General features: G+C 46.4%; 65 protein-coding genes (2 of these 65 running past the window's edge). 15 read left to right on the top strand and 50 right to left on the bottom strand.

Translation table 11 applies throughout. The features are described from left to right. On the top strand, positions 1–232 hold the 3' portion of the coding sequence (locus MTR82_RS02720; RefSeq protein WP_246807607.1) for an energy-coupling factor transporter transmembrane component T family protein. 521 nt of this gene lie to the left of the window's left edge; only the last 232 of its 753 coding nucleotides appear in the window; the start codon falls outside the window, past its left edge; the stop codon is at positions 230–232. Positions 233–432: 200 nt separating this feature from the next. On the opposite strand, the gene MTR82_RS02715 is transcribed toward MTR82_RS02720, so the two are convergent. The 4 genes from MTR82_RS02715 to MTR82_RS02700 all read right to left on the bottom strand — a co-directional run bounded on the left by MTR82_RS02715 (position 433) and on the right by MTR82_RS02700 (position 3,988). Continuing rightward, positions 433–1,248 carry a GNAT family N-acetyltransferase gene (locus tag MTR82_RS02715; RefSeq protein ID WP_246807606.1) on the bottom strand — a complete coding sequence of 272 codons (816 nt, stop codon included), beginning with the start codon at positions 1,246–1,248 and terminating at the stop codon, positions 433–435. Positions 1,249–1,314: 66 nt separating this feature from the next. Further along, positions 1,315–1,731: a sporulation protein gene (locus MTR82_RS02710; protein WP_052651523.1), complete on the bottom strand. Its 417-nt coding sequence runs from the start codon at positions 1,729–1,731 to the stop codon at positions 1,315–1,317. Between the two features lie 61 nt (positions 1,732–1,792). Then, positions 1,793–2,980 carry an AI-2E family transporter gene (locus MTR82_RS02705; protein ID WP_052651521.1) on the bottom strand — a complete coding sequence of 396 codons (1,188 nt, stop codon included), beginning with the start codon at positions 2,978–2,980 and terminating at the stop codon, positions 1,793–1,795. A gap of 60 nt (positions 2,981–3,040) precedes the next feature. Then, complete coding sequence (locus tag MTR82_RS02700) at positions 3,041–3,988, bottom strand: LCP family protein (RefSeq protein WP_246807605.1); 948 nt, start codon at positions 3,986–3,988, stop codon at positions 3,041–3,043. A 178-nt stretch (positions 3,989–4,166) separates the two neighbouring features. Here MTR82_RS02700 and msrA (MTR82_RS02695) point away from each other — a divergent pair, with 178 nt between their 5' ends. Next, complete coding sequence (gene msrA / locus MTR82_RS02695) at positions 4,167–4,703, top strand: peptide-methionine (S)-S-oxide reductase MsrA (protein WP_052651518.1); 537 nt, start codon at positions 4,167–4,169, stop codon at positions 4,701–4,703. Positions 4,704–5,112: 409 nt separating this feature from the next. On the opposite strand, the gene MTR82_RS02690 is transcribed toward msrA (MTR82_RS02695), so the two are convergent. Further along, complete coding sequence (locus MTR82_RS02690) at positions 5,113–5,811, bottom strand: YjjG family noncanonical pyrimidine nucleotidase (RefSeq protein ID WP_246807604.1); 699 nt, start codon at positions 5,809–5,811, stop codon at positions 5,113–5,115. A gap of 24 nt (positions 5,812–5,835) precedes the next feature. Beyond that, a complete protein-coding gene (locus tag MTR82_RS02685; RefSeq protein ID WP_246807603.1) occupies positions 5,836–7,020 on the bottom strand; it encodes an MFS transporter in 1,185 nt (394 codons plus the stop codon). An 89-nt stretch (positions 7,021–7,109) separates the two neighbouring features. Between MTR82_RS02685 and MTR82_RS02680 the strand changes: the two genes are divergently transcribed. Together MTR82_RS02680 and MTR82_RS02675 are read left to right on the top strand one after the other, a co-directional pair. Continuing rightward, positions 7,110–7,343: a hypothetical protein gene (locus tag MTR82_RS02680; protein ID WP_052651512.1), complete on the top strand. Its 234-nt coding sequence runs from the start codon at positions 7,110–7,112 to the stop codon at positions 7,341–7,343. Positions 7,344–7,449: 106 nt separating this feature from the next. Continuing rightward, positions 7,450–9,057 carry an ABC-F family ATP-binding cassette domain-containing protein gene (locus MTR82_RS02675; protein WP_246807602.1) on the top strand — a complete coding sequence of 536 codons (1,608 nt, stop codon included), beginning with the start codon at positions 7,450–7,452 and terminating at the stop codon, positions 9,055–9,057. A 270-nt stretch (positions 9,058–9,327) separates the two neighbouring features. On the opposite strand, the gene MTR82_RS02670 is transcribed toward MTR82_RS02675, so the two are convergent. The 4 genes from MTR82_RS02670 to MTR82_RS02655 form a co-directional block, all read right to left on the bottom strand. Continuing rightward, the gene (locus tag MTR82_RS02670) at positions 9,328–9,804 is read right to left on the bottom strand and encodes a YkvA family protein (protein WP_246807601.1); all 477 of its coding nucleotides are present in this window, start codon (positions 9,802–9,804) and stop codon (positions 9,328–9,330) included. 45 nt (positions 9,805–9,849) lie between these two features. Continuing rightward, positions 9,850–10,092 (bottom strand): cold shock domain-containing protein, encoded by a 243-nt coding sequence (locus tag MTR82_RS02665; protein ID WP_052651507.1) that lies wholly within the window; start codon positions 10,090–10,092, stop codon positions 9,850–9,852. Between the two features lie 170 nt (positions 10,093–10,262). Then, positions 10,263–10,463 (bottom strand): cold-shock protein, encoded by a 201-nt coding sequence (locus MTR82_RS02660; protein ID WP_052651506.1) that lies wholly within the window; start codon positions 10,461–10,463, stop codon positions 10,263–10,265. A 203-nt stretch (positions 10,464–10,666) separates the two neighbouring features. Continuing rightward, positions 10,667–10,963, bottom strand: a complete 297-nt coding sequence (locus MTR82_RS02655) for a DUF1033 family protein (RefSeq protein WP_246807600.1) — start codon at positions 10,961–10,963, stop codon at positions 10,667–10,669. Positions 10,964–11,163: 200 nt separating this feature from the next. Here MTR82_RS02655 and MTR82_RS02650 point away from each other — a divergent pair, with 200 nt between their 5' ends. Together MTR82_RS02650 and MTR82_RS02645 are read left to right on the top strand one after the other, a co-directional pair. After that, a complete protein-coding gene (locus MTR82_RS02650; protein WP_246807599.1) occupies positions 11,164–11,865 on the top strand; it encodes a 5-bromo-4-chloroindolyl phosphate hydrolysis family protein in 702 nt (233 codons plus the stop codon). Continuing rightward, positions 11,837–13,018, top strand: a complete 1,182-nt coding sequence (locus MTR82_RS02645; protein ID WP_052651500.1) for a toxic anion resistance protein — start codon at positions 11,837–11,839, stop codon at positions 13,016–13,018. Before MTR82_RS02650 ends, MTR82_RS02645 begins: the two co-directional genes overlap by 29 nt. A 57-nt stretch (positions 13,019–13,075) precedes the next feature. Here the strand turns inward: MTR82_RS02645 and MTR82_RS02640 are convergent, their stop codons facing one another. The 9 genes from MTR82_RS02640 to MTR82_RS02600 form a co-directional block, all read right to left on the bottom strand. Further along, positions 13,076–14,929: a vWA domain-containing protein gene (locus MTR82_RS02640; RefSeq protein WP_052651498.1), complete on the bottom strand. Its 1,854-nt coding sequence runs from the start codon at positions 14,927–14,929 to the stop codon at positions 13,076–13,078. Positions 14,930–14,938: 9 nt separating this feature from the next. Continuing rightward, positions 14,939–15,793: an AAA family ATPase gene (locus MTR82_RS02635; protein ID WP_425023868.1), complete on the bottom strand. Its 855-nt coding sequence runs from the start codon at positions 15,791–15,793 to the stop codon at positions 14,939–14,941. 65 nt (positions 15,794–15,858) lie between these two features. Continuing rightward, a complete protein-coding gene (locus tag MTR82_RS02630; RefSeq protein ID WP_246807597.1) occupies positions 15,859–16,056 on the bottom strand; it encodes a DUF6501 family protein in 198 nt (65 codons plus the stop codon). Between the two features lie 57 nt (positions 16,057–16,113). Continuing rightward, positions 16,114–16,713 (bottom strand): DedA family protein, encoded by a 600-nt coding sequence (locus tag MTR82_RS02625; RefSeq protein WP_246807596.1) that lies wholly within the window; start codon positions 16,711–16,713, stop codon positions 16,114–16,116. Positions 16,714–16,807: 94 nt separating this feature from the next. Continuing rightward, positions 16,808–18,076, bottom strand: a complete 1,269-nt coding sequence (gene odhB / locus MTR82_RS02620) for a 2-oxoglutarate dehydrogenase complex dihydrolipoyllysine-residue succinyltransferase (RefSeq protein WP_246807595.1) — start codon at positions 18,074–18,076, stop codon at positions 16,808–16,810. 90 nt (positions 18,077–18,166) lie between these two features. Next, positions 18,167–20,989, bottom strand: a complete 2,823-nt coding sequence (locus MTR82_RS02615) for a 2-oxoglutarate dehydrogenase E1 component (RefSeq protein ID WP_246807594.1) — start codon at positions 20,987–20,989, stop codon at positions 18,167–18,169. Positions 20,990–21,225: 236 nt separating this feature from the next. Next, positions 21,226–22,884 (bottom strand): sensor domain-containing diguanylate cyclase, encoded by a 1,659-nt coding sequence (locus MTR82_RS02610; protein WP_246807593.1) that lies wholly within the window; start codon positions 22,882–22,884, stop codon positions 21,226–21,228. 18 nt (positions 22,885–22,902) lie between these two features. Next, positions 22,903–23,856, bottom strand: coding sequence for a diaminopimelate epimerase (gene dapF / locus MTR82_RS02605; protein ID WP_052651484.1), 954 nt, complete (start codon positions 23,854–23,856; stop codon positions 22,903–22,905). A 39-nt stretch (positions 23,857–23,895) separates the two neighbouring features. Next, positions 23,896–24,990: an undecaprenyldiphospho-muramoylpentapeptide beta-N-acetylglucosaminyltransferase gene (locus MTR82_RS02600; RefSeq protein ID WP_246807592.1), complete on the bottom strand. Its 1,095-nt coding sequence runs from the start codon at positions 24,988–24,990 to the stop codon at positions 23,896–23,898. A 145-nt stretch (positions 24,991–25,135) separates the two neighbouring features. On the opposite strand from MTR82_RS02600, the gene MTR82_RS02595 reads away from it, so the two are divergent. Continuing rightward, positions 25,136–26,491: an MATE family efflux transporter gene (locus MTR82_RS02595; protein ID WP_246807591.1), complete on the top strand. Its 1,356-nt coding sequence runs from the start codon at positions 25,136–25,138 to the stop codon at positions 26,489–26,491. Here MTR82_RS02595 and MTR82_RS02590 read toward each other — a convergent pair. The 20 genes from MTR82_RS02590 to MTR82_RS02495 form a co-directional block, all read right to left on the bottom strand. Further along, positions 26,479–26,724, bottom strand: a complete 246-nt coding sequence (locus tag MTR82_RS02590) for a hypothetical protein (RefSeq protein ID WP_246807590.1) — start codon at positions 26,722–26,724, stop codon at positions 26,479–26,481. The genes MTR82_RS02595 and MTR82_RS02590 overlap by 13 nt on opposite strands. Beyond that, positions 26,721–27,602 (bottom strand): CobW family GTP-binding protein, encoded by an 882-nt coding sequence (locus MTR82_RS02585; RefSeq protein ID WP_246807589.1) that lies wholly within the window; start codon positions 27,600–27,602, stop codon positions 26,721–26,723. Before MTR82_RS02585 ends, MTR82_RS02590 begins: the two co-directional genes overlap by 4 nt. A 60-nt stretch (positions 27,603–27,662) precedes the next feature. Beyond that, positions 27,663–29,201, bottom strand: coding sequence for a lmo1851 family serine protease (locus MTR82_RS02580; RefSeq protein WP_246807588.1), 1,539 nt, complete (start codon positions 29,199–29,201; stop codon positions 27,663–27,665). A 105-nt stretch (positions 29,202–29,306) separates the two neighbouring features. Continuing rightward, positions 29,307–30,011 (bottom strand): purine-nucleoside phosphorylase, encoded by a 705-nt coding sequence (deoD, locus tag MTR82_RS02575; RefSeq protein ID WP_246807587.1) that lies wholly within the window; start codon positions 30,009–30,011, stop codon positions 29,307–29,309. A gap of 70 nt (positions 30,012–30,081) precedes the next feature. Beyond that, complete coding sequence (locus MTR82_RS02570; protein ID WP_052651475.1) at positions 30,082–30,297, bottom strand: YozE family protein; 216 nt, start codon at positions 30,295–30,297, stop codon at positions 30,082–30,084. A gap of 57 nt (positions 30,298–30,354) precedes the next feature. After that, on the bottom strand, positions 30,355–30,780 hold the full coding sequence (gene msrB, locus MTR82_RS02565; protein WP_246807586.1) for a peptide-methionine (R)-S-oxide reductase MsrB: 426 nt from the start codon (positions 30,778–30,780) through the stop codon (positions 30,355–30,357). Further along, positions 30,777–31,307, bottom strand: a complete 531-nt coding sequence (gene msrA, locus MTR82_RS02560; RefSeq protein ID WP_246807585.1) for a peptide-methionine (S)-S-oxide reductase MsrA — start codon at positions 31,305–31,307, stop codon at positions 30,777–30,779. Before msrA (MTR82_RS02560) ends, msrB begins: the two co-directional genes overlap by 4 nt. A 15-nt stretch (positions 31,308–31,322) precedes the next feature. Further along, complete coding sequence (locus MTR82_RS02555) at positions 31,323–31,901, bottom strand: YpmS family protein (RefSeq protein WP_052651472.1); 579 nt, start codon at positions 31,899–31,901, stop codon at positions 31,323–31,325. Positions 31,902–31,912: 11 nt separating this feature from the next. After that, complete coding sequence (locus MTR82_RS02550; RefSeq protein ID WP_246807584.1) at positions 31,913–32,710, bottom strand: GDSL-type esterase/lipase family protein; 798 nt, start codon at positions 32,708–32,710, stop codon at positions 31,913–31,915. 39 nt (positions 32,711–32,749) lie between these two features. Beyond that, positions 32,750–33,589 (bottom strand): DegV family protein, encoded by an 840-nt coding sequence (locus MTR82_RS02545; RefSeq protein ID WP_246807583.1) that lies wholly within the window; start codon positions 33,587–33,589, stop codon positions 32,750–32,752. A gap of 74 nt (positions 33,590–33,663) precedes the next feature. Continuing rightward, complete coding sequence (locus MTR82_RS02540) at positions 33,664–34,407, bottom strand: lysophospholipid acyltransferase family protein (RefSeq protein WP_246807582.1); 744 nt, start codon at positions 34,405–34,407, stop codon at positions 33,664–33,666. A 10-nt stretch (positions 34,408–34,417) separates the two neighbouring features. Further along, positions 34,418–34,897: a dihydrofolate reductase gene (locus MTR82_RS02535; RefSeq protein ID WP_246807581.1), complete on the bottom strand. Its 480-nt coding sequence runs from the start codon at positions 34,895–34,897 to the stop codon at positions 34,418–34,420. Between the two features lie 30 nt (positions 34,898–34,927). After that, positions 34,928–35,872 carry a thymidylate synthase gene (locus MTR82_RS02530; RefSeq protein ID WP_246807580.1) on the bottom strand — a complete coding sequence of 315 codons (945 nt, stop codon included), beginning with the start codon at positions 35,870–35,872 and terminating at the stop codon, positions 34,928–34,930. A 72-nt stretch (positions 35,873–35,944) separates the two neighbouring features. After that, positions 35,945–36,538 carry a YpjP family protein gene (locus MTR82_RS02525; protein WP_052651466.1) on the bottom strand — a complete coding sequence of 198 codons (594 nt, stop codon included), beginning with the start codon at positions 36,536–36,538 and terminating at the stop codon, positions 35,945–35,947. A 285-nt stretch (positions 36,539–36,823) separates the two neighbouring features. Next, complete coding sequence (locus MTR82_RS02520) at positions 36,824–37,597, bottom strand: class I SAM-dependent methyltransferase (RefSeq protein WP_246807579.1); 774 nt, start codon at positions 37,595–37,597, stop codon at positions 36,824–36,826. Continuing rightward, positions 37,594–38,031, bottom strand: coding sequence for a BrxA/BrxB family bacilliredoxin (locus MTR82_RS02515; RefSeq protein WP_052651464.1), 438 nt, complete (start codon positions 38,029–38,031; stop codon positions 37,594–37,596). The genes MTR82_RS02520 and MTR82_RS02515 overlap by 4 nt, the downstream gene beginning before the upstream one ends. Positions 38,032–38,158: 127 nt before the next feature. Beyond that, on the bottom strand, positions 38,159–38,449 hold the full coding sequence (locus MTR82_RS02510; RefSeq protein ID WP_246807578.1) for a hypothetical protein: 291 nt from the start codon (positions 38,447–38,449) through the stop codon (positions 38,159–38,161). A 156-nt stretch (positions 38,450–38,605) separates the two neighbouring features. Then, complete coding sequence (locus tag MTR82_RS02505) at positions 38,606–39,742, bottom strand: conserved virulence factor C family protein (protein WP_246807577.1); 1,137 nt, start codon at positions 39,740–39,742, stop codon at positions 38,606–38,608. A 26-nt stretch (positions 39,743–39,768) separates the two neighbouring features. Next, the gene (locus MTR82_RS02500; protein WP_052651461.1) at positions 39,769–41,652 is read right to left on the bottom strand and encodes an ABC-F family ATP-binding cassette domain-containing protein; all 1,884 of its coding nucleotides are present in this window, start codon (positions 41,650–41,652) and stop codon (positions 39,769–39,771) included. Continuing rightward, positions 41,649–42,281, bottom strand: coding sequence for an HD domain-containing protein (locus MTR82_RS02495; protein WP_246807576.1), 633 nt, complete (start codon positions 42,279–42,281; stop codon positions 41,649–41,651). Before MTR82_RS02495 ends, MTR82_RS02500 begins: the two co-directional genes overlap by 4 nt. A gap of 162 nt (positions 42,282–42,443) precedes the next feature. Between MTR82_RS02495 and MTR82_RS02490 the strand changes: the two genes are divergently transcribed. Continuing rightward, entirely contained in the window at positions 42,444–42,650 is a 207-nt protein-coding gene (locus MTR82_RS02490; RefSeq protein ID WP_052651459.1) for a cold-shock protein, read from the top strand. A 119-nt stretch (positions 42,651–42,769) separates the two neighbouring features. Here MTR82_RS02490 and MTR82_RS02485 read toward each other — a convergent pair whose 3' ends face one another. Continuing rightward, positions 42,770–42,970, bottom strand: coding sequence for a zinc-finger domain-containing protein (locus tag MTR82_RS02485; RefSeq protein WP_052651458.1), 201 nt, complete (start codon positions 42,968–42,970; stop codon positions 42,770–42,772). A 145-nt stretch (positions 42,971–43,115) separates the two neighbouring features. Here MTR82_RS02485 and MTR82_RS02480 point away from each other — a divergent pair, with 145 nt between their 5' ends. The 4 genes from MTR82_RS02480 to MTR82_RS02465 all read left to right on the top strand — a co-directional run bounded on the left by MTR82_RS02480 (position 43,116) and on the right by MTR82_RS02465 (position 44,864). After that, on the top strand, positions 43,116–43,799 hold the full coding sequence (locus MTR82_RS02480; RefSeq protein ID WP_246807575.1) for a queuosine precursor transporter: 684 nt from the start codon (positions 43,116–43,118) through the stop codon (positions 43,797–43,799). A 7-nt stretch (positions 43,800–43,806) separates the two neighbouring features. Further along, positions 43,807–44,199, top strand: coding sequence for a ribonuclease HI family protein (locus tag MTR82_RS02475; RefSeq protein WP_052651456.1), 393 nt, complete (start codon positions 43,807–43,809; stop codon positions 44,197–44,199). A 120-nt stretch (positions 44,200–44,319) separates the two neighbouring features. Beyond that, positions 44,320–44,532 (top strand): hypothetical protein, encoded by a 213-nt coding sequence (locus MTR82_RS02470; protein ID WP_246807574.1) that lies wholly within the window; start codon positions 44,320–44,322, stop codon positions 44,530–44,532. Between the two features lie 14 nt (positions 44,533–44,546). Then, positions 44,547–44,864, top strand: coding sequence for a hypothetical protein (locus MTR82_RS02465; protein ID WP_246807573.1), 318 nt, complete (start codon positions 44,547–44,549; stop codon positions 44,862–44,864). An 8-nt stretch (positions 44,865–44,872) separates the two neighbouring features. On the opposite strand, the gene MTR82_RS17050 is transcribed toward MTR82_RS02465, so the two are convergent. The 4 genes from MTR82_RS17050 to MTR82_RS02450 all read right to left on the bottom strand — a co-directional run bounded on the left by MTR82_RS17050 (position 44,873) and on the right by MTR82_RS02450 (position 46,863). Further along, on the bottom strand, positions 44,873–44,995 hold the full coding sequence (locus MTR82_RS17050; RefSeq protein ID WP_279576954.1) for a hypothetical protein: 123 nt from the start codon (positions 44,993–44,995) through the stop codon (positions 44,873–44,875). Positions 44,996–45,107: 112 nt separating this feature from the next. Continuing rightward, the gene (locus MTR82_RS02460; RefSeq protein ID WP_246807572.1) at positions 45,108–45,605 is read right to left on the bottom strand and encodes a GNAT family N-acetyltransferase; all 498 of its coding nucleotides are present in this window, start codon (positions 45,603–45,605) and stop codon (positions 45,108–45,110) included. 15 nt (positions 45,606–45,620) lie between these two features. After that, positions 45,621–46,631: a S66 family peptidase gene (locus tag MTR82_RS02455; RefSeq protein ID WP_246807571.1), complete on the bottom strand. Its 1,011-nt coding sequence runs from the start codon at positions 46,629–46,631 to the stop codon at positions 45,621–45,623. A 25-nt stretch (positions 46,632–46,656) separates the two neighbouring features. Further along, the gene (locus MTR82_RS02450; RefSeq protein ID WP_052651451.1) at positions 46,657–46,863 is read right to left on the bottom strand and encodes a hypothetical protein; all 207 of its coding nucleotides are present in this window, start codon (positions 46,861–46,863) and stop codon (positions 46,657–46,659) included. Positions 46,864–47,044: 181 nt separating this feature from the next. On the opposite strand from MTR82_RS02450, the gene MTR82_RS02445 reads away from it, so the two are divergent. Then, positions 47,045–47,689 carry an SDR family oxidoreductase gene (locus tag MTR82_RS02445; protein WP_246807570.1) on the top strand — a complete coding sequence of 215 codons (645 nt, stop codon included), beginning with the start codon at positions 47,045–47,047 and terminating at the stop codon, positions 47,687–47,689. A 32-nt stretch (positions 47,690–47,721) separates the two neighbouring features. Here the strand turns inward: MTR82_RS02445 and MTR82_RS02440 are convergent, their stop codons facing one another. Together MTR82_RS02440 and MTR82_RS02435 are read right to left on the bottom strand one after the other, a co-directional pair. Next, positions 47,722–47,979, bottom strand: a complete 258-nt coding sequence (locus MTR82_RS02440; protein ID WP_246807569.1) for a hypothetical protein — start codon at positions 47,977–47,979, stop codon at positions 47,722–47,724. A gap of 69 nt (positions 47,980–48,048) precedes the next feature. After that, complete coding sequence (locus tag MTR82_RS02435; protein WP_246807568.1) at positions 48,049–48,546, bottom strand: cupin domain-containing protein; 498 nt, start codon at positions 48,544–48,546, stop codon at positions 48,049–48,051. 142 nt (positions 48,547–48,688) lie between these two features. Here MTR82_RS02435 and MTR82_RS02430 point away from each other — a divergent pair, with 142 nt between their 5' ends. Beyond that, on the top strand, positions 48,689–49,486 hold the full coding sequence (locus MTR82_RS02430) for a TIGR00266 family protein (RefSeq protein WP_246807567.1): 798 nt from the start codon (positions 48,689–48,691) through the stop codon (positions 49,484–49,486). Between the two features lie 61 nt (positions 49,487–49,547). Here MTR82_RS02430 and MTR82_RS02425 read toward each other — a convergent pair whose 3' ends face one another. Together MTR82_RS02425 and MTR82_RS02420 are read right to left on the bottom strand one after the other, a co-directional pair. Beyond that, entirely contained in the window at positions 49,548–49,757 is a 210-nt protein-coding gene (locus MTR82_RS02425; RefSeq protein WP_246807566.1) for a hypothetical protein, read from the bottom strand. 2 nt (positions 49,758–49,759) lie between these two features. After that, positions 49,760–51,343 (bottom strand): amidohydrolase, encoded by a 1,584-nt coding sequence (locus MTR82_RS02420; protein ID WP_246807565.1) that lies wholly within the window; start codon positions 51,341–51,343, stop codon positions 49,760–49,762. Positions 51,344–51,523: 180 nt separating this feature from the next. On the opposite strand from MTR82_RS02420, the gene MTR82_RS02415 reads away from it, so the two are divergent. Beyond that, positions 51,524–52,861 (top strand): hemolysin family protein, encoded by a 1,338-nt coding sequence (locus MTR82_RS02415; RefSeq protein ID WP_246807564.1) that lies wholly within the window; start codon positions 51,524–51,526, stop codon positions 52,859–52,861. A 49-nt stretch (positions 52,862–52,910) separates the two neighbouring features. On the opposite strand, the gene MTR82_RS02410 is transcribed toward MTR82_RS02415, so the two are convergent. Together MTR82_RS02410 and MTR82_RS02405 are read right to left on the bottom strand one after the other, a co-directional pair. Then, positions 52,911–53,843, bottom strand: coding sequence for a sulfurtransferase (locus MTR82_RS02410; protein ID WP_246807563.1), 933 nt, complete (start codon positions 53,841–53,843; stop codon positions 52,911–52,913). Between the two features lie 3 nt (positions 53,844–53,846). Beyond that, positions 53,847–56,250 carry the 3' portion of a dynamin family protein gene (locus MTR82_RS02405; protein WP_246807562.1) on the bottom strand. It continues 1,178 nt past the right edge of the window, so 2,404 of the gene's 3,582 nt are visible here — the last part of the coding sequence; the start codon falls outside the window, past its right edge; it ends in the stop codon at positions 53,847–53,849.

Below are 56,250 nucleotides of genomic sequence, written 5' to 3'. Positions count from 1 at the left end.
AAAAAATGCACTGCGCCGACTGCTCGGCATGCGAAGAATCTTGATTCCGATGCTAGCCGGTGCTGTCCGGAATGCGGAGCGTTCCGCGTTTGCGATGGAAGCAAGGGGTTTTACTGGTGAAGCAAGATCTGACTATTTCGAGGTAATTAAGCTTAGAAAAGTGGATGCAGCCATGACAGCAGTTTTTCTTCTTTTGCTGATTGCCAGCTGTTCTGCCGAATATTGGTTTTGATGGTTGAGGGCTTCTTTTGAGGCTCTCTTTTTCTTGCTGCTGGTTTTTGTTTTTTAACATATCCTTATGTAGTTTATTACAAGTATTTCCGAAACGTTTTTGTGTTTATTTTTGACAGCCTTGTCTCGATTTTTGTTTACTCTTTTGTTCAAATAAATGAACCTTATGTAATTTTCTACATTTGAAAACCAAAAACCCGCTCATTTTGTCAATGGCGGGCTTTTCAGTATGGCTCGTTGATACAGTAAGGCAAAGCCGTTCCTTTCCATATTGCGTGCAGACGAAGTTCCCGGCTTTGTCGTTACCGTGATGTATCGGCAGCCCTGCTCTTTTGCAAACCGGATGCGTTCTTCAATGAGCCGGTTTTGATAGCCTTTCCCCCTGTAAGCTTGAAGCGTAGCGGTTAAAAACATCTCTGCCAGGATTCCTTTGATGGCGATTGTCGCCCCTGCGGCGTATTCCTTCCCTTCTTTTAAAAGAAAAGCGGTATTGCCGGACACTTCCCAAAATGCGCGTACCGCTTCCATTGCTTCTTCCGTAGCTGTTTCGTCCTCTGAAATGCCGAGAGCCACTGTCCAGGCCCAATCGTAAGAATGGAACTCGTCCACTATGACAATTTCTGCAGCCGGATTTCGGGCTGGTTCTTGCCATGTTTCGGTATCCAGGATCCATACGGAAAGAAAATGGTCGAATGTATAGCCCTTATTTTGCAACACGCGAATAAAAGCTTCGCCGCAAAAAGGGGTAATTTCCAAGTGCAGATGCTGCGCAATCTTCCGTGCAGCGAGTTCTGCTTCGATCGCTTCAAGATCTTGTTCGCACACCGTGTCGCCAAAGCCGAATCCGAGGCCATAGCAGTACGACGGCGTATAAAAAATTATCCCTTTCCCTTCTGCTTCCATATAATCCCCATTATAAGAAGAGTTTTGCTTTTGGATGTCCATTTGCCTTTTTGTTCCATCGATTTTCAATTCTTCTATCGCTTTTGCCAAAGCAAGATTATTGATGACTGCCATCTTTTTCTCCTCCGATCAAAAAAGCACATGAATTGCCGGAACAATTCATGTGCTTTTATTCGTTTGCTATTCCTGTACTCCGTAAGTGATTTCATCTTCGTCTTTTGCGTTGACGCCATTTTTGATGTGGACGACCGTCCGCAAAATCAATTTTGCTTTTGGCGCATCCAGTATCCAGCGTTCGTCCGGAACAATTTCAAATTGCTGCATGACGGTTTTTTTCGACTTCACAGAGCCTGCAAACTCCAACGTCTGCTTGGCCACTGTATGTTCAATGATGTCAAAATCGCTGTCTTCCCGGTAATTCTCGATTTGCTTCAACACATTCAGCTCGATATAGTCAATTTCCTGGTCGCTTTCCCCGCCGGTGAAATAGACGGTGCCGTTCAAGGTTTCGCCTTCGTCTAAATGCGGCCTTTCAACTACAGTGTCGATTTGCATCGAACCAATGCCGATAGAAGATAAAAATTGTTTGAAATTCATACATGGAAACCCCCAACTTTTAATAATCTTTCTATACCACTGCCATTAATTTCTCAAACTGCTAGTTCAGCTCGGTGTAGTCGTATTTGTTTTCAAGAGCCGGTTCATGGCGGTTATAGCGCCGTTTGAACAATTTGTACAGATGCGACACTAACACGCGCACCAGGGCATACATCGGTATCCCCAAGATGACTCCGGCTATGCCGAATAGGGATCCCGCTGTCAGCAAAACGAAAATAATCGTCACCGGATGGATGAACATCGTTTTCCCCATGACTTGCGGCGATATCAAATTGCCTTCCACCAATTGGACCACAGTCCAGACGATCGCTAGCTTCACCAGCATGAACGGAGAAGTCACCAATGCGATAATTGCTGCCGGCGTAATGGCAATCGCCGGTCCAAGATACGGCACGACACTCGTGACCATAGCGAGAACCCCAAGCAGCAGTGCATAATCCATGCCGATAATGAGAAAACCGATGTAAATCATGACGCCAATACAGAAAGCGACAATGATTTGGCCTTGGATATAAGCGCCTAATTGCTTGTCTGCTTCCGACAGCACTTCACGCGTATCGTGGCGCAAACGAGGAGGCAGCAGCTTCACGAAATACTCCGGAAGCTTCTCCCCGTCTTTCAACAGGTAAAAAAGGATAAACGGAACAATCACAATGGATAAGATAACGGATGTGATGGTCGAGATCAACCCTGTGACTCCGGAAATAATGGTCGTTACCGTGTTTTGCAGCGTGTCTGTAATATTGCCGGGCAGCGTCGCCACCAACTGCTCAATATCAAAGCTTGAACCCGTATAATAGTCGCCGATGTAGGATGTCCGCAAAAAAGCATCCAGATCGGTTAAAAGCTGCATGAAGTAATTCGGAAATTCCATGATCAAATTCTGGAATTGCGTCTTCAAGAACGGAAATACCAATACGACTAGTAAGGTGATCAGTCCGACGAGCCCGAGGAAAATGATCAAAATCCCCCAAATGCGCGGAATTCGAAATCCTTCCAATAGCCGAAGAATCGGGCGCAGCAAATAATACAGGATCAGTGCCAGAACCACAGGCAGCACGACCGTTTTCATGAAAACACTTAAAGGGTTGAAAATGAAAGAGACTTCCCGGAAGATGAAAATCACCAATCCGAGAAGTACAAGGGCAATCAAAGTGAAAAGCGTATTCGTTCCACCTAAAAAGCGAATAAAATTCGTCGAAAAAAAAGATTGTTTTTCCGGTTCCATTGCCACTCCTACTTTCTGAAATATTTCTCTATCTATCAGTTTAACATATTGTCAGACTATTCATTTCAGAGTTTGGGATAAAAATTCGGACAAAGCTTGTCTGTTCTTTTCCATATCCAGTTCCAGGACAGAACCCGCATGGGAATAAGATCCATAGCTATAGCCATCTTTTACAGGAATCGTCAGGCGGTCCAAATCGCTGCCGCCGTTCAACGCCAGCTGCATCGCCAATTTCACTTGGTCTGTTGAAGGAATGTCCGTCTGGATATATCCTTGGACCGCCCCTGCAAGTTTCGGGTATTTCGGGATCCCCGACACGCTGATCAGTTCTTCCTTCATCGCAGACAGCACTTGCTGCTGGCGGCGGACACGGCCAAAGTCGCCTTCATTGTCCGCTCGGAAACGGGCGTAGCCAAGAAGTTCCTTGCCGTTCAATTGATGTGTGCCTTTTGTTAAGGAGACGCCGATTTTTTCAGACATGTCTTTTTCGACTTCAATTTCCACGCCGTCCGGCGCTGCAATATCCACCAGCTGTTCAAAGTTTTTAAAGTCGATCAATGCATAATGCTGAATTTCGATGCCGAACATGCCGCGAAGCGTATCAGCCAGTAAGTCCACCCCGCCTAAATAATAAGCGGTATTCAGTTTATATGATTGGTAGCCCGGGATGTCTGCGTAAATATCCCGCATGAACGAAGTCAATTTCACTTCATCCGTCTTTTTATCATGCGTCATGAGCATCATCGTATCCGTACGCGATTTTTCTTCTCCGCGTGTATCGATGCCCAGCACTAAAATATTCTCGAATTCGTCGTTTTCCGGATCGCCGTTGAATGTCACCGGAATTTGCTCTGTATTTTCAGCGAGCTTGCTGCCGTTTTGAAATTGGATAAACACGTATGCCCCTATCGCTAGAATGGCAATGAATAACAATAAAAGTAGTCCACGGAGGCGGAACCGTTTTTTCTTGCGCCGGCCTCTTCTGGCTTGTTGGCGTTCTTCTTCCATACTCTACACGTTCCTTTCTAAATCGTACCTTACATGAGACGCCTAACCGCTTAAATAGGTTTCTGTTTCATTAGTATAAACATATTTATTGTGCGGAAACAGTGGGAGTGGTAAGATTTTTTCATTAACTGCTTTGAATAAAAGAAATTGTGACCTAGAAATGAGAGGAGAAAACGATATGACTGAAAAAGCGACATTTGCAGGCGGCTGCTTCTGGTGCATGGTCAAGCCATTCGACCAGTTTGACGGCATTGAACGCGTCATTTCCGGCTATAGTGGAGGCCATGTAGAAAACCCTACATATGAGCAAGTGAAGTCCGGAACAACCGGGCATTTGGAGGTAGTGGAAATTACGTTCCAGCCTGAAATCTTTTCGTACGAACAGCTGCTTGAAATTTTCTGGCAGCAGATCGATCCAACCGACAATGAAGGGCAATTCCAGGACCGCGGTTCTTCCTACCGCCCGGCCATATTTGTCCATAATGAAAAACAGCGCGAATTGGCGGAGAAGACAAAACGCGAGCTGGATGAAAGCGGACGTTTCAAAAAACCCGTGGTCACGGAAATCCTCGATGCGGCTCCGTTTTACGCAGCAGAAGACTACCACCAGGATTTCTACAAAAAAAATCCCGACCATTATACGGAAGACCGCAAACAATCCGGGCGTGACGAATTCCTTGATGCAGTTTGGGAGCAAGATAAAGTGAATCAGTAAAAAAAACGAGCTGTTCCTTATTGGAACGGCTTTTTTGATGCTGAAGACTAATAGGTATCTCCTTGCATGATTGAAAAAGTTATTTTCCTAATTAAGTCCCTCCGCTTCAACCGGACGCTTTCCGCGGGCTCGCGCCGAACTAACTTGAGCTTACGCTCAAGTGGATTTCGGCACTTCGCTATTCCCGCAGGAGTCGCCGGTTTCCGCTTCGAAACTTGGAATGAAGTGAAAATTTAGTGATGCTATCCTTTATTCATGAAGTAAATGGGATTAACGAATGCCTTATCCTGATTAGTCAATCAACACCCATAACCCGTTTGGCCAACATTTCAATCCAGGGTTTTTACCGAAAAGCAGAAACGAGCTGTTCCAATTTGGAGCAGCTCGTTTTCCTGTTTCTTCTATATAATTACTCGTCGGCTAGCCCTTTGACGATCCCTTCCACTTCCTTTAAGGAATGGATTTCATAGGTTGGCTTGATCCCGGTTTCATTTTTCTTATGCTGCGGATTAAACCAGCAAGTTGCAATGCCGTAATTGTTGCCGCCCCGGATGTCTGAAGAAAGGGAATCTCCCACGATCAATGCTTTCTCTTTTTCTGCCCCTTCCAGCTTTCCAAATGCATACTCGAAAATTCCAGGCTGCGGTTTTTGGAATCCGGTTTCTTCCGACACGATAATGTGTTCAAAAAGATCGGCAAGCGGTGAATTTTGGAGCCTCATCTTCTGGACTTGGCCAAATCCATTTGTGATGATGGCGAGCCGGCAATCTTCAAGGGATTGGCATAGCTCAACTGCCCCTTCAATCAAATGCGTTTCGTTGCCGAGATGCGTTAAATACGATTGGCTGAAAAGCTGCGGATCGACTGCCACTTCATGGTGGGCAAACAAGCGTTGAAACCGTTCGACGCCAAGTTCCGGCAAAGTAAGCGTTCCTTCTTCGAGATCCTTCCATAGAACGCTGCTGATTTCCCGGTAGCTCGCATGATAATCTGCGAAGCCTTTCGGCATTTTATATTCCATAAAAGTATTATGTAAAGCTGCCTTTTCAGTTGCCGGAAAATCGAGCAAGGTATCATCAATATCAAATAAAACCACTTCATATTTCATCTTTTATTTCTCCTTTACGCGATTTCAAGTTGTGAGTGCTTTTTTTCGTTTGCTTAACAGAATGGCGAATACCGCGAGCAGCACGATATAGCTCATAAAGAGAATTAAGGTCAAATCGTGGCTTCCGAAGCGGTCGTAAAAGAAGCCGACGCTAAACGGCATGATACTGGAAATGACATACCCTCCCCCTTGGATCATCGATGTCCAGCTGTTTACATCGTCCGCCCGCTCGTTTTCATCAAGCGGCATCAACAGGGCTATGGGGAACAACCCGCCTAACGTAAAGCCAAGGCAAACGGCTGCTGGCCATGCGAGCACTAACTGATCCATCATGAGAAGTCCTATGCCAGATGCTCCGAAAAGAAGGCTGACCATCGTCCAAAACAAACGGCTCGGAAATTTCGCCAAAAGCGCCGGAATCGATAAATTCCCGACCAATTGAACGGAAGTCATGACGGTGAGCACAGCACTGGCAGCCAATACCGTCATTCCTTTTTCAATGAGAATCGGCGCAAGCCACGTAATCATCGAAAAAAACAAGGCCGATTGAAGGCCGAAAAACACCAGCATGTACCAGGCACGGCGATTTTTCCATGGAGAATTTCCCGGGCCAACAGTTAAATCATCTTCCAACCCATCGCTTTTCGGTTCGTTGACCCGGAACCAAAGAATTAACGCGATGACTGCCAGCGCTCCCCAGCTGGCAAGGGCGAGCGGCCAATCCGTCCATGTGTAGAAAACGCCGGTAAAACCGGTTGATAACGTAGCGCCGAGACCCAAACCAAAAGAATAGACGCCGATCAAAGACGTGGTTTTTGTCGGGAAATTCCGTTTGATCATCGCAGAAATCAACGGACTGATAATTGCGATCGACAAGCCGATGAAAAACGAACTGGCTAACAGCACGGCAAATGTCGGAGCAAGACCTCGAACAAAAGTCAAAGCGCCGATGACCACGATTAAAAAGGCCACTGAACGCTTCATCCCGAATTTCCGGTTGAAGACGACAGCAAGCGGAGCAAACAAGCCCATGCAAAACACTGGAATCGATGTCAGCAAACTGACCTGGCTATTGCTCAAGCCGAGATCCGTACGGATGATTTCAAGCACCGGCCCAACAGATGAAATGGCCGGCCTCAAATTCAAAGACACAAAAAAGATGGCCATGACCATCAAGCCGAGCGCAGATTTCTTCTGCAAAGCAGCCATAATTTTATTCCCCTTTCGCATCGGGCATACACAAACTTGTGTTCCCCGCAAGATTTTATTAAAATGAAGGTTGAAAGGCGGGTCATCCAATGAAACTTGTAAACTGGAGCTACGCAAAACGATATAATATTAAAGCGATATTCGATGAATTTCCGCACGTGGTGGTGCTGTTCCGGCAAATCGGCGGCTATTATTTCATCTTTTCGATGAAAGGCCTGACGAAAGAACATATTCCAGAACGCAAAGATTATGTGAAGATGGAGTATTTGCTGAACAAGGATCTCGGATTGCTTGATGCCTATAAATTGCGCAAATACAAATAAAATACACAATGCTTTAAGTTTATCCTAGACTGCAAGTGATTGCTATCGATTTTGACGGGATTCGTGGTATACTCTTCTTATTGTGAAATTTAGGAGGTACGTTTAAATGATAGCTGTAAATGATGTAAGTCTTCGCTTTGGCGACCGTAAACTTTTCGAAGATGTCAATATTCAATTCAATCCCGGCAACTGCTACGGATTAATCGGCGCAAACGGTGCGGGTAAATCCACGTTCATTAAGATCCTGTCTGGCGAATTGGAAGCGCAAAGCGGCCATGTAGCTATGGGTTCAGGCGAACGCCTGGCTGTACTCAAGCAGGACCACTTCGAATACGAAGAGCACGCCGTTCTGGAAACGGTCATTATGGGCCATAAAAAACTCTATGATATCATGGCTGAAAAAAATGCGATTTACATGAAAGAAGATTTCTCTGATGAAGACGGCATGCGCGCTGCTGAACTCGAAGGCGAATTCGCTGAATTGAACGGTTGGGAAGCTGAATCGGAAGCGGCCATTTTGCTGCAGGGCCTTGGCATTTCTGAAAACCTCCATGACAAAAAAATGGCGGAACTTTCCGGTTCCGATAAAGTAAAAGTATTGCTTGCCCAAGCCCTATTCGGCAAGCCGGACGTCCTTCTTCTGGATGAGCCGACGAACCATTTGGACTTGAATGCCATCAAATGGCTGGAAGAATTCTTGATCAACTTTGAGAATACCGTCATCGTCGTCTCGCATGACCGCCACTTCCTGAACAAAGTCTGCACACATATTGCGGATCTCGATTTCGGCAAAATCCAATTGTATGTAGGAAACTACGACTTCTGGTACGAATCGAGCCAATTGGCAACACGCCTTGCAAGCGACCAAAATGCGAAAAAAGAAGAGAAGATCAAAGAACTTCAAGCGTTTATCGCCCGTTTCTCCGCAAATGCTTCCAAATCGAAGCAAGCGACGTCACGGAAGAAAATGCTCGATAAAATCGAGCTGGATGATATCCGCCCTTCTTCCCGCAAATATCCGTTCGTCAACTTCACGATCGGCCGCGAGATCGGCAATGACGTGTTGACGGTTCGCGACGTGAGCCAAACTGTAGACGGCAATCAATTGCTGAATAACATCAGCTTCAATATGAACAAAGAAGACAAAATCGTCTTGATCGGCGATCCGCTTGCAAAATCCGCTCTTCTCCGCATTTTGGCTGAAGAAGACGAGCCGGCTGCAGGTACGATTTCCTGGGGCGTGACGACTTCACGCGCTTATTTGCCGATCGACAACACGGCGTATTTCGAAGGCAGCGAACAATCGTTAGTTGATTGGCTGCGCCAATACTCGCCGGAAGACGAAAGCGAAACTTTCCTTCGCGGCTTCCTCGGCAGAATGCTCTTCTCCGGCGAAGAAGTGAAAAAGAAGCCATCGGTCCTTTCCGGTGGCGAAAAAGTGCGCTGCATGCTTTCAAAAATGATGCTTTCGCACGCGAACGTTTTGCTTTTGGATGAGCCGACAAACCACTTGGATCTTGAATCCATCCAAGCGCTCAACAACGGCATGATCGCTTTCAAAGGCGCGATGGTCTTCACTTCACATGACCATCAGTTTATCCAAACGGTTGCGAACCGCGTCATCGAAATCCGTGAAGACGGCTCCATCCTTGACAAGCAATTGAGCTACGATGAATTCCTGGAATGGAAAGAAGCTCAAGGCATCACCAACTAATGATTTTAAACCGCCTCTCGTCGGGAGAGGCGGTTTTTCTATGTCTTGATATTAAAATGATAGGTTTGTGTGCGTTCAAACGAATTTGCGCGCGCTTAAATAGAAATATGCGCGTTCAGAAAGAAATGCGCTCGCTCAGGAGAATTTGCGCGCGTTCGCAGAAGTTTGCGCGCGTTCGGCAAAATTACTGCTCTCCCGTCGGCCAAAATAAAAACCGCAGGCAGCTCCGAATACACGGAGCTGCCTGCGGTTCGCCTATGCAATCTGTTTTTATTTCATGAAACGCTTCACTAAACGGCCAGCCGGCAATTTGGAAACGAATTTATTGCCTGAATTGGATATGCCGCGGACAACGGACAACAGTTCGTCGTCGCCGGCCCAATGTTCTTCGATGACTTCGATCGGGAATTTGTTGAGCAGCGTGTTAATAACGAAAACCGCTACCACCACGTCATCCAGGAAACCTCCCGGCCCTACGATAAATTCCGGCAAGAAATCAATCGGTGCGATAAAGTAGAGAATCCCGGCACCTACCATGCCTTTGTTTTTGGAATCGATGCGGCTGTCCAGCATCAATTTCGTCAGCAAATGGAAAAGGTCCGGCGCAAATAAGAGGTATTTGCTGAAGCGGCTGAGTGGCCCTGATTTGTTTTCAAGCCAATGTTCAATCCTGCTCCGCAGCTGTTGGTAGAAGTCCTTCTGCTCATCTACCGATGGCAGCGGTTTCTTTAAATAAGCATCCGTCATAGAACTATCTCCTTTTTCGCACAGAAATTTTTAGTACGAGAAAATTTAGAAATCCATTGTAATATTCGTGGCGATTCTTTCTTTTCCGGGCGCTCCGTCAACCGCGATAAAGTTGACGATCATGCCTTCTTTGAAATTCGATACGTCATCAGTATCCGTATGCTTGGCATGCGTGAAGAACATTTCTCCATTATCGCCTTTTATATAGCCAAAGCCTTTTGCTGTGTCAAAAGAGACAATTACGCCTCTTAGGTCTTCCGTATTTTGCATATCGTTTGATCCGGCCATTCTATTCCCTCCTGTTCAAGTTCATCTATGCCTATCTCATTTATACCCAAAACACATCGTAACTTAAACAAAGGGCACTTTCATAAAAAATAAATACGGATAATTCCGAATATAAAGAAATTAATTTTAAGCAAAAAAGAACCGCCCATCAGATGAGCGGTTCTTGGAGATTATAGTTTAGTAACATTTGTAGCTTGAGGTCCGCGGTTGCCTTCCTCTACTTCAAACTCAACTTTTTGTCCTTCGTCAAGCGTTTTAAAGCCTTCGCCTTGGATCGCTGAGAAGTGAACGAATACGTCATCTCCGCCTTCAACTTCGATAAAACCGAAACCTTTTTCTGAGTTGAACCATTTAACTGTACCTTGTTGCATGTGTACTACCTCCTGTAGATAAAAAATTTGCAATATGGAATTTCCATAAAAAAAATTCACATATTCAAAAAAGTACCATAACGTGCTGATCACTTTTTTGAATAGGTGAATAGCTGTTGCTGGTGAAATCTGATTTTAACTTCGTCAAACATCTTAGTGCTATATATTCATTATAGCAAGCAAATTAGAAAAGTCAAATAAATCTAAAAACTTTTTATTGTGCTGCCATTTTCCAGCCAAAGCAATCCGTAATACATCTGCATATCGTCATCGCATGATTCGCAATACTCGATTTCGCCTTCGCGCCAAAACGCAGCAAACGCCGGTTCCCGGATTTCACTTAAGGGATAGTTGCGCCTAAGCTCTTCCACCAATCCATCCCAATATTTCCGCGCTTCAACTTTGCTCGAAAATGTTTTGCGGGAAAGAACTTTTTCTTCCCATTCTTCGAACATCCACCACGGTTCAAACTCCGCTTTCATGTAAACCACTTCATGCATGCACCGGCCACTCCATTTCTCTACTATGCATTTTGCCAAATTTTTCGGCGCTTGTCCAGTATTTCGAATCTTCCCTGCTTTAGCCCGCAAAGTTTGTATTGCTTTTGCCTTCGCTGTAAAATGGAAGGGAGTTAAGCAAATAACTGAAACTTTTTGCATATTGAAACGTATTATTGAGTAGCAGGAAAGGAGGAATTCCGATGAAGGCTTTCGAGAACTTCATAAAACGCCAAAGCATCAGCCTGCCTCTTATGAGCGTGATGTTCCCGGTGCTCTATATGGGCGCTGAAATCGGCCTGATTGCTTCTGGGGCGGTTGCAGCCGGAACCTATATCGCCAGCAATACGACCGTCAAACAAATTCAGTTTTCCTCCGATTCCAAGAAACTTGGAATGACCCGGAGCGAATATAAGCATATCCGCCATCAAGTAAAAGAAGCAAAAAATAAAATTAAACAGCTCCAAGGAAATTATTACCGTGTGCGTTCCATCGCTTCATTCAAACAATTGATGGAATTGACCCGGTTCTCGAATAAAATCGTGCAGCAGGTCCAAACGAATCCTCGTAAATTCTATCTAGTGGATTCTTTCTTTTATTCCCATTTGGATACGGCACTGGAATTGACCGAAAAGTATACGCTTCTTGTCGGCCAGCCGGTAAAAGACCGGGAGTTGAAAATTGCGCTCCAAGATACGCATGAGACCCTCCGGTCGATGACGAGCGTCATGGAACGGGATTTGCAGAAAGTGCTTTCAACCGACGTGGAAAAACTTCGGATGGAGCTCGATTATGCCCGCTTGACCGTAGACCAGCACAATAATCAGCAATTGCTCGTGCAAAAAGCGCCATCAGACGATGAAGGAGACGTGGAACATGACACAAAATCGATCGAATCAAAGTGAATTGGATGATTTACTCGGCAACCCATTCGGCATGGAGCCCATGAAAGAAGAAGTGAATTTGGCAAAACGCGAAGACGGCCGCCCTGTCGCTTTAATGGAGCGCCTCACTAAAGACGAGCAGGAAAAAGCGCGTGAACTGGCCAAGCAGATTCCTGCAGGAAACTATGAAGCCATTTTAACATACGGCGCCAACGCCCAAAATCAATTGGGGCAGTTCTCCCATAAGATGCTTGACCATGTGCAGCAAAAAGACATCGGGCCGGTCGGCGATGTTCTCCATGATTTGATGAAAAAATTGCAGGAATTGAATCCGGAAGAACTTTCCCAGGAAAAACGCTCCGGCCTCCGCAAATTATTTGCCAAAGCAAAATACTCCGTCCAGGAGATGATGACGAAATATCAAAAGCTCAGCACCCAGGTAGACCGCATCAGCGTCCAGTTGGACCATTCAAAACGCGGGCTGCTGGAAGACGTTCAGATGCTGGAGCAGTTATATGACCAGAACAAAACGTATTTCCAGGCCTTGAACGTCTACATCGCAGCAGCAGAACTCAAGCGGGACGAAATCCTTAACGAGACCATCCCTGCCCTGCGAAAAAAAGCGGAACAGTCGAATGACCAAATGGCTTACCAGGAAGTAAACGACATGGCCCAATTTTTGGACCGCCTGGAGAAGCGGCTATACGATTTGCAATTGTCCCGCCAGATCACGATTCAAAGTGCACCGCAGATCCGCATGATCCAGCAGACAAACCAGACTTTGGCTGAAAAGATCCAGTCGTCGATCATGACATCGATTCCGTTGTGGAAAAACCAGATTGCCATCGCTTTGACGTTGAACCGCCAAATGAAAGCCGTTGAAGCCCAAAAGCAAGTGACTTCTACTACAAACGAATTGCTGTTGAAGAACTCAGAAATGCTGAAGCTCAATTCGATTGAAACCGCTAAAGAAAACGAACGCGGATTGGTTGAAATCGAAACGCTGAAACAGACGCAGGAAAACTTATTGACGACGATTGAAGAAACATTGCGCATCCAAGCCGAAGGACGCAAAAACCGCAAAGCGGCAGAAATCGAAATCGGCCGCATGGAAGAAGACTTGAAGCAGCGGCTACTTTCCATCCAAGACGATCGCGAAGGCAACCGTCCATAAACCGCAAATATCCCCGGAAGCACATCGCTTCCGGGGATATTTTTTGTCTGCTGGCAGTCAACCGGACTGGATCACCAAATGCAATGTCCGTTTCAAGAGGCGCAAAGTCTGTTCCACAAACTGCTCCAAGGAATCCGCACTGACCGATTTATTGCCGTACATCATTTGATAAAAAGAAGCCTGCTCTTCCGAAATCGGCTCGCTGCTCAAAAACAGATGGAGCACTTCGATTGCGCTTTTTTTCGCTTCTAAAACAGCGTTTGCCGTATCCACTACGCCGTTCTCTGCATAATCATAGGCAGAAGGCTCACCATCTGAAAAGACCAGTAAAAAGCGGTGTTTTTCGCTGCGCTGCTGAAGCCGGTCTGTCATCCAACGGATGGCAAATCCATCCCGGTTGTCTTCATGGGCTTCTAAAGAAAAGATTTCGGGTGCATGGTCGCGGCTGCCGTCTTCGAATTTATGCATCCATTCAAAATAATTGGGCTGGCTCGCTTCACTTGCTTCATAGGCGTCTTCATAAAATAAAACAATTTCATGCGGTACATTGAGATTCCGCAAGACATCATGGAATAATAAAACCGCTTGCCTCGTTTCTTCTAATTTGTCCACCATCGATGCAGATCCATCGATCAGCAAACAGAACACGGCATCCAATTCTTTCGAAGGGGCTGATTTGCGGTAAAAAGGTTTTGGTCGCTCCTCGATCACCAAAGGCAATAGATTTTTCGACAGCCTTCCCGCATTCAAATTCCCTCTCGCTTCTTGCCGGCGCTGCGTCATTCTCTTTTTCAATTCTTTTAAAAGAGCCCGCACATAGGGCGCCTGCTTTCTTCGCCAAGCTTCAATCGATTGCCGGTGGTCTCCGGACAATTCGATGCGCTTTTCCGTGTATTCCACCGCTTCATTGGCGGCGCCGAATTTTCCAGCGGCCTTTTTCGGCTGGTCCTCCATCTTCCGGTCGTTATCATCGTTGCCTTTAAGATGTTCACCTGCTGAATTTCCTTGGGCCGTTTGCTCCGGTTCTCCGCTGCCTTCGTCTTCCCTGCCGCCGTCCGTTGGCTTGGAATCGCCTTTGTCCAATTCAAATTCCATAGCAGGAGACGTCTCATTTTCCGTTTCCCGGTGCCACGTCTGGAACCACTCTTCAATGGTATCGATGTTTTTCCCTTCTTTAGAAGCCTCGGTCTCCATGCCCTCGTAGTAGCGAAACGGCGGAACTTCGTCGATCGAGTCGCCAAACGTATAATAGCTGAGCACCATGTCCTGGAGAATCCAATACTCAAGCCTTCCCATCAAGCTGTCAACGACTGCGCAAGAGTCGGCAGTCGATTTTGCATCAAACATTCTTGACCATAAGAAAAACAATTCACTAAAAGATTCTTCCATTTCAGCTGATTGGCCGCGTAGCGCCAAGAAAGCGGCGTTTAAAAACGCTTCCGCCTTAAAGCCTTTTTGCATATTTTGGCGGTAATGGCCTTTATGGTAGTCGATATAGACCCCTTCCCGAATCGCAAACGCTTCACGGGTTCCGGGGCGTTCTTGGCTGATCTGCTCAATCAGCCGGAATTCCTCTGCACAAAGGAGCAGCTGCTGCCGCAAGTGCGGCAATTCGCTTTCTTCCTTAAGGAAGCGCCGCCAAATGCCTAAATTGAAATGGCGCCAATAGCCGGCTGCGAGCAAATAGATATCGGACAAATAGCCGTTCCGTTCAATCTGCTTTGGGCGGTGCCGCCAAAAAACGCTGATGGACAGCGCTGATTCAGACGGGCGGAATTCCAGCAATTTTCGGGTGGTCACTTTCAGGTACGGGGCATCTGCAAGCGCCCCGGCCAGCATTTCCATCTGATGCAGCAATTTTGTATCAATGGTTTCATTATTGAACTGAATAAATCGATTGACAGATGCCATGTGTCACACCTACTTTTTCCACGTATTTGCAAGATCCATAAACAAGTCGCGTTCGCTTTCATCCTCGAGCTTTTCGGCAATCGCATAGCGGACCGCACGCAGCGGATCCATATGCTGCGCCAGCGCGGTAGCATCCAGCAAACTCCTGATGGAAGCCGCCTCTTCCGACAATAGCCCGTTTTGAACTTGCTTCATCAAGTCTGAAGCTAAATCGAGCATGAACGTTTTCAATTCAGGACCCGCTTCCGGAAATTCACGATCCCATAATTGCTGCAGCTGTTCCCCTGTCAAATAAGGGATTGGATACGCGATGAAACGGTTTTTCAGCGCTTCATTCATCGGTGCCGTCCCGATATACCCTTCGTTTATCGCTGCAATGACACCGAAATCAGGATGTGCTTGAATCACTTCTCCTGTGAACGGATTGGTCATCATGCGGCGATAATCCAGTACACTGTGAAGAATCGGCAAAGTTTCCGGCTTTGCCATATTGATTTCATCAATGTAAAGGAAATGGCCATTTTTCATCGCCTTGACGACCGGGCCTTCCACGAATTCAATTTGGCTTTCCCCATTCCGCTGCGTCAACGTCTTAAAGCCTAAAAGCGCTTCTGCATCCAAATCCACCGAGCAGTTGATGCTCTGCATCGGCTGGCCGAATTGGGCGGATATGCTTTCAGCAAGTTTTGTTTTCCCTGCGCCCGTCGGCCCTTTCAGCAGCACCGGCTTTTGCAGCATGACAGCGGCCAATATGTCTTGCCAAAGATTTTCGTCGGGTGCAATATATCCCCCGGCAGCAATCAGCTTGGCGTCATCGCCATAATCCTTGCCGGTTCGATTGCGTTTATCCATTTCTTGTTCCATCAAAGCCATGTCTTCTCCCTCTTTCCAAAGAAAAAAACCGATGAGCTGGCACCGGCTTTCCTTCCTTATTCAAAATACGTTTTGTAAAACCCGCCAACTTTGCCCGTGTTGTCCACGACAAAGATGAATTCTTCTGTTTCATTTTTCACTTCGTACGTTTTGCCTTCCGTCAACACATTGGAAACCAAAAATTTCGCCGCATTTGTATGCGTGCAAGTCACCGTACGGATTGTCTTTTTTGTCAGCCATTCGTTATGAATCACATGCCTCATCCTTTTCTTTATGTCTACCTTTCAGTATAAGGAAAAACCGGCTAAAATTCAATTGCGCTTATCGCTGCCGGTTTTCTTGCTCCATACTAACCGGGCCGCAACCAGCAAAACGACGATTACAGACAAGGCAACCGAAAACATTTGCAGATTTTCGAGGATGGACTGATAGGCATATGGGAACGTCCGTCCGATATTGAAGTAGACCAACATCCAGATCAACCCGGCAGTATAGGCATAAAGCATATAGGATACGAATGGATAACGGTTCGCTCCAACGACATATGGCATCGCCCAGCGAATGCCAGGCAAAAAGAAGCTGAACGAAATTGCTAAGGGGCCATGCTTTTCAAGGAACACGGAAAAGCGGGAAATCACGCCTTCCAGCCGCGTGCGATTGAGCCGGTGAATCAAACGATGCCCAAGCAACCGGCCGATGAAATAAGCAAAGCTGTTGCTCGAGATCAATCCCAGATATGCAGATAGGAACGCATACACCGGCTTGAAATAGCTGACTTCCGTCAAAACGCCTGAAAAAGCGGCAGCCACTTCATTTGGAATCGGCAAACCGAACAGCAAGAGCCAATTGAAAATGAACATGCTGACATAGCCGTATTCCTTCACTAATTCCACAAAAAAACTGATGTCCATTTAATGCCACCGCCTTCAACCGCTCTCTCCCTATCATCGCATAACAAAAGGGAGCCCTGCAAATGCAGGGCTCCCTTCACAAAAGAAATGCCTTTTACGATTCCAATAGAAGATCTTCTGGGTTTTCGATTAATTCTTTTACCATTTTCAGGAATCCAACAGAATCGCTTCCGTCGATTACGCGGTGGTCATAAGAAAGAGCCACGTACATCATCGGACGGATTTCGATTGAATCGCCGATTGCGACCGGACGTTTCTGGATAGTGTGCATTCCGAGAATCCCTACTTGTGTACCGTTCAAGATTGGCGTTGACATCAATGAACCAAAGACACCACCGTTAGTGATCGTGAATGATCCGCCTGTCATATCGGCAATCGAAAGTTTTTTATCGCGTGCTTTTTTCGCAAGATCTGCAATGCTTTCTTCAATTTCAGCAAAGTTTTTCTTGTCTGTATCGCGTACGATCGGCACAACTAAGCCTTCTTCAGTTGAAACGGCGATGCCCACATCATAGAACTGTTTCAATAGAAGATCTGTGCCATCTAGTTCAGCATTGACATATGGATATTTTTTAAGTGCTGCAGTTACCGCTTTTGTGAAGAATGACATGAAGCCTAGGCGAGTTCCGTCATGGTCTTGCTGGAACTTGTCTTTTTTGCGGCTTCTAAGCGCCATCACGTTTGTCATGTCGATTTCGTTGAACGTTGTCAACATCGCTGTAGACTGGCGGACTTCTAGTAAGCGTTTGGCAATCGTTTGGCGGCGGCGAGACATTTTCTCGCGCACGATGCGGCCGTTTTCTTCATCGGATGAAGGAGCTGAAGCTTTCGGCGCTTCCGTTTTCGCTGCTGGCGCACTTGCTGCAGGTTTAGAACCATGAGCTTCTACGTCTTGTACGCGAACGCGTCCCATCGGATCTACTGGTGAAATAGCAGCAAGGTCGATGCCTTTTTCACGAGCTAATTTGCGTGCAGCCGGGCTTGCGATTGTACGGTCCGAAGAAGACTGCTCTTCGATTGCCGGTGCTTTTTCGTTCGCTTCCATTGTTGCAGGAGCTTCTGATTTAGCCGGCTCTTCTGACGGTGCAGGCGCTTCCGCTTTTGGAGCAGCTGCAGCGCTTTCGCCTGAACCTTCGCCAACGATCGCGATGACTTGTCCAACTTCCACAGTGTCGCCTTCTTGCGCCAAATGTTCTTGGACAACTCCGGCTTCTTCGGAAATGACTTCAACGTTTACTTTATCTGTTTCCAGTTCAACGATGAATTCTCCTTTTTCAACTGTTTCGCCTGGTTGTTTTAGCCACTGGGCGATCGTTCCTTCTGTAATCGATTCTGCTAATTCTGGTACTTTGATCTCTGCCACAAAAAATTCCTCCTTAGAATATCCCGTTCTTAACCGTTCATCTTATTGTATCAGACACCGCATAGGAAAAGCTCCTCCTTAGTGAAAGGATTACGCTTTTGCCAATGCTGCATCGATGATTCGAGTCTGTTCTGCTTTATGAGCTTCTCCGTCGCCTTCAGCCGGGCTTTGGCGTTTGATACGTCCATAATAAGACACGTCTTTGCCTGCCGCGATTTCACGAAGGTACGGCTCTGCAAAAGTCCATGAACCCATGTTTTGCGGTTCTTCCTGCACCCAGCCAAGCTCTTTGACATTCGGATAGCGGTCAACAATCGCTTGAATTTTTTCCGCTGGGAATGGATAAAGCTGTTCAACGCGGACAATATGAGCCCACTCGTAGCCTTTTCCATCTCTCACGCGTTCAGCCAAGTCAATCGCCATTTTGCCGCTTGCAAATAGGATGCGTTCCACTTTTTTGTCTTTTGTTCCCATTCCAGGCTGTTCAATAACTGTCTGGAAATGGCCTTCTGTCAAATCATCCACTTCCGCACCAACTAATGGGTGGCGCAGCAATGATTTAGGCGAAACAATAATTAATGGGCGGATCGCTTCTTCGGTCAACATTTTAGCCTGGCGGCGAAGAATATGGAAATAGTTCGCTGCACTGGACAAGTTGGCAACCGTCCAGTTGTTTTCCGCTGCCATTTGAAGATGGCGTTCAAGACGGGCGCTTGAGTGCTCCGGCCCCTGGCCTTCGTAGCCGTGAGGAAGAAGCATGACAAGCCCTGACTTTTGCCCCCACTTAGAGCGTCCAGCAGAAATGAACTGGTCGAACATCATTTGTGCCATGTTGGCAAAATCTCCATATTGAGCTTCCCAAATTACTAAAGCATTTTCATTTTCAACATTATAGCCATATTCAAATCCTAATACTGCCGATTCAGTCAATGGGCTGTTGTAAACGACAAAAGAAGCGTTTGCTCCAGAAATATGGTGAAGCGGGATCAATTCATTGCCTGTTTTATCGTCATGAAGCACAAGATGGCGATGAGCGAACGTTCCGCGCTGTGCATCTTGCCCTGTCAAACGGATTGGATGGCCGTCTTGCAGGATTGCTCCGAATGCCAATGTTTCCGCATGCGCCCAATCGATTTTGCCTTTGCCGTTAAACGGATCTTCACGGCGTTTCAGAATGCGGGCCAATTTGCTGAAAACAGAGAAATCACTCGGCCAAGTCAGCAATTCTTCATTCATTTTGGCAAGTACGTCTTTTTCGACGCCAGTCGGCACTTCCGGGTAGCCTTTTGAGACAGCTTCCGGCATCGTCATTTTCGGTGCGTCGTCAGTTTTGTTTTCTTTCACATGGTCATAAGCTTCCTGCATTTCTTTCTGCGTATCGGCATCGAGTGCTTTTACATCTTCTTCTGAAAGAACTTTTTCTGCAGCGAGCTGCTGTCCGTATAATGCACGGACGGTGTCATGCTTATGGACTTCATGATACATCATCGGATTCGTCACGAGCGGCTCATCCATTTCGTTATGTCCGTAGCGGCGGTAGCCGATCAGATCAATCAGAATGTCCTTGCCGAATTTCTCGCGGTATTCAAACGCAAAACGGGCGACTGCAATCACAGCTTCCGGATCGTCTGCGTTTACATGAATGACCGGAACTTCAAAGCCTTTTGCAGGATCTGAAGAATAATGAGTCGATCTCGAATCGTATTGCTCTGTCGTAAAGCCGATCATATTGTTGGCGATGACGTGAATGGAACCGCCAGTCTGGAATCCGCGGATACGGCTATAGTTTAATGTTTCCGTTACAACGCCTTGCCCTGGGAATGCCGCATCGCCATGAACAAGAATCGCGTATGCTTTCTTAGAGTCGATGTCAGCAATGCCCGGCTGATTTGTCGTTTCCTGTGCAGCGCGCGTTTGACCCGCAACTACCGGGCTGACAATTTCCAAATGGGATGGGTTGTAGGCAAGTTTGATGTTTGTGCCTTTAGGTGATGTATAAGCAGCACCCATATGATATTTCACATCGCCGAACCAGCCTTTTGTAATTTGGACCGATCCGTCTTCCGGAAGAAACGCTTCGTCTCCGACATGTGCAAAACCGGCAAACATCATTTCGTATGGCTTATGCAAAATGTGTGTGAGCACATTTAAACGACCGCGATGCGCCATCCCGATCATGATTTTTTCTGTTCCTTTTTCTTCTGATAAGCGGACAAGTTCATCGATCAGCAAGACAAGGGTGTCTACGCCTTCAATAGAGAAACGTTTTTGGCCGACAAAAGTACGGTGGACGAATTTCTCGAACCCTTCAACACGCGTCAAAAGATCCAAAACCTCTTTTTTCTTCTCGTGGTCTAATGAAGGCTTAAATTCTCCAGCTTCGATTTTCGCTTGGATCCAGCTGCGTTCCTGCGGCTGAACGATATGGGAAAACTCGAAAGCGACTTTATCCGTATAAAGCGATTTCAAATACGCAATGGCTTCTAAACCGTTTGAGATGTTGGAAGGCGCTTCAGATAAAAGCAGTGAAACCGGCACTTCTCTTAAATCTTGTTCCGTTAAGCCATATGCAGATGGCTCCAAACGGGAAGTATCTTTTGGCTGATCATTTAACGGATAAATGTCAGACGCCAAATGGCCGTGCGCACGAATCGCTTCAGCTAATTGAACTGCCGCCAATACTTTTCCGAACTTGTTCGGTTCAACTGTTCCAGCTGCCTCAGAAATTGCCTGAGTTGCTGATGGTTGGCTGTTTTCAAAAGGTGGTCCATATTGTTTGAACATCTCTGCAAATTCCGGATCAAGCAATTCCGGCGATTCTTGGTAAATGTCATACATTTCCATGACGTAGCCAAGGTTCGGCCCTGTAATGGAACTCCATGGGGATTTTGCATCTGAATAATTGCTAGACATTAAAAAACCTCCAACTATTTTGCCTTATGGCAGTCGCTATTATTATATGTGTACCTTCAATATTTTATCACGCCCGCGTGGATACATAAAGCGAAGGCGCTCATCGCATGAAGAACAAATTTCCATATCAATCTTACTACTTCCAGTAAAAAAAACAATGGTTTTTAGTGAAAATATTCACATAAAGCCTTTTAAAGCGCTTTCACGCCTTCAACACCTTATTTTGACTGGATATTCTAGAACTTTCCCTTTGTTTTTTGATAATAAAAAACAAGGTTTCTGCCCCTTCTTTTCGCATTATATAAAGCAAGGTCCGCCTGATTTACTAAAGTTTCCAAGTCGCTGGCGTGTTCAGGATAAATGGAGACGCCGATTGTCGCAGTCGGCGAAAAATGGATGCCTTCTATTTCCCAGCCAGTTTGCAGCTCCTTTTTAATCCGATCGATGATCCGGTCAATTTGGTTGACGGCATCCTCCGGCGCCAGTCCGGCCAAGGCAACTAAAAATTCATCTCCGCCTATTCGGGCGACCATATCCTGTTTGCGCAAACTGCTCTGGATGGTTTGGCCAAAGCGGTAAATGAATTCATCGCCTACATCATGGCCATATTTATCATTCACGTTTTTGAATCCATCGCCGTCCATATAAAGGATGGCAATCCATTCTCCGGTTTCATCTGCACGCCTTTTCATTTCCATAAACTCTTTGACGATCATAAGCCGGTTCGGCAATTTCGTCAGCCCGTCATGGTAAGCCATAAAATGCAGTTTCCGCTCCAATTCTTTGCGATCGGTGATATCAAACATGATGGATAACAATTGATATACTTTCCCGTTGTATCGTGTTAAAGGAACGATGGTTGTATCCACCCAGAAATGACCGCCGGATTTTGTTAAGCTTTTCAACTCCCCCCGCCAAATCTTACCGGATAGCACCGTTTCAGTGATTTCACTGAATTCTTCATCGGTCATGAACGCCTTTCCAATTTCTTTGATGTTCGAGCCGATCAATTCTTTCCGCTCAAATCCGGTCAAGTTCTTGAAGTTGTCATTCATGTAGACGATTTTGCCGTCAGGGTGCCACATGCCTACAAGAGCTGCGTAATTCAAAGCGGCTTTGTAGCTTTCCAAAACATTTTCAGTTTTCTTCAGCTCTTCGATCAGTTCCGAGGCATTATTCAACTCGCGCAGAACGATATGGAACGCCCGTATCATTTTACCTTCATAAACCGGAGAATAGTTCACAGAGAAAAAAGCGGTCTCGCCGTCATTTTTCTTTCTGCTGATCACTGTATGCTGCGGGCTTACACCCGCTTTAAAATTTTTCAGCTCTTCTTTAATATTCTGAAATGTATAATCGTCGACATATGGAAGCTTGCTATAATGTTTGCCGATCCATTGTTCTTTTGGAATATCGAACGTTTTCGCGTAGGTTTCATTCATTCCAAATATGAAAAAGTCCGAAGTCAACGTGATCATCGGGTCTAAGGAGTCCCGGATGAGGGATTGGTAAAACAAATAGCCCTCTTCCACTTTCTTTTGCTTGGTGACATTTTTGGTAATCGCCAAAATATACCAAATTCCTACGGCAAAAATCGGCGTCACTTTTGTTTCATTGGCCGCATGGTTTTCGCTGAAAAGATTATAGTCCTGATACGTATAAGGTTTCCCCGATTCCATAGCAGTCAGATAGGAGCCTTTGATGTCCTCCGCTAATTCTGCAGGCATGCTGTCATCTACAGAAGTCCCGGTAAGATCTTTCTTGAAAACGGCCTTGCAGGCCGGATTCACATACTCGTAAATGAACGTCTCCCCTTCTTGCCGCATGAAAAAAACCAGGTCATCGACGCTTCCGTAAAGCAAGTCCAATTGTTCTTTCGTAAAAGGTTTACCCATCCACAGCACTCTTTTCTATTAAACGAATTGTTTAGCTTTCACCGCTACTTTATCAATGAAGCGTTCGTAGTCTTCCTGTTCATCAAAAGTCTCTGACGAAAGAAATTTGCTGTTTGCCAGTTCTTCTGCCCATTCAAAGCGGTGGCGCGAAAGGTAGGTGGCATTGCCCGATAAAGCGAGATTAAAATCAGCGCCTTCTTTTTCTACCCGGCATTTCACCATGCCTCCCGGGTTGTAGACCGTCACTTCTCCGTATGGGACCATACCCGATAAACAGCTGATTAATGCGGAGGCGGTCATAGCTGTCCCACAAGCATTGGTAAAGCCGACGCCGCGCTCAAACGTCTTGACGAAAATCCCGGTTTCCACTTTCGTCACATAGCTGACATTCACGCCATCTGAAAAATAGCCATTCGGGCCATTGAACGTTTCCGCCCATTTTTTCTGATGGCTATCGTCCTGTAGATACGCTTTTGGCACAATTCCGATCAGATGCGGATTCGGAACAGCCACTGCAGAAAAAGCAATTTCTTCCGAAATGAAAGGAAGCGGCTTCATCAGCCATTCGCTATTCCCTTCATAAACCATCGGCAAATCAGCCAATTGGAATGAAACCGGTGAAATCTCCACCGCGTACATAGCATTTCCATCACCAAGCGGCTGCTCCTTTTTCACTGCCAATGAAGCTTTCATCGTTTCAATAACAGCTTCATCCAATCCGTCACGTTCACATACATAACGGGCGACACAGCGCAATCCATTGCCGCACATCGACGCTTCGGACCCATCGCGGTTAAAGACCCGCATTTTTGCCTGGCCCTTGTCAGAGGGCAAGACAACGAGCAAGCCGTCGACGGAAGAATCCATCTTCGCTAACTGGACGGCCAACTGATCGTAATGATCGTTTTCCGGACCTTCCAGCAAATAAAACGTGTTCATGGAACCATGGACTTTCAATAAAGTAATTTCCATTTCGTCACTCCTGGCTAAAAATTTGTGTATATCGGAACCCTATTTCTTAATATAGCGGGCCTTAGAATGGGCAATCACGAGTTTGGCCATTTCACTGGACGTTTTCGGCGGTTCTGCCATCGTCATGTTTTCCACAAGCAAATCTTCATCCAAATGAAGCTTTTGCATTTCGGAAAGGAAATTTTCAGGCGTTAAATCCTCTTCTTCAATGACGTGGGCAAAGCCTTGCTGTTTGAACAATTGGGCATTTAAAATTTGGTCTCCACGGCTCTTCTGCCGAGAAAGCGGAATGAGCAGCATCGGTTTTTTCAAAGCCAAAAATTCAAATATTGAATTCGAACCTGCCCGCGATACGACAAAATCCGTCATATGCAAAAGATGCGGAAGTTCGGTTGTAACGTATTCAAATTGGCAATAATTAGGAAGGTTTTCCAACGATGCATCCAAATTGCCTTTCCCGCATAAATGGATGACATTATACGCTTCCATCAAGGCTGGCAAGTTGCTGCGGATTGCTTCATTGACAACAGCCGAGCCTTGGCTGCCGCCCATAATCATCAATACCGGCAAGTCCGATTCAAAATGGCACAATTCTTTTCCGATTTCAGCGGAGCCTTCCATCAATTCGCTGCGGATAACGGAACCGGTGCAAGTTGATTTTTCCGCCGGCACATGCTTCAGCGTCTCTTTGAACACGGTGAAGATATGGTTGGCAAACGGCATCGCAATTTTATTTGCAAGGCCGGGAGTCACATCAGACTCGTGGATGATGACCGGAACACCTAACATTTTCCCAGCCATGGCAACCGGCACCGAAACAAAGCCGCCTTTTGAGAAAATCGCTTCCGGCTTTGTCTTATGGATAATGCTTAGCGCCTGTAGCAATCCAGTCCCTACCCGGAAAGGATCTGAGAAGTTTTTCATGGAGAAATAGCGTCTCAGTTTGCCGCTGGAGATGGCATGGTACGGCACTTCTGGAAATGTCTCCGGAATCAGTTCACTTTCAATGCCGTCTTTCGATCCGATGTATTCTACATTAAAGCCAAGCTTCTGCAATTCCGGAAGAATGGCCTGGTTCAGCGAGACGTGCCCGGCAGTGCCGCCGCCTGTCAATAAAATCGTTCTTTTCTTCATTCTGTATCCTACTCTCTAGAAAATATCTCTTTATTCTGTCTTGTGTGCATCTAAATGCACGGGTTTTCTATGCTATACTTAGGCTTATTTGAATTATTTGCGTCCGCTTAACATGCGGACGGAGTGTCTTACTGGAGGATGGATCATGGTCGAAACTAAAACAAAATCTGAAAAACTGAAATTGCTTTTCAAAATCGTTTTGCCGATACTCATTACACAAGTTGCCATGTATTTGGTCACTTTTTTTGATATCTATATGACTGCCCGGTATGGAACCGAAGATTTGGCCGGCGTTTCCATCGGCTCTTCTTTTTGGGTTCCCGTGTACATCGGGCTAGCCGGCATACTGATGTCCATCACTCCAATTGTAGCACAATTGATGGGGGCTAAGAAAAAAGAAGAAGTAAAAGATGCGGTCCAGCACGGAATTTATGTCGCCATTCTATTGGCGGTTGCCGTTTTTCTGTTTTTCCTGTTCGGTATCGATCCGCTCCTTGGTTTGATGGACCTGGAACCGGCAGTGGAAGCGGTCGCAGCGGAATATATCTTCGCAATGAGCTTAGGGCTCATTCCGCTATTCGCCTATAATGCCCTTCGCTCCTATATCGATGCACTTGGAGCGACCCGCGTCTCCATGTTCATCTCGCTGATGTCAGCGCCCATCAATGTCTTTTTCAACTATCTGCTGATTTTCGGCAGTTTCGGATTTCCGGAACTCGGCGGTCCCGGAGCAGGCTACGCATCCGCCATTACGTATTGGCTTGTGCTTGCCATCGCTGTCTGGATCATCCACAAAAGAAAACCGTTTGCCGAATTCGCCATCTTCAGGGCTTGGACGAAACTATCGCTAGCGCGAATTTCCGAAATCAGCCGAATCGGCGTGCCGATCGGCATTTCAATTTTCGCAGAAACGAGTATTTTCTCCGCTGTCACGTTAATGATGAGTACATATGGAACCATTACGATTGCAGCGCATCAAATTGCGATCAATTTCACATCGCTTCTATACATGCTGCCGCTCAGCATTTCAATGGGTGCCACTATCCTTGTCGGATTTGAAGTCGGCGCGAGACGTTTCTTGGACGCTAGACAGTACAGTTGGCTCAGTGTTGCAAGTGCAGTGGCATTCAGCTTCGCTTCCGCGGCCATCCTGTTTTTCATGCGCGGGCACATCGCTGCCTTGTATTCTTCGGACCCGGCAGTGATCCAGCTCGCAATCCAGTTCCTCGTGTTCGCCGCATTGTTCCAAGTATCGGACGCCATACAAGCTCCGGTGCAAGGTGCACTGAGAGGCTATAAAGACGTAAACATCACGTTTGTCATGGCCGTCGTTTCCTACTGGGTCATCGGCCTGCCCGTCGGTTATATGCTGGCCGCTTACACCGGCTTTGAAGCGTTCGGCTATTGGATTGGATTGATCGCCGGCCTCTCAGCAGGTGCCTTCACTTTGTCCATTCGATTATTGATCAAACAAAAAAAGATTGCCGCTCAGCCAAGTTGAGCAGCAATCTTTTTATATAGGTCGAGCAATTGGGCTTTCTCTGTTTCAGCCAAATCGGATTGTCCGATCCGTTCAGCCGCAAAAGCCAGCTTTTCTGCGACCGGCTTCCGAATGCGCGGATGGGTCAGTTCATCGTTTAATTCAATGCGGATAGCCTGTTCCAGCTGAGCATCTGTTTCAATCTCTAAAACGCCGGCACGATTTTTCCATAGCTTACGGTAAGCATCGATCAAGGCAGCTCCACTCCTTCAATCCCTTCTCCGATTACAACAATCTGCGTGTTCATCTTCATGTATTCCGGCAGCCACTGGGCCATTCCGTAAGCGTATTGAAACGCATGCGGGTATTTATCCCCTTCTAGCGGCACGTACCCTTTTATGCGGTAAACCGTTTCCGGCAATGCGCGCAGCCACGCTTCAAAATCTTCCCGTTTGACTGGTTTTGCAAATGGAAAAACGCGTGTATTTAAGTTCAATTTGGAAACTGGAGCGGATTCGACTGCCCCTTTCTTCGAAGCAGTCAATTTCTCAAGCATGGAAAAAGGAACTTTTGAATGGGTCGTCTGCAAAATTGAAGCGGATGAATTCAGGCCCTGAAGTTCGAAAGTCACTTTTCCTTGTTCCTCTTCGCTCAATAGATCCATCTTATTGGCCAAGATTAAGTCCGCGTGGCGAATCTGTTCGATGAACAATGAACGGATCTGCGGGCTCAGTTGGCCCCGGTCAAGCCAGCGCTTCCCATCTGCTACGGTAATGATTCCCTTGAAATTCAAACGTTCCGCAAATAACGGAGAGAAAATTGCATCTAAAGCTTCTACCGGATGGGCAGCGCCGGTCGTTTCGATCAACAGCAGGTCAAAATCCTCTTCAGCCAATAAAGTCTGGATTTGGGCTTCCGATTTTTCAGAGCCGGTGCAGCAGATGCAGCCATCCAATAATTCTTTTAACGGCACGCCGTCTTCCACTGCATCCGAGTCAAAATTCATTTGGCCAAGCTCATTCATAAAGACCGCAGGCTTCAGGCCGGCTTCTTTCGCTTGCTGAATGATATTTTTTAATAGCGTCGTTTTTCCGCTTCCTAAAAAGCCGCTGAATAAATAGACGTCTTTCACTGTGGTTCCCCCTCAAATGGAATGTAGATAAAAAAGGCCCGCTAGGAGCGGACCTCAAATTTACTCTTTTGCATCTTCTGTCGCTGCTTCTTCTGTTTCTTTTTCAGTTTCAGCAGAAATTCCGGCTTCTTCCATCACGATTTTCTTCGCTTCCAGAAGCTGCGGATCGTCTTTTTCAATTTTCAAGCGCAGTGCATCCATAATGGCAAAACTTGTATCTCCCGTTACGATGCCTGTCGGTTCCAAATCATTTTCCTCCTGGAACGCTTCTACCGCTTCTTGAAGGTTTTCTTCAAATACACCGTCGATTTCTCCAACTTCAAAGCCAAGCGCTTTCAGCATTTTCTCTGCTGTCCGCACGTTTTCTGAAATTGTCCCATCTTTCAGTTCAACCGAAGGATCTAAAATCGGCAATGATGCATATTCCGGATAGGCCACTTCCTTATCCGGCTGAATGCCTTTTTCATGAATCCAATTGCCTTCCGGCGTCAACCATTTGGCCGTCGTAAATTTCAAGTTCGAACCGTCTTCCAAGTCACTTGCTGTCTGTACGGTCCCTTTCCCGAAAGTCTTTTCTCCGACTAATTGGATTTCCGCAGATTCACTCATTGCACCTGCAAGAATTTCAGAGGCAGAAGCCGATCCGCCATCGATCAACAATGTGACGGGAACTTTTACTTTTGTTCCAGGTGAAGACATGTAAACTTCAGGCTCTTCGCCTTTGGCCTGGACTTCAAACATTTCTTTTCCTTCTTCAATGAACAAATTCGAAATATCCAAAGCAGTTGTCAACAACCCGCCCGGATTTTGGCGAACGTCCATCACGAGGGCTTCCATGCCTTCTTTTTCCATATCTGTAATCGCGCTCAGCAATTCATCATATGTGTTTTCCGAGAAACTGGTAATTTGAATATGGGCAACATTGTCGCCGATCATTTCTGCATAAACCGTTTCAATGGGAATTTCATCGCGGATGATTTTAAATTCCATCGGCTCTGCCGATTCTCCGCGTTTTACGGTCAACGTCACTTCAGAGCCTTTTTCGCCGCGGATTAAAATGACGGCTTCAGAAGCACTCATTCCTTGAATGCTTTCGCCATCCACTTGTGTGATGATATCGCCAGGCATAATTCCCGCTTTTTCAGCTGGAGAATTTTTGATCGGAGAGACGACACTGATGTAGCCGTTGCGCTCCTGCACTTCCGCTCCGATTCCTTGGAAGCTCGAAGAAATGCCTTCAAGAAACTGGGAAGCCTCTTCTTTATTCATATAATCGCTATACGGATCATCCAATGAATCGATCATGCCGTTAATAGCGCCATTGATCAATTCCTGGTCATCAAGGTCTTCATAGTATTCAGCATGCAGCTGATCATATGCTGCATACAATTTCTGGAATTCACTTCTCTGTGGAGAAGTCACTTCCACCGCTTTTTCGTCTCCGAACGTCAACGCAAAAACGGTTAACCCCGCTGTACATAATATCAGAACAACAACAAGCATGATAAAATAGAATGTTTTCATCCGGATAAAATGGGACGGAGCTTCTTCTGCCGGCGGGATCTGTTGGTGCTCCTCACCTGGGCGCTTTTCATCCATCATTTTCACCACTTTCATAATTGCCAATCAAACTGTTATAGATTTTATCAGGCTTGGCTAAAAATTAAAAGAAAAAGACTGTCAAGACAGTCTCTTTTTTTGTTCCTATTCCTGGATAGCAGCATCAAGCGCTACAACGATCATATCATTGAAAGTTGTCTGGCGCTCTTCTGAAGTTGTTACTTCTCCAGTGATCAAGTGGTCGCTGACAGTCAAGATAGACAATGCTTTGCGGCTAAATTTTGCAGCCAACGTGTAAAGTGCAGCTGATTCCATTTCCAGGCCTAGGACACCGTATTTAGCCCATTTTTCATGTTCTGCAAACTCGTTGTAGAAAACGTCCTCAGTGAAAACGTTGCCCACGCGCAAGTTCAATCCTTTTTCAAGGCCAGCGTTATAAGCTTTCAATAGCAAATCAAAATCTGCAAGCGGAGCATAGTCTACGCCATTGAAGATGATTTCGTTCATTTTTGAATCTGTAGATGCGCCTTGCGCCAAAATAACGTCGCGGACTTTCACATCTTCATGGATGGAACCGCAAGTACCGACGCGGATCAATTTCTGTACGTCATATTCGTTCATCAATTCCGTGATGTAAATGGAAATTGAAGGAACGCCCATTCCAGTTCCTTGAACCGAAATGCGTTTGCCTTTATATGTACCTGTATATCCGAACATGTTGCGGACATCGTTATACAATACTGCGTCTTCTAAGAAAGTCTCAGCAATATATTTTGCGCGAAGCGGGTCTCCCGGAAGTAGGATCGTATCGGCGATATCGCCTTTTTTTGCATTGATGTGAACACTCATTTATAAAACCTCACTTTATTTTAGTCGTTCTAATCATACTGTTTTTTCAGAGCCAGTGCAATCGATTACCTTAAAGCCTCCTATATTCATCCCAAATCGCATCAAAAGTCGAAGCTTTCAATACGGGATGGGCCCGTTCTTCAATATATCTGGACAATTCTTCGAAGTCTTCCGATGCTTTCGGAAAGCTGTGGTCTAAGAACATGGACTCTGCAAATTCCGAGAAATCATCCGCATCGAGCTTGCCCCGGTATTTCAGCGCAAATTGATAAAAAGAGCGTTTCACCCATTCCCCTCCTCTATTTTGGCAAGGAAAAGCCCGGACATTTGTCCGGGCATCCCCTCATTCGAATAGCTGTTTGTATTCAGATAAGCCTTCTGCATCCAATTGGTCTTTAGGCACAAAACGCAAGGCAGCCGAATTGATGCAATAGCGCAAGCCGCCAAGCGAAGACGGTCCGTCCGGGAACAAATGTCCGAGATGCGAATCTGCCGTCGCACTTCTGACTTCCGTTCTTCTCATGCCGTGGCTCGCATCAAAGCTTTCTTTGATTTCCGAACCTTCCAGCGGTTTTGCAAAGCTCGGCCAGCCGCAATGGGCATCGTATTTGTCTTTGCTGCTGAAAAGCGGTTTTCCTGAAACGATATCTACATAGATGCCGTCATCGAACAATTGATCATATTCGCCCTGGAAGGGCGGCTCCGTCCCATTTTCCTGCGTGACATGATATTGCATCGGCGTCAATTTTGCTTTTAAATCTTCTTTCATGATTGTCCACCCCAATTTCTTTCAATGAACCCTGCTCTTCCCGATCCAACCGAATAACGGTTGTAATGGGCAGGGTTTTTCTTATAATAATCCTGATGGTAATCTTCTGCCAAATAAAATGGCTTGGCTTCCAGAATTTTGGTTGCAACCGGCTTTGAAAACTTGCCGGATTTCTCTAAATCCCGCTTCGATTGCTCCGCTGCTAACCGCTGTTCTTCCGAATGGTAGAAAATCGCCGTTTGATACGATTGGCCGCGGTCAAAAAATTGGCCGCCGGCATCTGTCGGATCTATCTGGCTCCAAAAGATTTCCAATAGTCTCTCATACGAAAAAATTTCGGGCTGAAAGGTGATTTGCACTGCTTCGTAATGGCCGGTCGTCTCTGAACATACTTGCTCATACGTCGGATTCGGCACATTGCCGCCTGTATAGCCGCTTACCACCGACTCGATACCGTCATAGGAATCAAACGGCTTGACCATGCACCAAAAACAGCCGCCTGCAAATGTCGCTTTTTCTGTCTTCATCCAATTCCACCGTCCTTATCTCTGAATCGTTACACGCAATCGTATATCATCTTCTTCGAGATTGAAAGAGGTTGCCCTTACCGCTATTCCACCATCTAGCGGAATTTCCGTCAATTTCAGCAACACTGATTCCTCGGAAGGCTCAACTTCCATAAATTCTGGAAGCTCTACTGAGTCTCTTAGTAATTTTAACGCAGATTCAGGCGGAATATCCAGCATGCCGACCTCGACCGACTTTTGCTGAAGCCGCAAATTGCCGTCTTCTTGCACAAAAGGCTCAAAACTTAAAAGGATCGGCAGCTTGACCGAAAATACTTCCAGCTCGGTCGACAAACTTACATCATCATCGACCGATAAAGCAAGAGGGATGGGCTGATCCGCCATCGCCTGCTGGATGTAGGTATTAGCAATTCCTTCAAAATCGTCTTTTGTCACATTGACGATTACCGAGTTCCCGGCTAGATTATTCCCAGCTGCGTTTTGATCCGCTAATGAATGCTTTTCTGATGGTGTAGTTATCAATAGGAATAATGCGGCGATAGCGAGTATGTTCACTGTCAGCAGCACTAAAAAAGCGGCACGCCATATCTTCAATTAAACCCCTCCTACTCTTGATAGCTAAATCCGCATTCGCCCATTCTTTCAAGAATCCGCTCCGTCATCAGCTCATAGCCTTTGCTGTTCGGATGGAAAAAATCTGTATGGTAAACGAGATTATCATTGCCGACAAACAAGTCCTCCACCGGCACAAAACACGCCAGCGGATCTTCTTCTGTTATTTCTTTCATAGCGTCATTGTAATTGGAGATAATTTCATCAAACTCTTCCACTTCATCCGTAATCAAAGAAAATGGGTTGTAAATGCCGATCGCAATGATGGGGACAGAAGGGTTGATTGCGCGGATGGATTTGAAAATTATGCGGTAGCGATTTTCGTATAAAACCAGTTCATCCTTAAAAGCTTCGATATTCAAAGAAAAAAGGTCCCTTTTTACAATTTTCATGATATCGTTCCCGCCGATGGTCATCGTGACATAATCCGCCTCTGAAATCGGGCCGGTCAATGCGCCTTTCGGAAACATGGCCAGCAATTGGTCGCTTCGGCGTCCCCGCTTGGCGGTATTTTCAACGATCGTCCCCCGCACCCCTGGCCATTCACTGACCTCGTCCGCCAGTCTGCCGGTATAGCCGCCAAAATTCTCGGTATCGCCAACCCCTTGCGAAAGCGAGTCGCCAAGCGCTGTAATAATGAGCGCTTGCGGCACGAAATTGGGCGGCACGCGATATTCAGTAAAAGCGATCGGAACTCTTGGTTCGGCTTCGTCTTTCCCAAAAATGAACGAAGAGCTGCATCCCGCCAAAATTCCCGCTGCTAAAAAGATGATAAACAGGATGCGTTTCAATTTAGTCGCCCCTTTAGCAGAGTCCATTTGACCGTCCGATCAGTCTGTATAGAACATGAAACCAATAGCTCCAACTCCTGTATGCGTCGAAATGACCGGGGTTGTGTAGTCAAATTTAATATCCGTATGCCCTTCTTGCTCAAGCTGCGCTTTTAGCGGACCGCCCATTGCCAATCCTTCCGCATGGGCAATTCCGATGCCTTTCACGGTCTTGCCGACAATCCGCTCTTTGAACTCGTCCATTAAGTATTGAACAACTTGTTTATAGCTGCGGACTTTCGCGACAGGCGTATATTCTCCGCCGTCAAGGGAGGCAATCGGCTTGATTTTCAAGAATGAGCCGATCATGGCACGCCCTTTTCCAATACGTCCGCCTTTTACCAAGTTTTCCAGCGTATCCACTACTACGAACAGTTTCGTGTTTTCTCTGATTGTTTCTACTCTCTTTACAATTTCCTCCATGGCCTTGCCTTCAGCCGCCATATCGGCAGCTTCGAAAACCTGGAAAGCGAGTGCGTGGGAAATATAGCGGGAATCGATCACGGTCACATCCGTGTCTGTCAATTCGGCAGCTGCCCGTGCAGACTCCACGGTTCCGCTCATGCCGCCGGTCATGTGGATGGACAGCACTTGATCGCCGTTTGCACCCAGACGGTCATAGAGGTCTTTAAATACTCCTGGGGCAGGCTGGGAACTTTTCGGCAATTCTTTAGATGTCGCCATCATCTCCAAAAACGATTTCGGTTCCAAGTCCACCCGGTCCAAATAGCTCTTGCCATCGATTTGGATATTCAACGGCACCACATGGAGGTTGTATTTTTCGATCATATCGGGTTTTAAATCTGCTGTTGAATCGGTTACAATGTGTATCTTCGGCATAAAATCACTCCTACATCCTATATTCCTTTAATCGGTCCGTTTAAACGCCACTTTATTCGTGTAAAAAAACAGATCTATGGAAGACCTGTTTTTTTGCTTTCAATTTCTCCCACCGTTTGTTCCACTTTTGAACGGATCAGCGGAATCAAGGTTTTTGCATCCGTTTCTTTTATCAACTCGGCACCGATCGGCTCCAAAACCCTCACCGATACTTGAGCTGGACGGATTTTATTATTGTTTTGTTCCATGATTGCTGAAGTTCCATGGATGGCAATTGGCACAATGGGCACGCCTGCATCTTTGGCGATGCGCATAAATCCGGATTTAAAATCGCCAATCCCTTCGCCTTTGCTTCTCGTCCCTTCCGGAAAAATCAGGATGGAATGGCCGTTTTTCAGTTTTTCAATGCTATCTTCAATCGATTTGAAAGAACTTCTCCGGTCTGTCCGGTCCAGGAAGACGCAATTCATTTCTTCCATGTAATGCGGAATGATCGGCAGCTTCTTCACTTCTTTTTTGGAAATGAATCCAAAAGGCTTTGGAATGGACGACAGCAGCACCGGAATATCAAAATTCCCTTCGTGGTTGCTGATAAACAGGACAGGGCCTTCCGGAAGATTTTCCAATCCGCCGATTTCAATGGTGCTTTTTGTCCGCTTCATGATGCCGGCTGCCCACTTCTGCGGCTCAGAGTGGATCAACGCATCATATTCCGCTTTTCCCATACCGGCTTTTTGCGCTTTAAACTTTTTAAGGTTTACAGCTGCAACCGGCAAATAGCCGAATAAAAATGAAAACGTCTTGATCGAATTATACATCTTCCTTCAATCAGCCCTTTCTCTCATAAACAAGATAGGAAAACGGGATGCCTGCAGAAGAAAGATGGTCAGACCGGGAAACCAATTCCCACTCATTTCCGTATTCCGGGAAAAACGTATCGCCTTCGAATTCCTTTTGCACCAACGTGATATACAAACGGTCAGCTTTTGGCAAAATGGACCTAAAAATCTGCTCGCCGCCGATCACCATGATTTCATCATTCATGCCCTTGCCCCGTTCCATCGCTTCATCCAGATTATGGACGATTTCAATGCCGTCCGCATGGTAATGCTCGTTTCTCGTAACGACAATATTTTTGCGTTTCGGCAACGGGCGTCCGATCGATTCGAACGTATTCCGTCCCATTATGATGCTCTTGCCGACAGTATGCTTCTTGAAATACGCCAGATCTTCCGGAATATGCCAAGGCAGTTCATTATTTATCCCGATAACCCGATTCGGGTCATGTGCAACCATCAATGAAATCAATGAAACCCCTCCATTATTCGTCTGCAGCTGTTAAACCGCTACAGGTGCTTTAATGCGCGGATGCGGATCGTAGCCCTCGACTTGAATGTCCTCCACTTTCAAGTCGAATATCGACTCGACTTCTTCGTTTATGGCTAGGACCGGCAACTTTTTCGGCTCGCGCGATAATTGCTCATTCACTTGTTCCAAATGGTTGACGTAAAGATGGGTATCTCCTGTGGTATGGACAAAATCCCCTACGCCAAGGCCGCATTCCCGTGCAACCAGATGCGTAAGCAATGCATAGGATGCAATGTTGAATGGCACGCCTAAGAAAACATCCGCACTGCGCTGGTACAGCTGGCACGAAAGCTTGCCGTCTGCGACGTAAAACTGGAACATGGTGTGGCAAGGCGGCAGCGCCATATCGTCAACGAATTCCGGATTCCAGGCAGTTACCAAGTGGCGGCGTGAATCCGGATTGTTTTTAATCGCGTGGATCACATTTTTAAGCTGGTCGATGGAGCCGCCGTCCGTTTTAGCCCAGGAGCGCCATTGCTGGCCATAAACCGGTCCAAGATCGCCGTATTTCTCCGCAAAACCCGGTTCCTCCAGAATTTTCTGCTGGAATAAGGCCATTTGCTGCCCGTATACTTCCGCAAATGCCGGATCCTTTTGAGCGCGCCGGCCAAAGTCGGCCATATCCGGTCCCTTATATTCATCGCTTTCAATCCATTTGGCAAAAGCCCACTCATCCCAAATGTGATTGTTTTCAGCGAGCAAAGCCTTAACATTCGTATCGCCATTAATGAACCATAAAAGTTCTGAAACAATGAGCCGGAACGCCGTTTTTTTTGTAGTCATCAATGGAAAGCCTTCATTCAGGTCGTATCTCATCTGATAGCCGAAAACACTTAAAGTGCCGGTTCCTGTCCGGTCTTCTTTTTTCGTGCCATTTTCTAAAATATGCTTGCATAAATCCAAATATTGTTTCATTTTAATTCGCCTCCATTGTTATCATTATCATAACAAAATCCAACAAAAAAAACCGTTCAAAATGCAACGGTTTTAAGAAAGCCATTTCGGCGGTGTATTTTTGGACCAATAAATATCGCCGAGGGCAATGTGCTGCTGGAAATTATCTTCAGCCACATGGTAATGGAAATTGAAGAAGTAGCCTTCCTGCGGTTTTTTCTCTGTTCTTACGTGAAAACGGATCAAGTCTTTGTTGGTTTCACTGTTGTAGACGTGGAAAATCTTTTCTGCGTGGTCTCCGGATGGCCGTTCGGAAATTGCCAACAGCCTTTGTTTATCAGGGTCGAGTCCGGCTAAATGGTCATTGATCGCCTGTTGGATATTCGGCAGGATCGATGTCTGGAATTCATCTTGGATCACCGGGCCGATGCGAGAACCGAATTTGACATAAGCCTGTTCTTCTGCGGCTTTATGCACCGTGTCCAAGACAGACTGGCTGCTGTAATAAAGTTCACTCGGATCCAGAAAATCGTATGTATATTGTTTTTCGTTGCCTGCTGCAGCTTGCGAATTGCTTGGCGCTTTATCGTCGAGCAAGTTCTCCCAAATCATATGGTTCGGGGAAATCGCCCCTAAAGTCAATACGGCCACTGCAATCATCAATGATTTTTGCCACCAGCTTTTCATCCATATCACCCACAATTTTGAACATTTTAGTAACTCTATTGTTTAATTAAACGAATTTCTTGTGTAAAGGTTTCATCTTCTTGAAATTCATTGTACAATAAAATTAATCATATAGCTCTGTTTTTTCGAAAAAGGAGGAACTTTTCATGGATGCATCATTATTAATCGGTCTTGGACTACTATTCATGCTTGGATATTTGACTTCATTAAACTTTACAGACTAAGAAAAAAACTTCCTAAGCGATTAGGAAGTTTTTTTGTGCAAAGTTTTTTTGCGATAAAATTTTATCGGCAGCTGATAACCCCATAATGGAATTTCGTATTCGGCCGGACGCGCCTTGCAAAGCCGTACCGTTCAAAATCCGCTGAGCGGAAATGCGCTTTCAGGACAACCGCTTTCCGGGCTACACGGACTGCCTGTGCCATCCATTCTTCCGTCAACTGGCCGGCTTCAGCCGTTCCCCGGAGCGGAAGGAAATTGGAGGACTCCAAAATTTCTTCCGTGAACATGGGATCCATATAGACGACATCTGCTGATCGGTCATCGCACGTCTTCAGAAATTCAACTGCATCCGATGCTACAACCCGGATTCTTTTCATCGCTTCCGTTAAATGCGGCATCGATTCGTATGCCCGCAGCCCGTTCGATACGACGTATGCTAAAGTCGGATGGGCTTCACAGCCGATGACCCGCCCGTTCCCCCCTACTCTTTGAGAGGCGACGATGGCATCCGATGCCATCCCAAGCGTACAGTCGATCAGGCAATCGCCTTCGGACAGGCCTGATACTTCAATCAACGGATCCTGATCAAGCGGCCGCTTCGTCCGGAACGCTGCCGAGTTCGGATGAAAAAAGAACGGCTCCGTTTTACCTACCGGGTAAAACTCGAGCCGTTCTTTTGCTGCAACCAAGACATCGGCTTGTTCATCGGAATGGATCCGTTCGATCGAGCGCTTCCGGCGGAGCACAAATGGAATGGCCAGTTCTTCTGAAACCCGTGCGGCCAGCTCGTCCGTTTTTTGGTTCGGCCGGTATGCCGTGGTCACAATTGTCTTCACTCGCCGGCAACCTGCTCAAGCACTTGCGCCAAATGGTCGCGGATGTGTTCCACGTCATGGTCTTCAATCTGCTCCCGGGGAATGAAATAAGCGAGTTGGCCATCTTTTACAACGGCAATTGAAGGTGAAGACGGCGGCACATCTTCAAAATAATGGCGCATTTGTGCAGTCGCTTCTTTGTCCTGCCCGGCAAACACCGTTACCAAATGATCCGGTTTAGCAGCTGTCTGCTGCAATGCTTCGATTACCGCAGGACGTGCTAGCCCTGCCGCACAGCCGCATACGGAGTTGATGACCACCAGACTTGTTCCTTCCGCTTCACTCATATGTTCATTCACTGCTTCTGCCGTCAATAGTTCTTTAAAGCCGTGAGACGTCAATTCCTGGCGCATCGGCACGACGATGCCTTTCATATACTCATCATATGCGTTCATTTCAGATTCCCCCTACTTTCGTATATTCTCTTCCATTCTAACGCAAATCACGTCCACTTTCACCGCAAACAGCTTTTCGTATTCTTTGCCTCCATCAAAAAAAGCATCTCCCGTGGAGACACTCTCTTCACTCGCTGTAGTTATTGTTGATGTATTCCAGAATTTTTTGGTAGGAATCTGCATCATACCATTCATATGGAACGGTTTGGGAGACGCCGTCTTTTTTAATCTGAAGGCTGGTGGCAGATAACTGGACGATTCGTGTATCTTCCGCATTTTCCTGATCTTCGATTTCATGCCCTTTGAAGTTGTTTTTAATGTCTTCGAAGAATTCGTTGCGCTTTTCCTCGCCGCCGAAATCCCACGACTCGTATTTGCCTTGGTGCAATAGTTCGATTGAGTAGATATCTTCTTCCATAGGCTCGCCTCCATCTGATTGACTGTTATGATTGATTGGCCATTCTTGTATTTACTTGCAGTTTACCTCATAGTTCGAAGTTGAAAACCTCAAATTTCGATAAAAAAGGAGCCGGAAGCTCGATCTGCTTGGCAGACGCGCTTCCGGCTCTTCTTTTTATTTTTCTTCTTTCATTGCCTGTCTCGCTTCGGTCATTTGTTTCCAGACTGAGCCCTTGGCATCTTCGCCTTGTTCAATGCGGGCAATCGCCATTTTGATTTGGAGCTTCACTTCAAATTCCGGATCGTCTTCCGCTTCTTTTAATGCAGGGAGTGCCGCTTCTGTTCCTGTTTCATAAAGGAACATCGCCGCACGCCAGCGGACGAGCTTATTTTTGTCTTTCAACGTTTCCATCATGATCGGCTCGAATTCTTCAAAGCCGAGGTCGCTGATCGTGTCGCCCGCTGTTCTGCGGACCGCCCAGCTTTTGTCTCTCATCGCAAGTTCCAGATAAGGGATCATGTCTTTGTCTTTGATGTCCCCAAGGAAAATGGCCGCTTGCCGGCGGATGGACATTTTCTCATCCTGCAGCGCCCGCTCCAGCAGCGGCAAATCGCTGAGCTCTCCTTCGTTCATCTGTTCGAGCAATTGGAAACGCGTCTGCCAGTCCGGTGCATCGAATTCTTCGAGCGTGACTTTTCTGCCGCGCATAACCGGTTCGGCAGACTCTGCAGAACGGTCTTTTTCAATCATCGCCTCCAAGCGTTCTGCCGGATAGGCTGCTTCCAGCTCTTCTGCCACTTGCTTGCCGATCTCTTCGTTGTCGCCGTAGCGGACGCCATAATCCACCCACTTCCGCTGCAGTAAATAGTTTTCCTCTGTAGGGTCCATGACGGTGCTCATGGCCGTGACGAAACGCTCTGACATAGCAAAACGCTTTTCAGAAGCACTGTCAAAAACTTTTACCTGCAGCGGAATGCCTTTGAATTGCTGGACATGGACGTAGACTTCACCGTAATGCTCGTCCATTTCAATTTCATCATTTGTTGTGCTGTTCATGCCGCCAAAAACGTTGCGGACAGCCGCTAAAATGTTTTCCCAGTCGAATTTTGAAATCCGTTCAACCGCAAGAAAGTCGGCTACATGGTAAACGCCTTTTACGCCGTCAATGGCCAAAATCTGCTGGATTTCTGCCGGGGCAGCTTCTGAATTCTCTTTATTGTAATTATGGCTCTTGCCGAACGCCAATTCCTGGTCAATGATCACTTTCATCGTATTCGGGCTCGGGGTCGGTTCAATCGTAATAATCTTCATAAATTATCCCTCCTGCATGTAATTCCTTATGATTCGGCGATTTCCTGAAGATAGGTCCATCGCTCAATCTTTTCGTCGTATTTCGCAGTTAGTTCATCCACTTCCAACGTCAGCCGGTTCAATTTTTCAAAATCCGCTCCAGCGGTGGCCATTTCTTCTTCGCAGCTTTCAATCTTCGCTTCAAGTTCCGCGATTTCATCGAGAATCCCATTGTATTCCCGCTGCTCATTGAACGTCAGTTTCTTTTTGGGCTGCTGTTTTTTCGGCGTCTCTTGTTTAACCGGTTCTGCAATTTCCGGAACCTCGGCTGCCGGTTCTGCTTTTTCTTTAATAAAATCGGAATACAACCCTTGGTATTCAAGAATTTCGCCCGTGCCGGTCGTCCATAATTTCCGGGCGATCCGGTCCAGGAAGAAACGGTCATGTGATATCGTAATGACGACGCCCGGGAAGTTCTCTAAAAAGTCTTCCAGCACAGAAAGCGTCTGGATGTCGAGGTCATTCGTCGGTTCATCGAGCAAGAGAATATTCGGCTGTTCCATCAGGAGTTTCAGCAAATACAAACGCTTCCGCTCACCGCCGGACAATTTGCCGATTTGCGTCCCGTGCGCATTGGAAGGAAATAAAAACCGTTCCAGCATTTGCGTTGCGGACAATCGGACGCCTTTCGCCGCTTCATAATCGCTTGAAATTTCCTGGATGTATTCAATCATGCGCTGGGATTCATCCATTTCCGGCAAATGCTGTGTGAAGTGGGCAATTTTCACGGTGCTTCCGTATTCGATTTTGCCTTCCGTCGGCTCGTACTCTCCCGCAACGATTTTCAGCAAGGTCGATTTGCCGGCGCCATTTGGTCCGACAATCCCGATGCGGTCGCCGCCTTGCAAAAGAAAATCGAAATTCCGGAAAATGACTTTATCGCCGAATGCCATCGACAGGTTCTCCCCTTCGATGATTTTCTTGCCAAGTCGCTGGCTTTGCATCGACAGTTCAAGCGAGGTATTGTCATTTTCTTTTTGGACGTTTTCTTTGATTTCTTCAAAGCGCTGGATGCGGGCTTTTTGCTTCGTCGAACGGGCTTTCGCTCCGCGGCGAATCCATTTCAGTTCAGAACGGAACCGGTTTTCCAGCTTTTGCTGGGAACTGGCAGCCATTTCATCCCGGATCGCTTTGTTTTCCAGGTAATCGCCGTAGTTCCCTTTATGGGTATACATAGTCTGGTCGGCCAGTTCAAAAATATGGGTAGAAACGGCGTCGAGGAAATAGCGGTCGTGCGTCACAAATAGCATGGCGCTTCCCATCCGGAGAAGCGTTTCCTGCAGCCACTCAGTCGAAACCGCATCAAGGTGGTTGGTCGGCTCATCTAGCAAAATCAGATCCGCCGGCTCAATCAAAGCTTTCGCCAATGCCACCCGTTTTTTCTGGCCGCCTGACAAATTCCCGACGGGCGAATCAAACATATCAATGCCAAGCTTCGTCAATGCTGTTTTCGCCAGTGCATTGATGTCCCATGCATTTTCCCGTTCCATGCCTTCCTGGATTTTCATCAGTTCATCCTGCAGCTGCGTTGAGCTGGAATCGACCATCATATTTTTTAGCGCCTGTTCATAGGAACGGTTCAAGGCAAGAATCGGTGAATCTCCGGAAAACACCGTTTCCAATACCGTCAGCGATTCATCGAATTCCGGCTCCTGCTTTAAATAGGTGATCTGGTATTTTTTTGGGTGGTCCATCGATATGGAATCGGCTTCCATGTCTCCAGCCAGAATAGACATCAAAGTGGATTTCCCTGTTCCGTTCACACCGATCAATCCGGCGCGCTCTCCTGGATACAAAGAAAATTCTACGTTTTTAAAAAGCGTTTTCGCTCCGACTGTTTTCGTTAAATTCGTAATGTTTAAATGGCTCATTGATTCCCATCCGTTTCTTTTTTAAGTTGCCCTAAAAAGGATATCATAAACTGATGGCGTTCTTCAGCGATATGCTTTCCGATCTCCGTATTCATATGGTCTTTCAGCAATAATAGTTTTTCGTAAAAATGGGTGGCGCTGCTCGTCGGTTTTGACCGGTACTCTTCTTCCGTCATTTTTTGCCTCGGCTGCTCTTCCCAGTCGTATAGTTTGCGCCCTTTTGCACCGCCAAAAGCAAAAGTGCGGGCAATGCCGACAGCCCCGAGCGCATCGAGCCGGTCTGCATCCTGGACGATTTCCGCTTCAATCGATGCCGCTTTCTTACCGTTTCCGCCTTTGAAGGATACCGACTCGATCACCGCTTTTATTTTTTTCCGCTGCTCTGCCGTCAAATCGAGGCGCTGCAATATTTCAGATTCCAAGTCTTCTCCGGGCTTTCGGTATTTCGGGTCTGATACATCGTGCAGCAGCACGGCAATTTCAACGGTCAATGCATCGGCTTGCTCTTTTTCCATCAGCAATCGGGCATTTTGCCGCACCCTTTCAATATGCTGCCAGTCATGGCTCGCATCAAAGCTTTCATAAATCGTTTTGACGTGCTTCTCACATTGCTCAATTAGCTTTGTCATGGATTATTGGACTCCTTTTCTTCTATTATAGCTTTTCTCCGCTCTCTTTGTCCGCCCCTGCCCGGGAGATTGACGATTTATAGCGCTTCCTGTATAGTTTAATCCAACCGTAACCGGTTTTTTCATGGTACCGCTACAATATCAATAATAGGGGGAACGTGCATGCACCAGGGAACAGTGAAATGGTTTAATACGGAAAAGGGTTATGGCTTTATCGAGTATAATGATGGCGATGACGTCTTCGTCCATTTTACCGGAATTCAAGGTGAGGGCTTTCGTACATTGCAAGAAGGAAAAACCGTCTCCTTTGAAATTATTGATGGGAACCGCGGGCCGCAAGCCGCAAATGTAATTGAAATTGAAAGTTGATAATTGAAATTTTTAGTCCAGAAGGCCGTTTATGGCCTTTTTTATGTGGGGAACATTAAAAAAGCCGGGATGCGAAACCATTCGCATCCCGGCTTTTTTGACGATTTCTCGCCCTACTCTTATGATTTATGTTCCGTGCCGACTTTATTTAATTCATTTCCCAAAAACTGCAGCTGCGTCCCGACTGAACAATGGCTGATGCAAAAACGGTGGGCCGCTGTCTTGCCCTGCTCTTTGCGTATTTGTTTGCGTACGAAACAACCTTCGCAATAAGTTTCCATCATTTCATCAATCTCATTGATTATTGAAAGCTTGTTCAAACTGTCACCCCTTCAAAATGCCATTCGTTTATTTTACTCCTAATTTGTCTTTTTTTGCAACAATCGTTATACTGGCAAAGGACATTTTTTATTATGTTAGCGGTTCGTAAACTCCCGCTTTACCAAAACTAAGGAGGAAATTATTTTGTTCAACGAGTTTTTAGGCCTCGGCTTTGCCGTGGTCAACTTTGTCTTGCTGCTGATCATGTACAAATTCTTCGGCAAGACCGGATTGTTTGCTTGGGTGGCCATGTCTACTGTTCTAGCGAATATCCAAGTAACCAAAACAATTGAAATCATCGGATTGACGGCGACTCTCGGCAACAGCCTATATGCTTCGACGTTTCTCGCAACCGATATCCTGAATGAAAAATACGGCAAGAAAGAAGCGAAAAAAGCCGTTTGGCTTGGATTTTCTTCTTTGCTGATCATGGTGATTGTCATGCAGCTCGGGTTGAAATTCATCCCGGCTGAAAGCGATATTGCGGATGGTTCCCTTCAAACCATCTTTGGATTGATTCCGCAAATTGCCATTGCGAGCATGGTGGCCTATCTGGCCAGCCAGCATTTGGACGTTATTATATTTTCTGCGATCCGCAAATTATTTCCAAAAGATAGCCAGTTATGGATACGGATCAACGGGTCTACCTTAATCAGCCAGTTGTTCGACACAATGATTTTTACGAGCATCGCTTTTTACGGCGTATTCCCATTTGATGTTTGGATTCAAATTTTCCTATCCACGTATATTCTGAAATTTGTCGTTTCCGTCATGTCGACGCCTTTTGGCTATATTGCCAAGGCACTGAAACCCATTGATGAAAAGTAGGTGACCTATGCTTGAAGTGTTTATTGATGCGGCTACTGCCGGTTCTCCGCAAGTGAGTGCGGTCGGCGTTTTCATTCGGGGCGAAGGCCATTTGATCAAATGGAGCGGCTATATCGGAGAAATGGATAACCATACTGCCGAGTTTACTGCGTTGGTAAAAGGGCTAGAACTAGCCAAGGAACTGACGAGCGGCATGGTCTCTGTTAAATCGGATTCGCAAGTGACTGTTGAAGCATTTGAACGCGGGTTCATCAAAAATCCGAAGTTCAAACCCTTGCTCGAACAAGCACTTCAATTGTCCGCCTCCTTCGAATACTGCTTCATCAAATGGATTCCCGATTCCCAAAACCGCGCAGCAGATGATTTAGCGAGAAAAGAACTGCGGGCGAATAAAAAATAAACTTGATAGTTAAAGCCGTTATCTTATCCACCAGATAGCGGCTTTTGTTTTCGAGTTCCATCAAGACGCATGAAAATAATTCTGCTACACTGAAATCAGCCTGTCTATTGGAGGAATTAGATGAAGTTTAATTTAGGAACGGCGCTCGATATTTTCATTCTATTGATCGGACCGTGGATTCTTTACACACGGGTGGTTGAAATTTTGGAGAACGGCGTTTCCGCCTATCCCATCATTTCCATCATCATCGTCACGCTGGCCCTCGTTTTTTCTGTAGCCAACCTTTACAAGGCGATTACCGACAGGCAGCGAAAGAATTCCAATAAAAGATGAAAAGGTGAGTTTTCTTGAATTCATTACTGTTTTATTTTATTCCATTAATTATTTTCGGAGTCATCAATAATTGGATCGAACAGTTTAGTTGGCCCTATTATTTGGTGCTCTTGCTGGCATTTTTGATGTTCCAGCTTGCCCGGCTCCGCTATCCGAAAGATGCAGTGCCGGGAATTGCCAAGATATCGCAGGGGCTGTTCTATGCATTGACGGTGGCCATTATTCTCAGAGACAAATATTTGGATGCTGCGCTTGTCAACGTGCTGATTGCCTTCACTTTAGTGGCGGTGCTTGTTGAAATCTCGCAGAACAGAAAAAAACCGTCGCAATGACGGTTTTTTTATTTGGTGAAATACCATACCAACGCGAGGACGATGGCAACGATCACCCAAGTGGCAATGCGGATCTGATTTCTTTTTTTGCGGATTTCCGCTTCTTCTTTGACGTCTTTCATGAAGGACATGCGCCTGCCTCCTATCTTTCCCATTCCTTTTGCACAGCCCCTTCGCTTATGATAGCCAAAAGGAAGTTTTAGGATAAAAAAATGCTTTTTTCCGAGCTTCCCTTCATTTTCCTTACAAAAATCTCACCATAAGGTCTTCATCAATATAACTGCCTTCCGCTTTCATCGAACGATACTCCGTCCCGTATTTTTCAAATCCACAATTCTGATATAATTCGATGGCGGGCCCATTATCACTGACGACCGCTAAGTATAATTGTTCAAGGCCTTCTAAGCTTTTCGCATGCTCAACCAAGGCCTCCATCAACCGGCTTGCAATCTTCCGGCCTCTGGCGGAAGGCGTCACGTATACCCCGACCACATTGGCGCGATGCCGCAACTTAGCCGGTGTGTGGCGCGTTAAAGTGACATTCCCCAACAACCTGCCGCCGACAAAAGCCCCGAACGTAGTAGCTGAAGGCGAAGACAATCGTTCCGCTGTCTTCTCGACCGGTTTATCCAGCGCTTCTTCTAATGTAGCACCAAAAGCATCAGGTGAAAGCATCAATGCCTCAATGCGAAGTTCCCGGTAAAATTCGGCATCTTCAGCGGTTAAAATTCGGATTTCCATTTATATTCGTCCTTTTCACTTAAATTCCTGTGTGACTTTCCCTTTGCCCTTTTCAACATCGATAACCGCAAAGGCTCCGTTGATGAATGTGATTTGCGGAGGGACATGTCCGAGATCGATGTCGTAGGCAATCGGAACACCGAGCTCTTCGGATAGGTCTTCATACAGTTTTTCAACGGTATATCCGCCGACTTCCTCATTTGCAGGGCTTCTCCCAAAGACAATGCCCGAGATATGGTTAAACCAGCCTGCATATTTCATTTGCGTCAATGTGCGCTTTAAGTCAGCCACGTTCATTTCACAGTTTTCCAAATACCACAGCACCGGCTCCCCTGGAATATGCGCTTCCCTGAAAGCTTCCACATTTCCAAAAGGCGTACCGATGATGTGGCGGATGACATCCACGCACCCTCCCAGAAGCCGGCCTGAAAATTGTTCCGGCTCACCGGAAACTGTTTTCCATTCTGTCTCTTCGGTTAAATGAAAGATGACCGGCGATGGATTTTCATGGTCCCATTTCTCCTGGAATTTCTCAGAAGAAACTTGGCTGATGGACTCGCCTTTGCGAGTATGAAGCACATCCAGCCATCTCGCTGTCGTGCTGTCAGATTCCGGTCCGCGCAAATCGACAAGGTTGGTGCCATGGGCAGTCGCAATTCCTGTCTTCAATGTAATTGCAAGGAGCAGCAAGCTGATATCCGAATAGCCCATCACCCATTTTTCCGGTATCGCACCGAAATCCATATGTTCCAGCACCTCGATCAACAATTCCCCGCCCCATGGCGGCATAATGAGATCCACTGATTCATCGTTTAACATTTCCATCAGCTCTTCTGCCCGCGTTTCTGCATCTGCAGACTTTGCTTCAGCCTGAGTCCAAGAAGTCTCTCCGATTTTCAACTTGAAATTGCGTTCCTCTAAACGCTCAATTGCCGATTGAAGAACGCCATGATCAGCCAGCCCCACTCCGGACGATGGGGCGGTGACGCCGATCATTTCAATTTTCCGTGCTGGATATCGAATCATAGCCAATCTCCTTTAAAATTTGTCATTATGTAAATGATACGAGTAGATAGAGCATTCCGCAAAGAATAACTCCACCTAGTATAAATAAGAACGTTTGAGTAATAAAGTCCCAAAAAGGGCTTCTTTCTTTGTCTAAAGGTTTGCTGCTCATATGTGCTACACCGAAGGAAAGGCCGGCTGAATCATTATGTACATTGTATTTAGCATTCTTTTTTGCTTTCTCGGAATTCATTTAATACCTCCAGAAATCATTTTTTATCAAAGAAAAGAGATTAGTTACATTATACTAAACACCTTTTAGATATAAAGAAAAATTTTCGAAATTTACACGAAATGAATTGTGGTTCATCCGATTAAAGAAAATTATGAAGGGTATGAGAAGAGTAAATACAGTACTTTGAGGAGGAAATGCAATGAAAGTATTAGTGGTAGGCGCAAACGGCCAGATCGGCAGGCATTTTGTCAAACTGCTGGCTGACAGCCCGGAGCATACGCCGATTGCGATGATTCGCGTTGAAGAACAAATCAGTTATTTTAATAGCTTGAATGTGGAGACGGTCGTCACGAGCCTCGAAGGCACGGTGGAAGAAATTGCGGCCGCGATGGACGGCTGCGATGCGGTCGTGTTCACTGCAGGCAGCGGCGGCGGTACAGGAGCCGACAAAACGTTGCTCATCGACCTCGACGGTGCGGCGAAAACCATTGAAGCGGCAAGCCAAACCGGAACCGACCGCTTTCTTATGGTCAGCGCCATCCATGCGGACCGGCGGGATATGTGGGGCGATGACATTGCCCCGTACTATGTGGCAAAGCACCATGCGGATAATATTCTGCGTGCGAGCGGCTTGACCTATACCATTATCCGGCCGGGCCTTCTTACGAATGATCCCGGAACCGGGCGGATCAAGGCGACGGAATATGTCGACGCCGGCCCGATTCCAAGGGAAGATGTTGCCAAAGTCCTTTTGCATTCGCTCAACAATCTCCATGCCTTCAATAAAACATTTGAAATCATATCAGGCGATGACGAAATTGAAGAAGCCTTAAACCGGCTCTAAAAAAACGGATCTCATCGTGAGATCCGTTTTTTTTACGCCTGTACTTGTTCTTTTACTTTCAAATTTTTAATTCCTAAAACTACTTGGAAAATGAATGCGATCGAACAAATGATGACAGCTGCCCATCCCATGTTGCTGATCGGCTGCTGGAGAACTGTGCGCAACACAATTAACAGCAGCATGGCAGATAAAGCGAAATTGACGATATAAGGCTTATCGTAAAATTTCTTTAAGGAAATCCCCGCAAAGATGGCTACTGCGATGATTGATAATGATAAAACCATTTCCATGACTCAACCTCATTTTTCTCATTTTCCTTAGAATAGCATATTTTCAAATAATTCGATATAGTCTTTCCTTTACGGAAGCTCTGTGTAAGCGAGCCTTTCGATGATTTCCTCGTGCTGCGGATAATCCGCCTTCAATTGCTTCTGGGTGAAAAGTTCAAAATCGTTATAGTCGAATCCAGGCGCCACCATGCAGCCGACTAATGAGAAGGAATCCTCACGATCGACAGTCGAGCCGAAAATGCTGCCTTTTGGGACCAGCACTTGCGGTTTTTCCCCATCAGCGATGGCGATCCCCAATCGCTCTTGCCGATATGCTCCGTCTTCATCAATGATGTGAACAGTCAGTGCGCTGCCTGCGTGATAATACCAGAGTTCATCCGACTTCAATCGATGAAAATGGGATAGGTCTTGTGAGCGCAATAAAAAATAAATGCTCGTGTATAACGGCCTTTCCCCGTTATGGCTTTGAAAATCCATTCTATCTTCTGAAGTGAAGGAAGACTTGTAGTAGCCGCCTTCCGGATGCTCTTCCATTTGCAAAAATTCAATCCATTGTTCAGCGTCCATTCTTTTTTCCTCCGATACACAATTATAGTTTACATAATAATATTCATTAAATTTGTCCTTATTAATATATTTTCCATTTTTGAAACTTTTGAATTTAATTCGCGTATTCATTATATAGCAGTTATTCCAAGGAGGGAAACAGATGAATAATCATGAAATCGATTTTAAACTGTACGGGGACGATATGCAGTTTGTAGAAGTTGAATTGGATCCGAACGAAACCGTCGTGGCGGAAGCCGGTGCATTGATGATGATGGAAGACGGCATCGTCATGGAAACGATTTTCGGCGATGGCTCGAAAAGCGGCGGTTCCGGCATCATGGGAAAATTAATGGGCGCCGGCAAACGGATTATTACCGGGGAGAGTTTGTTTATGACGACGTTTACGAACCAGGGAACCGGCAAACGCCAAGTATCTTTCGCTTCTCCCTATCCCGGGAAAATCATTCCGATGGACCTCAGCAGGCTGGGCGGAAAAATCATTTGCCAAAAAGATGCCTTTTTAGCGGCAGCAAAAGGCGTTTCCATCGGCGTTGAATTTCAACGGAAACTCGGGACCGGATTTTTCGGCGGTGAAGGATTTATTATGCAGAAGCTTGAAGGCGACGGAATGGCGTTTGTCCATGCAGGCGGCACGCTTCACCGGAAAAATCTCCAAAAAGGGGAAGTTCTTCGGGTCGATACCGGCTGTTTAGTCGCGATGACTCCTGATGTCGACTACAATATTGAAATGGTCTCCGGCGTAAAAACGGCGTTATTCGGCGGTGAAGGATTGTTCTTCGCCACTCTTCGCGGCCCAGGCAGTGTCTGGATCCAATCCATGCCATTCAGCCGGTTAGCGAGCCGCGTATTTGCAGCGGCTCCACAAAATCCTGCAGGCAAATCGCAAGGCGAAGGCAGCATTGCCGGCGGATTGTTTGACTTGCTCGGCGGCAAATAATCTAAACACACGAAATTCCCCGCTGCAATTGGCAGCGGGGGATTTTTTGGGGTATTCCAAATTACAAATTGCGATTTCGCATCTCTTTGACAGCCGATTCATATTTATCAAAATCAAATTCAATCGTCCCAGGCTTATAGAAATAGAGGATCGATTCTTTTTCGCCTTGGCCGAGCATATGGGTCACTACCGCTTTCGGGCTCCCCATATCAACGCCCGCTTGGGCTGCTTGCGCCAGCTTCGCTAAAATTTCTTCCGGTATAGCTTCCACGTCTATTCACTTCTTCCTTTTTGATACATGATGTCTCCAGCTACGACCGTCAGCTCCACTTCCGCTTCGATGATCTGTTCGAGTTCGCCTTCAAACAAGTCCCGGTCAAATACCGAGAAATCCGCATCGAAGTTTTCCGCAATGATTCCGCGCTCCTGCTCTTTGCAAATCGCCGCAGCGCTTCCGCTCGTGTACAGCTGAATGGCTTCAAAACGGCTTAATTTTTCTTGCGGCATGTAGCCTTCATGCGTTTCGTATGGCTTTCTTCTTGCTACGGCTGCATAGATGCCTTGAAGCGGATCCACCTCTTCAATCGGTGCATCCGATCCTCCTGCACAAATGAGGCCGCGGTCTACTAGGCTCTTCCATGCATAAGACCATTTGATCCGTTCTTCTCCCAAGCGTTCAATCACCCACGGGAAATCCGAACTGACAAAACTTGGCTGCAGGTCCAGAATAACCGCTAATTTTTCCATGCGCTCCACCAAATCTTCACGGAGAATCATGGCATGGATCAAACGGTCACGCTTCCCTTCCGCTACGGGGTGAGCTTCAATTGCGTCCAGCGCTTTTTCCATCGCCAAATCGCCGATGACATGGATCGCAATGGCTTCCCCGTGTTTCCGTGCCATAGCAACCAAACGATGCAATTCTTCATCCGAATGGATGGCAACGCCGCTCGTGGATGGATCATCGTTGTACGGCTTGCTTAATAACGCCGTTTTCCCGCCAATCGAACCATCGGCAAAAATTTTCATGGCGCCCGGATCAATAAATGGTTCAGCGTAGCTCGCATGTTCCATCATCGCTTCAAACTGGCTATGGGCACGCAGCAGATTCGCACGGAATTTCAGTTTGTCGCTGCCGATCACATTTTTGAACGCCTGCAGCGGCTTTGTGTAGTCATGGCCGTAATACCCCATGTCTTCTGTATGGGCTCCGGTCAATCCGAGAGACAATAAATTTTCCACCGAAGTTTTGAGCGCATGCGTCAAATATTCAACACTGACTTCCGGAATTTGATCGGCCACCAGGTCTTGTGCTGCATCCAGCAAATAGCCTGTCGGTTCTCCGTCATTGTCCCGGACGATCACTCCGCCTTCCGGATCCGGTGTATCTTTCGTGATCCCCGCCAATTGGAGCGCGCTTGAATTCGCCAAAACAGCATGGCGGCATACGCGTTTCAACATCATGGGCGATTCGGAAATCTCGTCCAGTTCTAAGCGGTGGAAAATTTTCCGGTCGGGAAAATTGTTTTCATTCCAGCCTTCTCCGATAAACCAGCTTTCCGGTGCCAAATCTTTTGTCGAACGGATCAGCTGCTCTTTCATTTCTTCTGAGGATTCAATTTTGGAAAGGTCCACCCGCAGCAGTTTCTCACCGTGCCCGATCATATGCATATGGCTATCCACAAAGCCCGGATACATGATCTTCCCATCCAAATGCATTTCTTTATCTGCCAGCTCTTTTAATTCGTTATATGTACCGATCTTTTCGATTTTGCCATCAGAAACCAAAACCGCTTCTACGGTTTCGCCTTCACTTGCCATCGTATAAATTTTTCCGCCGTGCCATAAGGTTTTCATAACGTCACTCCTTTTCTCACTGTTAATCATAATTCCATTTCCTCCGAGTGACAACTCAATTCAATCGGAATACTCAAAATTTTTTGCGAGAAGTTCCCAAAAGAAAGTGGCTTTCGGTTATGGTATAATAAATGGATATTTTAGAAAGCAGAGGTGAACCCTTCAAACCGGAGGGACGAATTGGACAGTATACTTTACTTGAATTTGTTTTTAGTGGCTTTATTAATTGCTTTGACTGCATTATTTGTTGGCTCGGAATTTTCAATTATCAAAGTGAGGACTTCCCGCATTGACCAACTGATTTTGGAAGGCAATAAAAACGCAATACGCACCAGAAAAATCGTGGATAACCTGGATTATTATTTATCGGCCTGCCAACTCGGCATTACGATGACCGCTCTGGGTCTTGGTTGGCTCGGAGAACCGACGGTCGAACGGATCCTGCATCCAGTTTTTGAAAATTTCGGCATAGTAGACCCTACTGCATCCATCCTTTCTTTTGGAATCGCATTCGCAGTGGTGACTTTTCTCCATGTAGTGCTGGGTGAACTGGCTCCCAAGACATTGGCGATCCAATATGCGGAAGCAATGGCTTTATTCTTTTCAAAGCCTTTGGTTATTTTCGGAAAGATTTTAAATCCGTTCATCTGGCTTATGAACGGTTCTGCGCGCCTATTGCTGCGCATGTTCGGAATTGAACCTGCCGGACATGAGCAAGCCCATTCGGAAGAAGAGTTAAAAATTATTATGAACGAAAGCTACCAAAGCGGTGAAATCAACAAAACCGAACTTTCGTATATGCAAAACATCTTTTCTTTCGATGAACGCGTCGCAAAGGACATCATGCTGCCGCGGACGCAGATGGAGACGGTTTCGTTGGAAATGGATGAAAATGACTTGATGGAAATCGTCAGAGACCATCAATATACCCGCTACCCTGTAACCGAAAATGGCGACAAGGATGACATTATCGGGTTTGTGAATATTAAAGAAATGCTGACGAATTTCACAGTGAATGGAAGTTTAACGGAAAGCATCATTGTCCATGACATTCCTTTTGTCTTGGAAACAGCGCCGATTCAGGATGTTCTGCTAACGATGCAGAGGCAGCAGGTCCATATGGCCATTGTCATTGACGAGTATGGCGGCACGTCCGGCGTCATTACGATGGAAGATATCCTGGAAGAAATTGTAGGAGAAATCCGCGATGAATTTGACGATGATGAACGGGACGAAATCAAAGCACTCGATCCGCTGAACTATCTTGTAAACGGACGTGTTCTCCTTTCAGATTTAGAAGAGCGGTTTGCCATCGTTTTTGACGACAGCGAAGACGTGGATACGATAGGCGGTTGGGTCCAGCTGAAAAACACCGACATCACAGAAGGCGGCACTGTCCATTTGCCAACACATGTCATCACGGTGCGGGAAATGGAAAACCACCAGATCATTATGGTCCAGCTGACACGCAAACATCCGAAAAAAGAACTTTCGCTCACTAAAGACATTCGCGAATAAGACAAGGCAAAACCCCCGTTCACTTGTTAAGTGAACGGGGGTTTTCTGCTTATTTTTTCTCCAGCAGCGATTTTTCGTATTCGAATTTTTTCATAAGCATTTCGCCGCTATAGCCTTCTTCGATCAGTTTTGCCAGGATGGCTTTTGCTGCATCATCCATCGGTGCGGTTTGCTCATTCGCGTCGATTTCCACGACGTTCTTTTCATCTGCGATCCAATCCGAGAAGCTGCCTGCATACAAGCGGAGCGATGTATAGCCTTTATGGGCCAGCATCGCATACAGCGCTGCAGCGGTAACGCCGCTTCCGCAATAAACGACCGCTGGTTCGTTTTTCTGAAGGACATTCGAAAAATCCACTTCTTCCGTGAATTCCCCTCGATGGTCAACCAATTGCTCCCAGTCGAAATTGCGGGCACACGGAATTCTGCCTGCAACCGGATCGATCGGCTCAGAAATCCCGGCATAGCGTTCAGCAGACCGGGCGTCCAACAAGATTCCGAGTTCGTCGCCATTAATGATTTGCTTTACGTAGGATTGGTCGGCATAAACCGAATCATCAAAAGAAAGCTCTACTTGCGCAGCAGGAGTCCCGGGAATCTCCTGAGTCGTTTTGAATCCTTCTTTTTTCAGCGCTTCAAACCCTTTTATGCTGATAAAGGCATTTTCGAATCCAGCGTATTTCAATAGCCACCAGGCCCGCGCTGCATAAGGAGCTCCGCCTTGGTCGTAAATGACGACCTCATCTTTCGGATCAAGGCCGCTTTTTTCAATCAGCCGGGTCAATTTTTCTTTTGAAGGCATCGGATGCCGTCCGCCTGTTGCCTCCATATCGGAAAGGTCCTTTTCAAGGTCCCAGAAAACCGCCCCTTCGATATGTCCTTCTTGGTAAGCTTTTTCTCCCCATTTCGGATCCTTCAAATCAAATCGTGCATCAATCCATCGAACGTTTTGTGTTTGGCTAATGTTCTTGAATACCGTCATACTTTACACCCTTTCCGCTACGAGATTTGAAAACAAGTCTTTCCATTCAGCCAGGATTTCCTGTTGCTGGAGCACCATGCGTTCTGATTCAATCTGGTCGATGGCTTGGCGAAGCATATGCTGGCGCAAACCTTCCGCCTCCTGCTCGATCCATTTGTCAGCCCACTGGCTCATTTTAGCTTTCTCTTGGTCGAGATACGTTAAGGCATCCGGCTCCATCAAGACTTGCAAGGCATTCCGCAATTTCTCTTTTTCATTCTTTTCGAAAAAACTTTTGTTGTTCTTGTAATAGGATTTGACGGAAGCATAGGATGCTTCTTTAAAAGCCTGGTCCGGTTCAATTGCCGCCATTTCTTCCACTTCATAAGGCGTTAGCGAGAAATCCGGATTCATTTCTTTTAGTTTGGCGCTGTCGTCTTTAAAGCGGTTAGCAATCCGCTTTTCGATAAACTGGGCCAGACGGAAATGCGTCACCCGCAATTCCTGGGCAAAGTCGAATGCCGTCATTTCCACGATATCGCCGATGGCGGTATCCAAAGCTTGCTGGGCTGATTTTCCATTGAACGCCGACGGATTGAACGCTTCTTTGAAGAAATCGTTGAAGCGGTAGAATACGCGCTGATTGACGTAGTACAGCAATTCATCCAGTTCCTGAAGAGCTTCTTTCGCAAAAATACGAGCAGCAGATGCCCCGAACAGAATGCGCAATTGCTGTTCGATCCGTTTCAATTCTTCCAGCCGTTCGTCTTTGCGCATCAAGTTCTTTTCGGTTTGGGCAATCAATGCACTAAAACGGTCCACCGCTTTTTGTTCTTCTTCCGCCAAGGATTGGACAGCCATCCCTTTGATTTCATCTTTCAAGAAATGCTGGAAAGCTTCTTCGAACTCCGGCATGCCCGATACTTCCCGGTCTTTTAGCGCGAGCAAGCTCGAAACACCGTAAAGCCTTGGAAAACGGATGCCGAAACGCTGCAGCTCATCTTGCACATAAGAAATCACAGCGTCTTTTTCCTCTTCATTATTCGCTAAATCAATCGCATTGACGACAAAGAACATCTTATCCATTTCAAATGCATCTTTGACCCGCCCAAGCTGGATGAGGAATTCTCGGTCCGCTCTGGCAAATGCGTGGTTGTAGTAAGTGATGAACAAGACCGCATCGGCATTGCGGATGTATTCGAAAGCGACATTCGTGTGCCGGGCATTGATCGAGTCAGCTCCCGGTGTATCCACTAATGTAACGCCGCTTCTCGTCAATTCGCAATCGTAGTAAAAGTCGATTTCATCGACGAAACAGCTGCGCTCTTCTTTTGCGACATACAGTCCGAACTCTTCGCGATTCGTCCGAAGCGTCTCGCCGAGATGAGCTTTGAATTCCGGATAACCTTTTTGGAACGCATCAATAAATGATTTATGGACTTGCTGTTCTGTCGAGCCTTCCTTTGAAAGCGACCCTGCTTTTGCGTAAGCTTCTTCCAGCGTATGGACTTCAACGCCCAAAATGCTAAAGGAATTCTTCACATCTTCTGTCATCTGGGCGACCGTTTTCAAACGGACATCTGCCGTTTCATGCGGATGGTCTTCCGTTACCGGTCGGATTCGGTTAATTGTCGCCGTCGTCGGATTCGGGGAAACCGGCAACACTGTTTCACCCATCAACGCATTGGAGAAAGAAGATTTCCCCGCACTGAATGCCCCGAAAAGGGCAATTGTAAATTCCTGTTTCTCTAGCCGTGCTGCTTTTCGCTTTAAGTATTCCGCGGTTTCAGCGAATCCTTTAACCGAAGTGAGGGCCAAAGCCGTTTGATGGGCTCTCTCAACTACTGCATTTTCATCAAACTGGCTGACAGCGGACGACGCAAGCGGATCCCGGTCTTCCCGGTCCACTGCCGTTTTTTGCTCGAGCATCGATTCATCAAATTCCACCATTTCCTCCATGGAAATTGAAAATTCATGCTGCCAGCGGTCCACTTTTTGTTCCGCCTCCAATTTTTGGCTCGGAAGCATTGCTGAAAAAGATTTTTTCACTTTATCGATCCGCTCATCCATTTCTTCCAGCGTGGTGATGGCCAGCAGTTTCTGGTCCAGCAATTGCGCTTTCATATCCATTTCTGTATTGGCATCATCGGATAATGAGATGAACTTTTCTTCCTGTGCTTTTTTCCAGCCTTCTGTTTCTTTAATAAACCAGCGCTGAATTGCGGCGGTGATATTCTTCGCAAAGTTCAAAATGGTATCGCTTGTGACCGGGCCGCTTTTCGGCAGCTGTTCTTCAATCAGCGAAAACGGCAGCGGAAATTCTTTTTCATCAATGGAAATCGACTCATCATCGGTTAAAAGCCCCGCATCTTTCAATGAATTTTTCATCAGTTTCTTTAGATGATTCGTGATTTGGGAAGCGGCAACA

The sequence above is a fragment of the Planococcus ruber genome, assembly GCF_022819085.1.
In the GTDB taxonomy this organism is placed as follows: domain Bacteria; phylum Bacillota; class Bacilli; order Bacillales_A; family Planococcaceae; genus Planococcus; species Planococcus ruber.
The sequence above is the reverse complement of the archived record's forward strand: the minus strand, read 5'-3'. Positions and strand labels throughout refer to the sequence as shown.

Coding starts and splice junctions, on each gene's coding strand:
- MTR82_RS17050 (WP_279576954.1), bottom strand. CDS start 44,995: ATGTCCTTCATGAAAGACGTCAAAGAAGAAGCGGAAATCCGCAAAAAA.
- MTR82_RS02650 (WP_246807599.1), top strand. CDS start 11,164: ATGAAGGCTTTCGAGAACTTCATAAAACGCCAAAGCATCAGCCTGCCT.
- MTR82_RS02680 (WP_052651512.1), top strand. CDS start 7,110: ATGAAACTTGTAAACTGGAGCTACGCAAAACGATATAATATTAAAGCG.
- MTR82_RS02410 (WP_246807563.1), bottom strand. CDS start 53,843: ATGACGGTATTCAAGAACATTAGCCAAACACAAAACGTTCGATGGATT.
- MTR82_RS02670 (WP_246807601.1), bottom strand. CDS start 9,804: ATGACGGATGCTTATTTAAAGAAACCGCTGCCATCGGTAGATGAGCAG.
- deoD (WP_246807587.1), bottom strand. CDS start 30,011: ATGAGTGTTCACATCAATGCAAAAAAAGGCGATATCGCCGATACGATC.
- MTR82_RS02495 (WP_246807576.1), bottom strand. CDS start 42,281: ATGACAAAGCTAATTGAGCAATGTGAGAAGCACGTCAAAACGATTTAT.
- MTR82_RS02700 (WP_246807605.1), bottom strand. CDS start 3,988: ATGGAAGAAGAACGCCAACAAGCCAGAAGAGGCCGGCGCAAGAAAAAA.
- MTR82_RS02445 (WP_246807570.1), top strand. CDS start 47,045: ATGAAAGTATTAGTGGTAGGCGCAAACGGCCAGATCGGCAGGCATTTT.
- MTR82_RS02460 (WP_246807572.1), bottom strand. CDS start 45,605: ATGGAAATCCGAATTTTAACCGCTGAAGATGCCGAATTTTACCGGGAA.
- MTR82_RS02685 (WP_246807603.1), bottom strand. CDS start 7,020: ATGGCTGCTTTGCAGAAGAAATCTGCGCTCGGCTTGATGGTCATGGCC.
- MTR82_RS02525 (WP_052651466.1), bottom strand. CDS start 36,538: ATGAAAAGCTGGTGGCAAAAATCATTGATGATTGCAGTGGCCGTATTG.
- MTR82_RS02420 (WP_246807565.1), bottom strand. CDS start 51,343: ATGAAAACCTTATGGCACGGCGGAAAAATTTATACGATGGCAAGTGAA.
- MTR82_RS02470 (WP_246807574.1), top strand. CDS start 44,320: ATGAAGTTTAATTTAGGAACGGCGCTCGATATTTTCATTCTATTGATC.
- msrB (WP_246807586.1), bottom strand. CDS start 30,780: ATGAAAGAAGATTTAAAAGCAAAATTGACGCCGATGCAATATCATGTC.
- MTR82_RS02675 (WP_246807602.1), top strand. CDS start 7,450: ATGATAGCTGTAAATGATGTAAGTCTTCGCTTTGGCGACCGTAAACTT.
- MTR82_RS02715 (WP_246807606.1), bottom strand. CDS start 1,248: ATGGCAGTCATCAATAATCTTGCTTTGGCAAAAGCGATAGAAGAATTG.
- MTR82_RS02510 (WP_246807578.1), bottom strand. CDS start 38,449: ATGGAAGAAGATATCTACTCAATCGAACTATTGCACCAAGGCAAATAC.
- MTR82_RS02500 (WP_052651461.1), bottom strand. CDS start 41,652: ATGAGCCATTTAAACATTACGAATTTAACGAAAACAGTCGGAGCGAAA.
- MTR82_RS02690 (WP_246807604.1), bottom strand. CDS start 5,811: ATGAAATATGAAGTGGTTTTATTTGATATTGATGATACCTTGCTCGAT.
- MTR82_RS02580 (WP_246807588.1), bottom strand. CDS start 29,201: ATGGATGAAAAGCGCCCAGGTGAGGAGCACCAACAGATCCCGCCGGCA.
- MTR82_RS02705 (WP_052651521.1), bottom strand. CDS start 2,980: ATGGAACCGGAAAAACAATCTTTTTTTTCGACGAATTTTATTCGCTTT.
- MTR82_RS02600 (WP_246807592.1), bottom strand. CDS start 24,990: ATGAAGAAAAGAACGATTTTATTGACAGGCGGCGGCACTGCCGGGCAC.
- MTR82_RS02625 (WP_246807596.1), bottom strand. CDS start 16,713: ATGGACATCAGTTTTTTTGTGGAATTAGTGAAGGAATACGGCTATGTC.
- MTR82_RS02635 (WP_425023868.1), bottom strand. CDS start 15,793: ATGGAACAAGAAATGGATAAACGCAATCGAACCGGCAAGGATTATGGC.
- MTR82_RS02505 (WP_246807577.1), bottom strand. CDS start 39,742: ATGAAGATTATTACGATTGAACCGACCCCGAGCCCGAATACGATGAAA.
- MTR82_RS02455 (WP_246807571.1), bottom strand. CDS start 46,631: ATGATTCGATATCCAGCACGGAAAATTGAAATGATCGGCGTCACCGCC.
- MTR82_RS02595 (WP_246807591.1), top strand. CDS start 25,136: ATGGTCGAAACTAAAACAAAATCTGAAAAACTGAAATTGCTTTTCAAA.
- dapF (WP_052651484.1), bottom strand. CDS start 23,856: ATGGAAATTACTTTATTGAAAGTCCATGGTTCCATGAACACGTTTTAT.
- MTR82_RS02710 (WP_052651523.1), bottom strand. CDS start 1,731: ATGAATTTCAAACAATTTTTATCTTCTATCGGCATTGGTTCGATGCAA.
- MTR82_RS02540 (WP_246807582.1), bottom strand. CDS start 34,407: ATGTATAATTCGATCAAGACGTTTTCATTTTTATTCGGCTATTTGCCG.
- MTR82_RS02435 (WP_246807568.1), bottom strand. CDS start 48,546: ATGGACGCTGAACAATGGATTGAATTTTTGCAAATGGAAGAGCATCCG.
- MTR82_RS02450 (WP_052651451.1), bottom strand. CDS start 46,863: ATGAATTCCGAGAAAGCAAAAAAGAATGCTAAATACAATGTACATAAT.
- MTR82_RS02475 (WP_052651456.1), top strand. CDS start 43,807: ATGCTTGAAGTGTTTATTGATGCGGCTACTGCCGGTTCTCCGCAAGTG.
- msrA (WP_052651518.1), top strand. CDS start 4,167: ATGACTGAAAAAGCGACATTTGCAGGCGGCTGCTTCTGGTGCATGGTC.
- MTR82_RS02515 (WP_052651464.1), bottom strand. CDS start 38,031: ATGAACGCATATGATGAGTATATGAAAGGCATCGTCGTGCCGATGCGC.
- MTR82_RS02545 (WP_246807583.1), bottom strand. CDS start 33,589: ATGCCGAAGATACACATTGTAACCGATTCAACAGCAGATTTAAAACCC.
- MTR82_RS02665 (WP_052651507.1), bottom strand. CDS start 10,092: ATGGCCGGATCAAACGATATGCAAAATACGGAAGACCTAAGAGGCGTA.
- MTR82_RS02645 (WP_052651500.1), top strand. CDS start 11,837: ATGACACAAAATCGATCGAATCAAAGTGAATTGGATGATTTACTCGGC.
- MTR82_RS02655 (WP_246807600.1), bottom strand. CDS start 10,963: ATGCATGAAGTGGTTTACATGAAAGCGGAGTTTGAACCGTGGTGGATG.
- MTR82_RS02660 (WP_052651506.1), bottom strand. CDS start 10,463: ATGCAACAAGGTACAGTTAAATGGTTCAACTCAGAAAAAGGTTTCGGT.
- MTR82_RS02530 (WP_246807580.1), bottom strand. CDS start 35,872: ATGAAACAATATTTGGATTTATGCAAGCATATTTTAGAAAATGGCACG.
- MTR82_RS02615 (WP_246807594.1), bottom strand. CDS start 20,989: ATGTCTAGCAATTATTCAGATGCAAAATCCCCATGGAGTTCCATTACA.
- MTR82_RS02640 (WP_052651498.1), bottom strand. CDS start 14,929: ATGGCATCTGTCAATCGATTTATTCAGTTCAATAATGAAACCATTGAT.
- MTR82_RS02490 (WP_052651459.1), top strand. CDS start 42,444: ATGCACCAGGGAACAGTGAAATGGTTTAATACGGAAAAGGGTTATGGC.
- MTR82_RS02610 (WP_246807593.1), bottom strand. CDS start 22,884: ATGGGTAAACCTTTTACGAAAGAACAATTGGACTTGCTTTACGGAAGC.
- msrA (WP_246807585.1), bottom strand. CDS start 31,307: ATGAAGACAGAAAAAGCGACATTTGCAGGCGGCTGTTTTTGGTGCATG.
- MTR82_RS02440 (WP_246807569.1), bottom strand. CDS start 47,979: ATGGAAATGGTTTTATCATTATCAATCATCGCAGTAGCCATCTTTGCG.
- MTR82_RS02430 (WP_246807567.1), top strand. CDS start 48,689: ATGAATAATCATGAAATCGATTTTAAACTGTACGGGGACGATATGCAG.